Source organism: Ruegeria sp. CF8 (assembly GCF_056537285.1).
This window is the reverse complement of record NZ_JBQFRG010000011.1, coordinates 1-53600: the sequence shown is the minus strand read 5'-3', so window position 1 is coordinate 53600 and position 53600 is coordinate 1. Positions and strand designations below refer to the sequence as shown.

Here is a 53600-nt window from a genome sequence, read left to right as displayed (position 1 = left end):
GGCTGCCACATCTGCAGCCAGCGCCCGTACAGGAACCATCGTCAAGGTGGGCGCGGGTTCTTCCGCGCGTCCAAAGGCCAGCGTGCTTTCGCACAGCGACACAGCGCGGGTGATGGAGTTCACCAATTTCGGAGCCATCCGACGAACCAAGGGATCGTCGCTGGATTCGATCCTGTCGGTGAACAGCTGTGCCGACGTTAAGATATTGCGCAGATCGTGACTGACTTTGGCAACCGCCCCACCCAGTTGTGCAAGTCTTTCACGCTGTCGCAACGCCTGTGTCAGATCCGTCTGCAGCATTTTCAAAGCCTCTTCGGCCTCGCGCAGTTCCGTAACTTTCGAGTTTGGCGAGATAATGCCCCGCGCGTCTTCGGGTGCGCTGGCATAGCGTTGCATGTAGCCCACAACACTTTTGATCGGACGAACAAGAACCACACGCACTGCAAGAAACAACAGTGAAGCGGTGATGATCGAAATGACAAAAGACAGACCCAAAATGCGCAGTCCGTAGTCCACCATCGCCATACGCAATGGGGCGCTGTCCATGGTGACCTCGATCAAGAGCCCCGCGCCTTTGACGGGTTCTCCAATAACTCGAATGATCTCGTTTTCGGGCTTGAAAATCCGGCTCATGGCATCGCGGATCAGAACCCAAGGGCCCGCATCGCGCAGATCATATGTCTGGGTGATCGATTCCGGAATCGGTGATGACAACATAAGCTGCCGAACTTCGTCACGACGCAACACGACGTTATAGACACCGGCATTCGCCAGCAGTTCCGCCTCGAGGTCCTCGGCCAGCATATCGTCTGCCAGCAATGCGAGCGAGGCAATCTGGGCACGCTCCAGACGGTTCAGCAGGAAATCCTCACGGAACCGAGCGATAGACGGGACAAAAATCAGGATTTCGGCCAACATGACGAAGACCGTCGTCAGGATCAGAAATCGGCCCGACAGCGAATTCAAAATGCGCCCCTCCTCAGGTCAGGGAATCCAGCGCTGGACGAACCTGACCACTCGTTTAACTGTCTGATTCTCAAACAGCCTTGGCGTGAAATAAGCACCCGCCACGCGTTTGTTAAGCTCTCCGATCGTCGGATAAGGCGAAACCATCGCGGCGATCTGCCCCATCTTCAGGTTATTGGCCAATGCCAGCGACCACAAGTTGATCAACTCGCCTGCCTGATAGCCCACAATTGTCGCCCCGACAGGTCGACCTTTTACAACCATGACTTTGATGAAGCCCTTTGTTTTACGTTCGGATATCGCCCGGTCGTTGTGGTGATAGTCAAAGCGGGCAACTTCCAATTTTTCACCATGCTGGTCGCGGGCCTGTGCTTCGGTCAGGCCGACCTGCGCCAGTTCCGGATCGGTATAGGTCGCCCAGGGGATATGCGAGGTTTTGGCTTTGGACGGCAGGCCAAACAACGCCGAGCGAATAATGATACCCGCATGATACCCCGCCACATGGGTAAACTGCAGCCCACCCGCAACATCACCGATGGCATAGACCTTGCGGTTTGTCGTCCTCAGGGCTTCATCGGTTTTGATGCCGGTCCGGGTGCGCTCAATTCCTGCCACCTCCAGGTTCAGGCTTTCAACATTGGCCTTACGTCCGGCCGCAATTAAAAGATGGGTGCCCCGGTGAATCTCACCGTTTTCGGTCACGACCTCTACTGCACCTTCGCTGCCTCGGATTTGCGCCACCATAGCGTTTTCGTGGATGTCGACGCCCTCATTTCGCAACGTCTCCAACACCAGCGAGGCGGCTTCGGGGTCGTCTTTGCCCAACGCCTTCTGACCTTCGATGACCGTGACCTGACTACCGAGCCGTTGATGGGCCTGCGCCATTTCCATACCGATTGGGCCGCCGCCAATGATCAGCAGGTGATCCGGTCGCTCGCGCAGGTCGAAAATGGTTTCATTCGTATAGTAAGGAACCGTGTCCAACCCCGGGATTGGCGGCACCAAGGGCGATGACCCGGTCGCAATCACGATTCGGCGCGCAGAGATCACGTAATCCCCGGCCTGCACTTGGTTGGAAGAGATAAAGGTGCCGTATTCGCGGATCACCTTGACGCCAAATCCTTCGAACCGTTCCTGGCTGTCCATCGGTTCGATCTGGGCGATGACGTTATGCACATGATCCTTGGCCGCCGCATAATCGATCTGAGGGGCCGCATCCGCGATCCCGAATGCTGCGGAATGCGCCTGACCATAAGCGGCCTTCCCGCTTGCGATCAGCGCTTTGGATGGGACGCAGCCGAAGTTCAGGCAATCTCCGCCCATCTTGTGCCCTTCCAGCAGGACCACATCCGCGCCCATCTGACTGGCCCCAGCTGCAACCGACAGCCCGCCCGACCCGGCCCCAATGACCAGGAGGTCTGTTTTCAGTTCGGTCATGGCTCAACTGTCCTTTTTTGCACGCAAGGCTTTGATAACGATGGGCAAAGCGGCCAGAACGCACAAGCCGATAATGGGCCCGATCACGAACGGCTCCCACAATAACGACACATCCGGAGTTTCACCGCGGTCGAACACACCACCAAGCCCGACACCAATCCAAGTGTAGACTATCCCGCCCGGAATAATGCCCAGCGCCGTGGTGATCAGGAAGTTGCGGAACTTTACGCCAACCAAAGCAGGCACCAGATTGGCCACAAAGAACGGAACAACCGGCACCAACCGCAACAGGAACAGGACCGAGATCTCGTTCTCGCGTAGACCGTCTTTCAGTTTCTTGACCGTCCCTTCCGAGGATTCCAACCGGGCGGTCAGCGACTCACCCAACCCCCAGCGTGCAGCCAGAAAAATCGCCGAGGCTCCGATGGTCGCTGCCACAACGTTGAAAACCGTGCCCGCAAACAGGCCAAACAGGAACCCACCCGTCATCGACGCCACCGCAGCCCCCGGCAACGAGAACGCCACAATGACGATGTAAATGGCGACAAAGGCAGCCGCCATGACCCAATAGTGACCGTCCCGCCAAGCCAGCAAAGCCTCGCGATTGTCTCGCAGGGTTTCAAAGCTCAGATAATCGCCAAGCGTGAAAAACCCCGCGACGGCAACACCAAGGATAACCAGCAATGGAATATGGCGCGCAAACCCGCTGCGTGGCGCCTGGCTTGTTTCGGACATAAGGTTTTCCGGTTCTTTCTGCTTCATCTTGTGCTCAAGATGCGCTGCCGGGCGGTCCAGCAACAGGGGGATCACGGGGCCTTGATCTTTGTGGCCCCGAATGTGAGAGATTCCTTCGATATTTGGGTGTTTTGAAATCTTTTCGCCTTTGCGGTTACAGAATTGTTGCAAAAGGCGCGAAAACCCGGTTGTTGGGGTTTGACTTACCCCCCGCTTAGCAGTAGAGGACGGGCTTCGAACACTAGGGCCAGGCGAATCCGCGCCGCACCCGACCGCTATAGATTGGAGACGGAGCGATGAAACGCACCTATCAGCCTTCGAACCTGGTTCGCAAACGCCGCCACGGTTTCCGCGCGCGCATGGCCACCAAGGCCGGCCGCAAGATCCTGAACGCACGCCGCGCACGCGGCCGCAAATCGCTGAGCGCGTAAACCGCTCACCGATCAGGTTATGAACATGACGCCGCCGGAGGCCCCTGTGGATGGTAAACACCACCCCGGGAACATGCCCCCGGCGGCGTCCGTTTGTGCGCCGGTCTCTTTGACGGTTCTCAAAAATCGATCAGACTTCCTGAAAGCTGCACGAGCGCGGCGGCAAGGCACATCTTCCATGATGGTCCAGGCCCGCAAGCGTGCGCCCGACGAAGCCTGTGGCATTCGCGTGGGTTTTACCTGCTCGAAGAAAGTGGGCAACGCTGTCGCGCGCAACCGCGCAAAGCGCCGTCTGCGCGAAGCTGCACGGGCCATTTTGCCCGAGGCGGGCCGCGATGGGTGGGATTACGTTCTGATCGGCCGCGCCGAGGTCACGGCCAACCGCCCCTACGACGCCCTGTTGGGCGACTTGCGCTATGCATTGCGCAAGGTGCATGCTTCGGGCAAATGACCCTTCTATCCCATATCGTCGCCCTGCCCGTTCGGGCATACCGGCTGATCTTCAGCCCTTGGGTCGGGTTTAACTGCCGTTACCAGCCAACATGTTCAGCCTATGCGCTTGAAGCGTTAGAGAAACACGGGGCGGTCAAAGGATCCTATTTGGCGGCTCGGCGAATTTGTCGTTGCCACCCATGGGGGGGCGATGGCTACGATCCCGTGCCCGACTGCGAACATCACGACCAGTCATGCTGACCTCTCGTCAGACTTGACCGCTGCGCCCCGTGCCGGAACAGTTGAATCCGTACAACCCGAGGTCAGGATGCCATCCCACGCGCGCCATACTCTGCCGACCCACGATGTCCTGAATCAGCCGCCTGTGCGCGGTGATACCGATCTCTGGTCGTCTGACCCGGTCTTGCAAAGCGTCGCGAACGCAGCGGGTGCGCGCGGTGCGGACTTGGCGGCTTACGGAAAATCGCTGGGAACCGAAAAAACGCGGGGCTTGGGGCGCGATGCCAACCGGCACCCCCCTGAACTCTGGCTTTTTGATCAGGGCGGCCGACGTTTGGATGAAGTGCGGTTTCACCCTACGTATCACCAGATGATGCAGATAAGCCAATCCGCCGGATACGCGGCTCTGGCCTGGGACGGACAGCCCGGCGGCCATGCGACCCACGCGGCGATGGTGTATTTGGCTGGACTGGTCGAACCCGGGCACTGTTGCCCTTTGACAATGACCTATGCGGCGGTTCCAGCACTCGCCGTCAACGAGCAAATCGCTTCTGTCTGGGCTCCACGGTTGACCGCGCGGCACTACGACCCTTCAACACGCCCCATCACCGAAAAGTCCAGCGCAACGTTGGGCATGGCCATGACCGAAAAACAGGGCGGCTCGGATGTGCGGGCCAATACGACCATCGCGATACGCGACGGGGATCATTGGCGGCTGCGTGGGCACAAATGGTTCTGCTCGGCTCCGATGTCAGACGGGTTTCTGACCCTCGCGCAAGCCCCCGGCGGGTTGACGTGTTTTCTGGTGCCCCGATGGCTGGAGGGGGAACGCAATGCGATCCATCTGATGCGGTTGAAAGACAAGCTGGGCAACAAATCCAACGCGTCGGCGGAAATCGAATACCACGACGCTCTGGCCTATCAAATGGGTGATGAAGGTGCGGGCATCCGCACCATTTTGGAAATGGTGCACCACACGAGGCTCGATACTGCAATGGCTCCGGCGAGCCTTATGCGTGCCGCGCTTAACGAAGCGCATCACTGGGTGACGCATCGCAGCGCTTTTCAACGGCGATTGATTGATCAACCGCTGATGCGCGCCGTGCTGGCTGATCTTGTACTCGACTGGGAAGGCGCACTGACCCTGGGGATGCGCGTCGCCAAAGCCTTTGACGGCAAACGACCCGAAGACAAAGCCTTTGCTCGGATCGCTGTCGCTTTGGCCAAGTTTCTCAACAACAAACGCTGCCCTGTCGTTGTCGTCGAGGCGATGGAGGTGCTGGGCGGCATGGGATATGTCGAAGACACACCGTTGCCGTTGATCTACCGCGAGGCACCTCTGAACAGCATTTGGGAAGGGTCAGGTAACGTAATTTGCCTGGATATCCTGCGGACTCTGGCACGTGAACCTTTAGCTGCCGAGGCTTTGCAGGCAGAACTGGACACTGCGATAGGCGTCGACAAGGGCTATGATGCAGCTCTGACCGCACATCGCAGCCGCTGGCCTGGGCTACCGCCCGAAGCTGAGGCGCGTTGGTACGTTGAACGCACGGCCTTGCTGTTGACGGCAGCGCAACTGCTGCGTCACGCACCGGGTCCCGTCGCGGACGGCTTCATTGCCACGCGTTTGAACGCGCAGAGTGGTCGCACCGCTGGCGCAGTTGCCGGGTTGGACACTGACGCATTGCTGGCCCGCCTCGGCTGATCCGCCACTTGCCCGGTTGCGCCTTCTGCTGTAGGGGCAGCGCATGTTTGATGATGCAGACGATATCCACCCGCTGTTTGCTGGCGCGCCTTCGACCACCGAGTTCAAGAAGTTGCGCAAACGCATCGTGCGCCAAACCCGTGAAGCGATCGAGCAATACGGGATGGTGGACCCGTCCGTACATGACAAAGACGGCAAACCCCCGCGCTGGTTGGTCTGCCTGTCGGGCGGTAAGGACAGTTACACGCTGCTTGCCGTTCTTTACGAACTCAAATGGCGCGGCTTGCTGCCCGTCGATCTGCTGGCTTGCAATCTGGATCAAGGCCAACCCGGCTTTCCCGCCACGGTTCTGCCAGAGTTTTTGGATCGCATGAATGTGCCACACCGGATCGAGTATCAGGACACGTATTCCGTTGTGATGGACAAGGTTCCGCAGGGACGCACCTATTGCGCGCTGTGCTCACGCCTGCGCCGCGGCAACCTGTATCGCATCGCGCGGGAAGAAGGGTGTTCCGCTGTCGTACTGGGCCATCATCGCGACGACATTCTTGAGACATTCTTCATGAACCTCTTCCATGGCGGCCGATTGGCCACCATGCCGCCAAAGCTGGTGAATGAAGAGGGCGATCTGTTCGTCTTCCGCCCGCTAGCCCATGTCGCGGAAGCCGATTGCAAGAAATTCGCCAACGCAATGCAATACCCGATCATTCCCTGCGACCTGTGCGGCAGTCAGGACGGGCTACAGCGCCAACAGGTGAAACAGATTCTCGATCAGTGGGAGAAGAACAGTCCCGGTCGGCGTCAGGTCATGTTCCGCGCGTTAACAAATGCGCGTCCTTCGCATCTTTTGGACGCAAAACTATTTGATTTCATTAACCTTTCAATAAATTCTGACGAAAAAACCACTATCTCGGATGGAATTCCGCAGCTGCGTTAACGACTGACTCAGACTGGTTCCCTAGGCTCGGCGGCGTGTCATTCATGCCCAAGGCCCAAAGCACGATGCGGAACCACTCTACCTTCGACCGTTTCATTCAATCCTTGAAACCCATTCTGAACGGCCCAGCTGCACTTGCGTTTATTCCGGCACTCAGTCTGGGCGCATTCTGGCTTGGGGGTGAACACGCCTTGGTTTTGATGGCATTGGGCCTGCCTCTGGCCATCGCCGGGCTCGGTGCGTTTTCGAACACCCGGTCCAGTCCTCGACGCAGGTCTGCAACTGGGCTTTTGTCAAACGATCACTTCTCATCCGCGCTGACCGAGGTGTTTGCCGAAACCCGTCGAACAGGTGAAGATTCTGCGTGTTTTGCGGTGGTTCTGGATGATTACACAGCGTTGCTCGATCTTCACGGGCAGGCCGCAGCGAACCATGTCGCGCAGCAATTTTATGCGCGTGTCATGTCCATGATCCGCACCAGCGACTGTGCAACGCACATTGGCGAAAACAAGATGATGGTGGTCCTGCGCCCTGAGCGACAACTGGACCTTGAGACCTGCATCCAGATGTCAGGCCGAATGCAATCGGCCATCGAAGAACCTATCATGCTAAATGGTACAGGCGTTTATATGTCATGTTCCATCGGGTTCTGCTTAAGCAGTAGCTTCCCTGAAGGATCGGCCATTGACTGGCGTGACGCCGCAAACAATGCCTTGCTTGAGGCACAACAAAACGGGCCATCCACGATACGCGCCTTTTCGTCCGCGACCCGCCGCCGTGCTCTGGTGCGCACCAATCTGCGCAAAGAATTTGAAACCGCCTTAGACAGCGGCGAAATTCGCCCATGGTTTCAGCCACAAATTTCGACCGACACCGGGCGCGTTACCGGTTTCGAAGCGTTGGCCCGGTGGGAGCATCCCCAAAAGGGGATTCTGGGACCAAACGTCTTTCTGCCATTTGCCGAACACGCCGATCTGATGGGTCGGTTAGGGCAAACCGTGCGGCATTATGCTTTTTCAGCTATGCGCAACTGGGGTCAGTCCAGTTTTCACATACCGCGTATTGGGGTCAATTTTTCTTCCGACGAATTGCGGGACCCGGGCTTGATCGACCGCTTGAAATGGGAGCTGGATCAATTTGACCTGACGCCCGACAGGCTGGCTGTCGAAGTGCTTGAAACGGTTTTCTCTCGTCGACCAGACGATGTCATCACCCGCAACGTCACCGGGCTTGCCGCAATGGGGTGCTGCATTGATTTGGACGACTTTGGAACCGGCCATGCATCAATCGCGTCCATAAAGCGGTTCCACGTATCACGCATTAAGATTGACCGATCCTTTGTCACAAAGGCCGATCAAGACCCCAGCCAACAGCAGCTTGCCAGCGCCATTCTGACCATGGCTGAACGCTTGGATCTGGAAACGCTGGCAGAAGGCGTCGAAACCCCGGGCGAGCATGCACTCATGGCACAACTAGGCTGTGATCACGTTCAGGGCTTTGGTATCGGCAAACCCATGCCTTTCGAAAAAACCAAAGACTGGATCGCGTCATATCGCAACAAACTGGATGGTGTACCCAAAATTGGACGGGAAACAGGTTGAAGAACACCGAATTGGGGCAAAGAAGACCAGTACGTGACGAAATGACGGGCGATTCCGCTTGACCTTTGGGCCCGCACTCTGTTGAACCCTGCGGGTGTCTTTCACTGCTCAAGGTGGCTGTCCCCGATGGACGATCAGAACAAGAATCTCATCCTCGCAACTGCGCTCAGCTTTCTCGTGATCCTGGTCTGGTTTGTGCTGTTCCCTCCGCCGGAACCAACACCCGTACCGGAGCAGGCGGAAATTGCCAGCGCCGAAGGCAATGAGGTTCAGACGCCAAGCGCTGCTGATGCGGGCACTGTAGGAGAAGCAACAGCAGCTGCAACCGAAGCAGAGCCCGAGGCCCAAGCGCCACGGATCGACATCGACACCCCGCGCCTGACCGGCAGCCTGTCACTGGCTGGTGGGCGCATCGATGAGCTGTCTCTGAAAGACTACAAGGTCTCTCTTGCTGACGATTCTCCGATTGTCGAACTGCTGTCGCCGGCGGGGACCGAGTCAGCTTATTATGCCCTTTACGGCTGGGCCCCTGGTGGTGGCCTAAGTGGCGCGGACGTTCCCGGCCCCAACACCATCTGGTCCGTTGAGCAGGGCGAGACCCTTGGCGTTGACAGCCCTGTGACGCTTGTTTGGGACAATGGCAACGGTCTGACCTTCCGCCGCACCATTTCGGTGGATGAGAACTATATGTTCAGCGTTACGCAGTCGGTCGAAAACGCCACCGACGCCGAGGTTGGAATGGCCCCTTATGGCATCCTGGCACGCCACGGCATCGGCGAGGACGGTGATCTGCCTGGTCTGAAAAACTTCTTCATTCTGCACGAGGGTGTTATCGGCATGGCTGACGGCACCCTGACAGAAGTGGACTATGGCGACGTTCGTGATTTCGACATCGATCCGAACGAGCGCGCGCAGGCCGAGGTATACCAGGTCAAGGAAAACGGCTGGATCGGATTTACCGATCACTACTGGATGACCACTCTGATCCCTGACCCGGGTTCGGCATTCAAAGCGGCAGCCAAATATGACTCGCGCCGCAAGATCTATCAGACAGAGACAGTTCTGCCGACGTTGACCGTTGCGCCGGGTGCAACCGAGCAGGTCACCACACGCCTTTTTGCCGGTGCAAAAGAATGGGAGGCCATTCGGGAATACCAGTCAGAAGGCGTGCAGAAATTTATCGACAGCATCGATTGGGGCTGGTTCTTCTTCCTGACCAAACCGATCTTCTGGCTGCTGCACAACATCAACGTGCTGATTGGTAACATGGGCTGGTCGATCATCGGCCTGACTCTGATCATCAAGGCGATCTTGTTCCCGCTGGCGTTCAAATCCTACGTCTCGATGGCGAAGATGAAGGAATTGCAGCCGCAGATGGAGGCCCTGAAAGAGGCCGCCGGCGACGACCGCCAGAAGATGCAGCAAGGCATGATGGAACTGTACAAGAAGGAAAAGGTGAACCCGGCAGCGGGCTGTTTGCCGATCCTGTTGCAGATCCCGATCTTCTTCTCGCTGTATAAGGTGATCTTTGTCACGATCGAACTGCGCCAGGCACCCTGGTTCGGACCGTTCCAGGACCTGAGCGCACCGGATCCAACCTCGATCTACAACTTCTTTGGCTGGCTGCCTTGGGCCGCACCTGCGCCCGAAAGTTTCATGGCACTGATCTTTATCGGTATTCTGCCGCTGTTGCTGGGTATCTCGATGTGGCTGCAACAAAAGCTGAACCCGGCACCAACCGACGCGACACAAGCTATGATCTTTGCATGGATGCCGTGGGTCTTCATGTTCATGCTGGGCGGGTTTGCAAGCGGTCTGGTTGTCTACTGGATTGCGAACAACACGATTACGTTCACGCAGCAATATCTGATCATGCGCAGTCAGGGCTATACCCCGGACGTGTTCGGAAACATCAAATCCGGCTTCAAGAAGACGCCGAAAACGGACAACAAATGAACGGGTCAGTCTCAGGCCTCTGGCGTCACCCGATCAAAAGCCACGGGCGCGAAGCTCTGAACCAAGTCACAGTCATCCCCGGGCAGACCATGCCCGGGGATCGCGTTTGGGCGGTTGCTCATGAAGCGACCAAAACAGATGGAACCGACTGGGCCCCGTGTTCAAATTTTAGCCGCGTCGCAAAAGCACCCGAGTTGGCGGCGATCTCGGCCGAGTTGCACGGAGAGCAAGTGACTCTCCGCCACCCCAACCGGCCTGATCTGCAGTTTGAGCCGGATACCGAACAAGAGGTTTTTCTGGATTGGGTGAAGCCGTTGATGCCAGCAGACCGCGCAGCATCCGCCCGAATTGTCCGGGTTCCAGGACGTGGCATGACAGATAGCGATTTCCCATCCATCAGCCTGTGCAATATGGCATCCCACCGCGCGGTCGAGCAAAAGCTTGAACAGTCGCTGTCCACCGTCCGCTGGCGCGGGAACATCTGGTTTAACGGTCTGCCCTTGTGGGAAGAGTTTGACTGGTTGGGTCGCGACATCCGCATTGGGCAGGCCGTGTTCCGTATCCACGAACGCATCACCCGCTGCATGGCCACCACCGCCAACCCTGACACAGGCACGCGAGACGCGGATACCCTGGGTGCGCTGAGCAATTGGGGCCATCAGGATTTCGGTGTTTATGCCGAAGTGATTCAGGGCGGTGAAATCCGCCTGAATGATGAGGTATGCGTGCTATGACTTCGCTTCCGTTTCCACTGGCAGAAGAGCCCGATGACCTTTCCAAGGAACGCGGGCGCAAGCTGTTCGCGGGCCCTTCTGAGTTTGTCAAAGGCGTGGTCGCCATGAACGGCCTGCCCGCCCCTGATCGGTTGGAAGTCTGTTTTGCAGGCCGGTCGAATGTCGGCAAATCCAGCCTGATAAACGCGCTGACCGGTACCAAGGGTTTGGCCCGCGCCTCAAACACGCCCGGGCGCACGCAAGAGATAAACTTTTTCACGCAAGGCCCCGAGCTTTATCTGGTTGACCTGCCCGGCTATGGATACGCCAACGCCCCGCTGAAAGTGGTGGAGAAGTGGCAAAAGCTGCTGAAACAGTATCTCAGTGGTCGCCAGACCTTGCGTCGCGCCTTTGTGCTGATTGATGCGCGCCACGGCGTGAAGCCGGTTGATGCCGAGATCATGAAGCTGCTGGACACCAGCGCCGTGACATTTCAATGCGTCCTGACCAAGTCGGACAAGGTCAAGGTCAAGGACCGTGAAAAAGTGCTGGACCAAACACGCGCAGCCCTGTCCAAGCACCCTGCAGCGTTCCCGGAAATTGTACTGACGTCTTCCGAAAAAGGCGACGGTATCGCAACCCTGCGGTCCATCATTGCGCATCTCGAATAGCTTCACCCTTGGCACCGTCCTTCAAAGGCCCTAACACGGTGTTTCAGAGGACAGACAGCCATGAAGACACGAGACATGAACCGGGACTGGATCGCCACCGCAGCTACACTCAACAGCGCTCTGCCCTACCTGCAGCGCTACGACGGGGCCATTGTCGTCATCAAGCTGGGCGGTCACGCGATGGGCAGCGATGAGGCGATGGAAAGCTTTGCCCGCGACGTGGTTCTGATGCGTCAGGTTGGGGTCAATCCAGTGGTCGTTCATGGTGGCGGTCCGATGATCAACTCTATGCTGGACAAGCTGGATATCCAGTCCGAGTTTGTGAACGGTAAGCGTGTGACCGATACCGCAACCGTTGAAGTGGTCGAGATGGTTTTGTCCGGTCTTGTGAACAAACGCATTGTCCAGGCGATCAACGATCAGGGCGGCTCGGCAGTTGGCCTGTCTGGTAAGGATGCAAACCTAATGGTTTGTGACCAAACCGACGCATCACTGGGGTTTGTGGGCACCCCTGCCGCGATGAATCCCAAAATCCTGCAAGACCTGTTCTCACATGACGTTATTCCGGTAATTGCTCCGTTGGGCGCAGGTCGCAATGGCGAAACGTTCAACGTCAATGGCGATACAGCGGCGGGTGCAATTGCCTCGGCCCTAAAGGCAGACCGGCTGCTGCTGCTGACCGATGTCTCGGGCGTCAAGAACGCCGCCGGAGATGTTGTGACCGAACTGAAGGCCGGACAGATACGCGAGATGACCCTTGAAGGCACGATCGCAGGTGGCATGATCCCCAAGACCGAGACAGCCCTGGACGCGCTGCACAGCGGTGTTCGAGCCGTGGTGATCCTGGACGGGCGTGCACCAAATGCCGTCTTGCTTGAGCTGTTCACGGAACACGGAGCCGGATCTCTGATACGCCCGGACTGATCCGAATAAGAGAGGAAGAGATATGACCAATCTTGCGCAGCCTTCCTCTGATCCAATCGCGGTAACCTATGACCGCGTCTCTGCGGCCGCTCGTCGTAAGGGGCTGATTGTCATGGGGGCTCTGCATCCACGTAAGACAGACGCCAAACAGCTTGATACGGGCACGCTGGTCCTTCTGGGGGCCGGAGGGGACTTTTGGCCAGTCTTGAAGGCATCCCCCGAGTGGGGTGCCCCTGACCCGGTTGACCGTTGGTCGACCAGAGTGATTGGCGGAATAGCCCAGAAACTTGGTGCCGAAGTCTATTTCCCTTTTGGCGGGCCACCTTATGCCCCTTTCATCGACTGGGCCCTGAAATCGGGACGGACATTCAGCAGCCCGGTGGGCGCGTTGGTGCACGATACCGTTGGCATGATGATTTCGTATCGCGGTGCACTGCATTTCGCCGACGAATTCAATATCCCGAACGCACCCGGGCAATCCCCTTGCGCCACCTGCGACGCGCCCTGTACGCGAGCCTGCCCCGTCGGTGCCCTGAACGCGCAAGAGTTCTATGATGTCTCTGCCTGCCACAGCCATTTGAATACGTCCCAAGGGCAGACCTGCATGACCGGCGGATGTCTTGCCCGGCTCGCCTGCCCTTTTAGCGCGGGCGCGGGGCGTACATCAGAACAGTCGGCCCATCACATGAGGTCGTTCCACCCGTCATGACCCGCACATTGATCCTGACACGCCACGCCAAATCCAGTTGGGACAACCCGATGCTGGATGACCATGCGCGACCGCTGAATAAGCGCGGGCGCAAGTCAGCCCCCGCGATAGCAGAATGGCTGCGCGCTCATGGATGGATACCGGATGAAGTGCTCAGTTCGACCTCGGCCCGAACCCGTGAAACCTGGAGCAGGATGGGGATGACAGCTGAGCATATCCGTTTTCAGGACGCGCTTTACCTGGCGGGTCCCGATCAGATGTTGCGCCAGTTGTTTGATGCGAAGGGTCAGACGGTCTTGATGCTGGGACACAATCCGGGGATTGCCCAGTTTGCCCATCAACTGGTTCGGGACGCTCCGACACATCCACGGTTTCAGGATTACCCGACCTGCGCGACAACCGTCATGGAATTTGACATTGGGAGTTGGGCCGAACTTCAATGGCACAGCGGAGAAGTTCTTGGCTTCGCCTTTCCGCGCGAGTTGCTGGAATAGAAAAAGGCGGGGCAATACCCCGCCTTCGCTTTGGTTTCAGATCGCTTAGTGGCCCAGAATCTGGCTGAGGAACAGCTTGGTCCGTTCGCTCTGCGGGTTGTTGAAGAACTCTTCCGGTTCGTTCTGTTCCACGATCTGGCCGGCATCCATAAAGATCACGCGGTTGGCGACCTGACGGGCAAAGCCCATCTCGTGGGTCACACACAGCATGGTCATGCCTTCCTCGGCCAATTCGATCATGGTATCGAGCACCTCTTTGATCATCTCGGGGTCCAGCGCCGATGTCGGTTCATCGAACAACATGATCCGCGGCATCATGCAGAGCGAGCGGGCAATCGCCACACGCTGCTGCTGACCACCCGAAAGCTGGCCGGGGTATTTATCGGCCTGTTCAGGGATTTTTACCTTTTCCAGGAAATGCATCGCGCGCTCTTCAGCCTCTTTCTTGGGCGTCTTGCGCACCCAGATCGGAGCCAGCGTGCAGTTTTCCAGAATGGTCAGGTGCGGGAAAAGATTGAAGTGCTGGAACACCATGCCAACCTCGGACCGAATTTTGTCGATGTTTTTCAGGTCATTCGACAGCTCAATCCCATCCACCACGATCGTACCTTGCTGGTGTTCTTCCAGCGCGTTCAGACAGCGGATCAGGGTGGACTTACCCGATCCTGACGGCCCCGCGATAACAATCCGCTCGCCCTGATTGACGGTCAGATTGATGTCGCGCAGCACGTGGAATGAGCCATACCACTTGTTCATGCTGTTGATTTCGATGGCGACCTCGTCGCTCACCTGCATTTTGGAGCGATCGATTTCGCGTTCTACTGCAAGTTCAGACATGTGTTGAACTCCTTAACGATGATCTGTGGCAAGGCGACGCTCGAGCCACTGAGAATATTGAGAGATGCCGTAACAGACGACGAAGAACAGAAGCGCGGCAAAGCCCAGAAGCTCCCAATAGACGCCGTTCCATTCGGTCGACGCCAGGATGGGACCCCGGATCATACCCACCAGATCGAACATCGAGATGACCGAAACCAGTGTGGTGTCTTTGAACAGGCCCACGGCCACGTTCACGATACCGGGGATCGAGATCTTCAGAGCCTGCGGCAGGATGATCAGCCGCATCGCTTGCGGGTAATCCAGACCCAGACTGTCTGCTGCTTCGTACTGTCCACGCGGAAGCGCTGCCAGACCGCCGCGGATCACCTCGGCGATATAGGCGGCTGAGAACATGGTGATCATGATCACAACGCGCAGGAACAGGTCGACCGTGCTGTCAGGTGGGAAGAAATACGCCAGCATCACCGAAGCCACGAACAGCAGCGTGATCAAAGGCACGCCACGGATGAATTCGATGAAGATAACGCAGACCCACTTGATCAGCGGCATGTTCGACTGACGACCCAAGGCCAACGCGATACCCAGCGGCACCGACAGCGACACACAGGTCACACCCAGCATCATGTTCAGCATGAAGCCACCCAGATCACGGCTGGGGACAGCTGTGAGCCAGGCATTCTCTGATGCACCTTCCGGGATCAGGGCTCCGCCGACGTTCCAGATGAACAGTGCTGTTACGATGGCCCCAAAGAAACCAGCAGCAAAGCTGTTGTTGCCCAGTTTCTGGAACACGGCACCTGCTGCAATGAAACCAACCAGCGCAACCAGAGGAACCAGGATCGTGCCCCCCCAGATCAGCCAGAAGGCCACAAACGGGTAGACCGCAGTGAACAGCAGCATCTTGCGTGGCAGGTCAAAGAACAGCACCGGCGCAAGGGCGACCAGCATCAGCACAAAGGCCAGGTTCGGTCTCCAGTAAGCGTCGGCAGGGTATTTGAAGCCATAGATGAGCTGAGGCCAGCGTTCGGTCAGAACCGCAAAACAGGCACCCGTCTTGCCCGCCAGTATCTCTCGGCATTCCGCCAGAGAGTTGGCGTTCCACACCCCGTTCAGAATCCACGGCAGTGTGTTCTGAAGGATCAAATAGATCAGGATCAGCGACAAGAAGGTCAAGATGGTGTTTGTCACGCCCGAGAACAGGTTCTCGCGCAGCCATTTGACTACTCCAACTTCATTTGCCGGTGGGGGCGAAGGCGGGATAGTGCCTTCGGCCACAAAGGCGATCGGGTTTGTTGTTTGATCACTCATGGCTCAGCGCTCCTTCAACTTAACGGAGGCGTTGTAGATGTTCATCGCCATCGAAATCAGCAACGAGGCTGTGAGATAGAACAGCATCAGCAGCAGAACGCATTCGATCGCACGACCGGTCTGGTTCAGCGTGATGCCGCCGAGGGTCGCAGTGATATCCGCATAACCGACGGCAATTGCCAGCGACGAGTTCTTGGTGATGTTCAGATATTGCGAGATCAGCGGCGGAATGATGACCCGCAGCGCCTGCGGAAGAATAACGAGGTTCATAATCCGCCCTGGGCGCAGGCCCAACGCAGCCGCAGCCTCGGTTTGGCCCTTGCTAATCGCCTGAATACCCGCGCGCACGTTCTCTGCGATAAATGCGCCGGTGTAGATCGACAGAGCAAACCACAACGCAATCAGCGGGCCGCCAACCTTGATGCCACCACTGAAGTTGAAGCCTTTCAAAGCGGGAATATCCCAGGTAAGCCCCATGATGAACATCAACGCAGCAAAAGGCACCAGCCAAACAGCCAACTTGACTAACAAGGTCTTCGGGCGCTCGCCGGTCTCTTCCTGTTTCAGCGTTGCACGTTTTTCAATCTCACGCGAAGCGAACCATGACCCGATCAAAACAACGATCACCAGCAACCAATTCAATATGGTTGCACCAAACAACCCGTTTGTGAACTCGGGGCGGGGAATGTAAACACCCCGGTTGGTAAAGGCGAAGGCATCGAACAACATGCTGGATGTGGCGTCATCGCCGCGGAACGCCCGTGGCGCGGGCAGCACAGCCGTCATGACGGTGAAGATTATGATGATCCAGATCAGAACCGGAATGTTCCGGAAGATCTCGACATAGACCGCCATCAGCTTCGAAACCAACCAGTTGTTCGAAAGCCGCAGAACACCCGCGATCACTCCGAACACCGTGGCGGTTATACACGCCAGAAAGGCCACCAACAACGTGTTGAGAATACCAACAACAGCCGCACGTCCATGACTGGACTGGCTGTCATATTCAATCAGACGCTGGTTGATGTCATACCCGGAAGGGTCGCCCAAAAACGAGTAAGAGATGTTGAGCCCTGCGGCCCGAAGGTTCTGGATCAGGTTGTTTCCGAGATACCAGATGGAAAGCGCAATAACGATCGCCGCGATCACCTGAAACGTCAGGGAGCGATAGCGGGTGTCGTTAATGAGCATGGACAACCGAAAGTCAGCTTTCGGTGGATCAGTCATAGTCGACATATTTTGAAATCCCCGTAGCGTGCGGTTTTTTTGTCTTGGCGGGTTTGTCCCCGCTCTGCATGTTCCCGCAGCTCTTTGATGTGAAGAGGGCGCAGGTTACCCTGCGCCCTTCTCCTTAGGTTTTAGCGGAACGGCGGCGAGTACAGCAGGCCGCCTTCGGTCCACTGTGCGTTCAAACCGCGTGCCAGACCAATCGGTGTCTCTTCACCGATGTTTTTGGCGAATACTTCACCATAGTTGCCACCTGCTTTGATGGCTTTGGCGGCCCAGTCAGCGTCCAGACCCAGCATTTCACCCAGAGTACCTTCGGTACCCAGCAGGCGGTTGATTTCCGGGTTCTCTGTGCCAGCGCTCAGCTCGTCGATGTTGGCCGAGGTTACACCCAGTTCTTCTGCCGTGATAAGAGCGTTCAGAGTCCAGCGCACAACGTCACCCCACTCGTGGTCGCCATGACGAACCAGCGGGCCCAGAGGCTCTTTTGAGATGATCTCGGGCAGCAGAACGTGCTCATCGGGGTTTTCGAATGTGGCGCGCGTTGCAGCCAGACCCGATGCGTCAGTGGTGTAAACGTCACATGAGCCCGCCAGATATTGCTGCTGAGCTTCGGCGTTGGTTTCGATTGGAACCGGCTCATAGCTGATGTTGTTCGAGCGGAAGAAGTCCGCCAGGTTCAGCTCGGTTGTGGTGCCGGTCTGGATGCAGACGGTTGCGCCATCCAGTTCCTTGGCGGAGCTTACGCCCAGCGCCTTGGGAACCATGAAGCCCTGACCGTCATAGTAGTTTACGCCGGTGAATTCGAACTTCAGGTCGACGTCGCGGCTGAAGGTCCAAGTCGTGTTACGGGCCAGCATGTCGATTTCGCCCGAAGCCAGCGCGGTAAAGCGCGTCTTACCGGTGGTGGGAACAAACTCAACAGCGTTTGCATCGCCCAGAACAGCAGCAGCAACGGCACGGCACAGCGATACGTCAAAGCCTTGCCATTCACCATTTGCGTCGGGTGCAGCAAAGCCAACCAGACCGGTGGTCACACCACAGTTCAGCTTGCCGCGCGCTTTAACGTCGTCAACGGTCCCTGCCGCGGCTGCGCCAGCTGCAAGACCGGCAATCGTTGCCGCGCCCAAGATTACGGATTTTTTCATTTTTACCTCTTCCTGATTTTCCACCTCTTACGAGGCGGCTCTGCCCGGCAAGTGGATGCCGGAAAGGTTACCCCAAAGGCGTCTCCCCTTTAGTGGGACTGAGTTTGGGCGTATTCATAAACAAACGTCAAGGGGCCGATCATCGAAATCGATGGTTCATGCACCAAGGTCTTTTAACATTTGCCCAATTATCAGGAATTAAGGCTCAAACCGACATATCGAAGAAGCGTTTTGCGTGCAAAAACGCTGTCCTTTTGGTTTCGGCGACCGCGTGGGCCTCGTCATCATGGCCCCATTGTTCAATCTGCCACGTTTCGTCCAGTCGCGAAATGCGCCATATCTCGTCCGGTTCGCGCCAATCCATGGCGGCGGCAAACCCAAGAATCAACGACCCTGACAAGCTGACCAGGTCGTGGAAAGCTGCCAGTTGAAACGAATCCAACGCATGAACGCGCCTTCTTAGTGCCGACAATGCAGGGTCAGCTTGCGGTTTGTGCAGCACCCCGGCGACCGGCATCAGACGCGCCGACAAGGTTGCTGCGGCCCAATCAAGGGCAGGGTCCCATTCGGCGCTTTGGCGGTTTTGTAGCTCTTGCGGATGCGTCGCCCGGTAACACAGCAGATCGGAATCGCCGTAATCGGCAAGCATGTCGGCCACCTCGGCGTGCTGGATACGCACTTTGTCGATTGCAGCATTGGCAGACCGGGTGAACGGCATTGATGCAGGATCAACCTCTTTTTCCTGCGCGTCCCATTCAGCCGCGACGGCGTCAGCCATGGCACGGGTTGGAAGGATCAACCCTTCCTTGGCAGGCGTTTTGACGCGCCGACCATCCAATTCAACCGCAAACCCGCCATCAGTTTCAACAACGGCACTTTCTTTCCAAAAGCGTTTTGGTTTCCAGTCGCTCATATCCTAGTTCCATATTCCATCCAGCGCCGTGGGCAACTGGTCAAACGTCTCGATTATACATGCGGCTGAGGTCAATGCCGAGCGGTCATGGTACCCCCAGGTCACTCCTATTCCTCGCACGCCTGCTGCGGCGGCCATATTCATGTCAAAGCTTGTGTCGCCGATCATCACAGCACAATCCGGATCAACACCGGTTTCCGACAACGCGGTCTGCACCATCGACGGATGTGGCTTGGACGGATGATGATCTGCAACCTGACGCGTTACAAAATAAGCCTCCAGCCCGTGCGCCTCGATTAGCGCATCAAGACCGCGCTGCGAATTTCCGGTGGCGACGCCCAAAAGCACTTCGGGTACTGCATGCAACGCTTCAATCGCCTCACGCGCGCCGGGATAAAGCGGCGAACTGGCCGCACCCAGGTCCAGCCGATGTGCGTGATACGCCTGTTTGTACCCTTCGACCAGATCACCCTGGGTCGAGGACGATTGATCCGGTGCCAGCCGCGCAATGGCATGCGGCAAGGACAGACCAACAATCGACAGGATCTCGTCGCGAGCAGGCACCGGCACCGAGGCTGCCTGAAAGCTTGTTGTCATGGAGTGGACGATACTGCCCTGACTGTCGACCAGCGTGCCGTCGACATCAAACAGAACCAGCCGCAAGGGTGCGCTCATTGCAGCTCCTCAAACGGATCTTCAGCCGCTAAGTCTTCGGTCCAGCCAAACGTATCCCAGCTGTGTTTCATATGTTCGGGCAAAGGTGCTTCCAAAACAACTGGCTTGCGAGTCACCGGATGCTGAAAGGACAGACGTCGCGCATGCAGATGCAGCTTTTTGCTGATGATCCCACCCAGCTGCGCGCCCCAGCCGTCGCCAAGGTTTTCCTGGCCCGAGCCACCATATTTTCCGTCGCCGATAATCGGATGCCCGATGGCCGCCATGTGGGCCCGCAGCTGATGTGTACGTCCGGTGATCGGCTCCATTGCAACCCATGCAGCACGGCCGGCTACACGGTAGAGAGTCGCGTAATGCGTATGCGCGCGTTTAGCGCCCGGTGTGCTGTCAATCTCGTTCATATGCACGGGGATCATCTTTTCACCTTCACCGTGCTTGCCGTGACCGGGTGCTTTGACAAGACCCGTTTTGATCTCTCCTAGGTAGGGCGTCGGAACACCGGCCACCAGCGCCCAATAGATCTTGCGTGTGTCGCGATGGCGGAAAGCGGCCGTCAGGCCCTTGGCGGCCTCACGCGTGCGGGCCAGCAGCAGGACACCTGACGTATCTTTGTCCAGGCGGTGGACCAGACGCGGGTTCTCCTCATAGCCGAACCGCAACGCCTCGGACAAGCTGTCGACATGGCGGGTCTGCCCGCTGCCACCCTGAACCGGCAGGCCCTGCGGCTTGTTGAGCGCCATAATGTGATCGTCGCGGTAAATCACGCAGGACTGGATCATCTTGGCATCCGCATCCGAGATACGATGCTTGACCTCAACCGGTTTGTGATCGGCGTCGGGTAGCGGCGGCACACGCACCACCTGCCCTGCCTCCAACCGGGTCGAGGCTTTGGCACGGCTGCCATCCACACGCAGTTCGCCCTTGCGGCACATCTTTTCAATGCGGCCCTGACTGACATGCGGAAACAGACGGCGCAGCCAGCGGTCAACGCGCTGGTCCCCATCCCCTTCAGCGACTGTAATCATCTGTACGCCACTCATGCCATTAACCCTTGCACCGCACGGATAAGCCGCCCGGATCGCACCTTTGTCCGTGTCCCAGAAATCATGGGCGTCTGTCGCGCGCAATGCGCCAAGAGTCAAGGTGTCTGGCTGTTGTGCTCAGATGTTCGAGAAATCCCCGTGTCGCCCGGCCCCGTCCCGGAAACGCCCCGCGCCCGAGGTTCCTTCGCGGCGGATCGCCTCCAACCCGTTGGCCCACTCCACCTTGAGCGCCTCGCGCACCGGCATGCCGCGCGTTTCGATGATCGAACGGCGATCGGCCCGAACAGCCTCTTGCGGAAAACGTGCGATTTCGTGGGCCATTTCCTCGGCTGCGCTGCGCGCGTCTCCGTGAGGGACAATTTTTTCCGCCAGCCCGATCCGATAACACTCCTCAGCCTCGACTTTCCGACCCGTCAAGGCGATCTCCAGCGCTTTGCCTTGCCCCACCAAACGCGGCAACCGGACCGAGCCGCCATCCATCAGGGTAATCCCCCAGCGGCGACAATAAACACCAAGATATGCCGTTTCCGCCATCACACGGATGTCGCACCAAAGGGCAAGCTCCATTCCACCGGCCACGGCGGCACCCTCAATCCCGCCGATGACCGGTTTCGAAAGCTCCAGACGGGACGGACCCATCGGCCCAAGTGTCGAAGTGGCTGAACCTATTGGAAAGTTGTGCTTGTCGAAGTAAGCCTCGCGCAGATCCGGATCCGCAAGCGAGGCGGCAAGCTTCAGGTCCCACCCCGCACAAAAATTACCGCCTTTACCCCAGAATACAGCTGCCTTGGCTGAACTGGCCTCAAAACTCAAGAACGCGTCAACCAAAGCCACAGCGTGTTCCGTATCAACGGCGTTACGTGCATCCGGCCTGTCGTGGATGATGGTCCAGACGTCTTGGGTCTTTTCAATTGAAACCGGCATTTCCCGTCCTCCCTTGCTGGTCTTGACCCAAGGGAAGCGTTCAATTGAAAACCTGTCGCCTGTGACGCGGCGGCATGTCCAATACTGACCTTGCGTAACTAGCTGTTGCGCTGTGTCCGAAGCTTGGCGAAATAATCGAGGCGCTTTTTCAGCTCTCGTTCGAACCCGCGTTCCACCGGCTGATACAGGACCGGGCGTTTCATCGTTTCTGGGAAATAGTTCTGACCGGAAAACCCGTCCTCGGCGTCATGGTCATACGCATAACCCGCACCATATCCCTGGTCCTTCATCAGCGAAGTGGGCGCGTTCAGGATATGCTTGGGCGGTGGCTCGCTGCCGGATTGCTTAGCCAGTCGCATGGCCGCTTTGTAGCCGACATAAGCCCCGTTGGACTTTGGGGCCAGCGCCAAATAAACCAAGGCTTGCGCCAGCGCCAATTCCCCTTCGGGAGACCCCAACCGTTCATACGTTTCCCACGACTGCAAGCAAATGGCCTGCGCCTGAGGGTCCGCCAGACCGATATCCTCAACCGCCATCCGCGTAATCCGACGCGCCAGATAGCGCGGGTCTTCGCCGCCGGTCAGCATGCGGGCGAACCAGTACAGCGCCGCATCCGGGTCAGACCCACGCACCGATTTATGCAAGGCCGAGATCAGGTTGTAATGCTCATCACCCGACTTGTCGTATTTCGCCGCCCGCCGCATCAGCCGCGTCGACAGCGCATCGGGATCCAGCGGCGCGTCCACCTTCCAGGCCGAGACCTGTTCGATCAGGTTCAGCAACGCTCGTCCATCACCGTCGGCCATTTCCTGCAACGCATCGCGCGCGGCGGGGGTCAAAGGCAATGCGCGGTCCAGCTCTTTCTCGGCGCGCTGCGTCAGGCGCTCAAGATCGGCAAGGCTGAGCCGTTCCAGTACCAGAACCTGCGACCGGCTCAGCACAGCGGCGTTCAATTCAAAAGACGGGTTTTCGGTTGTTGCGCCCACCAACAAGATAGTGCCGTCTTCCATATGGGGCAGAAACCCGTCTTGCTGCGCCTTGTTGAAACGGTGGATCTCGTCCACGAACAACAGCGTCCCCTGCCCGTTCTGTCGGCGAATCTTGGCGGCCTCGAAGACCTTCTTCAGGTCAGGTACACCCGTAAATATCGCACTGATCTGGACAAAATGCAGATCGGTTTCTTGCGCCAAAAGCCGCGCTATGGTCGTCTTTCCTACCCCGGGCGGACCCCAGAAGATTAGACTGGACAGGCTGCCCGCCGCCAGCATCACGCCCAGCGGGGCCTCCGGCCCCAACACCTGCTCCTGACCGATGACGTCGCCCAGTGATTGGGGCCGCAATCGATCCGCCAAAGGGCGGTGCAGGGCATCGACGGGTTCGGTTGGCCCGGTGTCGAACAGATCGCTCATACGTTACAGCCGGAATCGCAAGGACACGGACCGGCCCTCGCGTTGAAGACCCATCTGCACTCGGCGTCCCGGGTTTGTCATCGCGCGTTCAACGTCACCAGGGCGCTGAATATCAACCGCGTTGATTGTCTCGATCACATCGCCGGGTCGCAACCCGGCCCGCGCGCCATAAGGGCCCGGATCAACCACAACAACACCGGTCAGAGACAGGGGCAGGCCCAGCTTGGTGATCACCGCCGGATTGATCCGGGACACGATCAAACCCGGCAGAACTGTCGTATCGTCCAGCGCGGTTTCTTCGGCAGCGGGTGTTTCAGGTGCTTTGATCAAGGCCACCTCGACCTCATCGCTTTGGTCGCCGCGCAGCCGCGTCAGAACCGAGCTTCCACCCACACCCGCAATAGACATGCGGAACTTCATTTCAGCGGGGGAGTTCACCTCGTCCCCGTCTACATGTGTGACAACATCGCCCACCTTCAGCCCCGCCTCGCGCAGCGGGCTGAGGTCGTGCAGGTCCGAGATCACAACACCCAGCGGGATAACGAGCCCCAGAGATTCCGCGATATCCGCGCTCATGTGCTGACCCGACATTCCCGCCCATGGGCTGACAAAACTATCATTACCTTGCTGCGCCTGTTTCAGGAACTCGGCCACCAGATTTGCCGGGATGGCAAAACCGATCCCGTTGGAGCCGCCCGACCGCGTCAGGATCGACGTGTTGATCCCGATCAGATCGCCATTCACGTCGATCAATGCGCCGCCGGAATTGCCCGGGTTGATCGCCGCATCTGTCTGGATGAAATACCCGCGACCGTTGCCGGTTGCCGTTCCGGTGCGCGCCAGACCCGAGATGATACCCGAGGACACGGTTTGCCCCACACCAAAGGGGTTTCCGATTGCTAAAGCCAGCTCTCCCACTTCGACCTGATCGGAATCCCGCAGGCTCAGAAACGGCAGATTTTCGGCCTCTTCCAAACGGAGGATCGCAATATCGCTTTCCTCATGGCCCAGAACAACTGTGGCCGAAAACTCGCGCCGGTCCGTGGTAACAACCCGGATCTCTGTTGCGGACCCAACGACGTGATAGTTGGATACGACATAGCCGTCCTCGGACAAGATCACCCCAGAGCCCAACGAGTTTTGCACCCGTGGTTGCGGTGTCCCAAAGCCCCGGCCAAAGAAGTCTTGAAAAAACGGATCCGAAAAGAACGAACTGGCCCGCCCTTGCCGCACGATTTTTGCATAGATGTTCACGACCGCAGGAGAGGCTTTTTTCACCACAGGAGCAAAGCCCAGCGAAATCTCGGCCTGCGACTGCGGCACACGAGTTTCAGCCGTCGCAAATGTGGAAACTGCACAGGTCAAAGCGATAAGTGTCGCGCGAAGCATGGATACCTCTACCTCAAAAACTGCGTAGGATATGCGACTACGGGCGCGCTAATGCAAGCACATGCCCCCGCGTTCAATCCAGCGGTGCGTGCAGACGGGTCCCTTTTGTAATGATCCCACCCCGATTGCCCACTTCAATCGACCCGTATCGCTGTTTGAAAACACCCGGCAACTCCCGATCCCCTTCTGGAGACAGCCAAAGGCGGAATAAATGCCGGCGGTCGGCTGGATCAGGCCAGTCAACAAACCCTGTTCGGTCATGCAACTGAGAATGGTTGTAGACAAACTGCATATCGCCGGGTTGCAACCGCATCGTCAAATATAGATCTGGGTCGTTTGCCAGGGCGTCGAACTTGTCCAAAGCGGCGACATGCTCTGGGGTCAGACGCATGGCTTCGGGAAACCGCTGCGCGCTGTCGATATACTGACGCTGATAGAACACAGTCAGCTTACCATCATGCCAGCTGAAGGGCGGAATAGTCATGAATGGCTGCATCCCTTCCGGCACTTCACCGCGCCGGTCGGTTGCTATCGGGTCGAACAATCGCTGCAGCAGGTCCGGGCATTCGTCGCGCATCCGGTTGTAGATTGCTTCGGCGCTGACCAACAGTGAATCCCCGCCCTCTTTGGCGTCCCGAAGACACAATAGCCCTACGATATCGGCGCTGTCTGTGTGAAATGTCTGGCGCTCGTGGGTCTGATAGATCCGCGTGTTCGGGTCATTTGCATCCGCACCGATATCCCGGACATGACCCAGAATATGCCCCTGCGCGTTCTGGGATCGCGCTGATCCCAAATGGGCACCTACCCCGCAGAAAATCGCGGCGGCCATCTCCTGAGAATAGCTCTCGACCGGTAGGCCCCGGATCACCTCGAAGCCAATACCCTTGATCAGTGTGTCCCTTAGGGCTTCTAGATGGCGGTTGAACCGGTGCAGTGGAAAATCCGCTTTGGTAATTTCACCGATATCCCGCCCCAGGCTCAGATAATGACGCGCAGCTTGCTCAAGGTCTGCGATATCCTCAGGGCTCAGATGCAACAGCCATTCATCTTGCCGCGCGGCCATTTCTCGCCCGGTCCAAACGGATGGGCCGGTGAATTGCGCCGGTAGTTCTGCAAGCACTGTCATCTCTACCTCCCCTCAAACTATCGTCATGTTCGTGCGAAAGAAGGCATTGTTCATCACCCGAAACCACCGGAAATCGCTTAAATGCGACACCAATCGGGTGCGCTTTGGATGGCAGGTCAGTCTTATTCCGCAGGCGACCAATCAGGTCCAGGGTCGTACTCCAATATACTCGCGGTACGTTCCAGCGTGTCGGGACCGAAGTCTGCTTCGAATATGATCCCGTTTTCTCCAACCAGGAACGAATGAATTCCTGTCTCGCCATACTCCGATGGAACGGCCAAAAGCGCGTGGCCCGCAACAAAATGATCGCCCACAAAGTACGAATATGCACCGCCCGGTGCATTAGAGCCCTGCCCCTGAAGAATCGTATAGTAGTATCCAAGGAAAGGTTCTGGTTCGTAATCCTCTTCTCCGTCACTCCACCCTGAGGCCACCGCCCGGGCAAGTGCCGCGCCAACAAAGCTGTCTTCCTCGGGCCAGAACAGACCATCTTTCACACCCGGATCGGAAATGATGTTACGCGCGAACTCCATCACACCGTCACCATTATGGTCAGCCAAACGGAAAGCCGCCTGAAGATCGACATAAGCATCAAGCAATTCCATCACTTCCAGCTCATTCAACCCGATCTCACGGGCTGAAACCTCTTCGATGCCGGCCTCAAGGTCGAAGTGCCATTCATCACCATCACGAGAAATCGGAATAGGAAACGGCCAGCTGTCTTCCCCTAACAAAAGGACCACACTGTCCTCTTCTGGCTGGAAGCGATATCCGTCAGCGTACATGCCAAGCACTTCTTCTCGCCTGGCCCTGTCTTCCTCGGGGTCGCCCGTTGACAGCAAGTCTTCGGCGTCAGCCCCAAAAACGTCCAACAACTGGCCCCGATCATCCGATTTCAGTGCGCTGACAAACGCATCCAACGCTGCTTGAGGGCTGTTGAAATGCGCGCCCTCAGACACCGCTGCGCTAGCTGTAGCGACAAGAAGGGCCGAAGAAACTATGAAATGCCGCATCTTATCTCCTCCGATTTCCCTTGGCCGCGTGCCCGCGTTTTGACGCGCTGTGGGTTCTCTTGCCGGACGCTTTCTTTTGCATGGCTTTCCCTTTGGCCGCAGGTTTCTTTTGCTGCACCGCAGCCCTTTGGGCCTGGGGTTTCTTGGCGGTGGTCGCATTGCTTTTCACCGGCTTCTTTGCGGTACCAGAGGACTGCTTGGTTCTGTCCACAGCCTTCTGCTTCGCGGCGGCTCTGTCAGTGTCGACATTCCCCCGATTGACCTGCGGTAATTGCTTGTCATTGCCGCGGTTGGCCAGCGCACCACCCGCAATCGCCCCAGCACCAGCCCCGGCTGCCAACGCCGCAGCGCCCGAGCCGTCCCGACTTATGTCGGCAGCCCCGGATTCACGGCTGAGCTTCGCACGCAGTTCATCTGTGCGGCCATTTGGCCGGTCAACAGGTAGGGTGCCGGCACCGCCACCGGACCGATTGTGATCTGCTATCTTGTTTCGCGCCTGTTGTTGACGGTTCGTATCAGGCTTCCACTCAACATCTGTGCGATTAATGTTGTTGCCGATATTGACGTTTCCATCGACGTCAATGTCGATGTTTGGGTTTCTGTAGATCGGGCCACCGCCCCATCCGCCGCAGTTCCGGCACCCCCAATAATCATACCAATCATCGTCATCGTCGAAAATCTCGTCAATCAGTGCCACTGTCCCAAAGGTCAGCAATGCAGCACCCACAACATCGCCCGTTGATGGCCCCGTATACACGGTCGCAGGATCGTATTGCGGAACATAAACGGTTTCAGTGTTCGTCGGTGTGATGACGACGGTCTCATCCTCTTCGACTTCGACTGTTTGTTCCGGGCCGGACACCAGTGCACCGCTGTCGATTGCCTGATCCCGCATCACCTGGACTGCATCCATCACATCATCAGATTGGGCCAGCATCGCTGTTCCCATCGTTTCGGTCCAGTCGACATGCGTCGCCATTTGCCCAACGACTTCGGGGAACGCTGTTGCAAGCACGCTGACGGACGGGTCCCAGCCCATGGCCTCGATTTCAGGTTCAAGCTCAGCCGGGTCTCGGTCTGCATTGTCGATCAAAAAACGCTCGGCCTTCACAATCTCTAGCGGTTGTGTGGAGGCAACGAGTATCTGGATGAGCAACGTATCCGGATACAAGGCAACCGGCGCGACCAGCGTTTGAAGCTCAGCGTCGGTCAGAAGGTCAGCCGTTTCTTGCGACGCCGCTTCAGTCGCTTCATCCGTGGTTTCCTGCGCGAAAAGCGCAGTGCTTGCGCAAAACAGAGGCGCAAAAATCAGATATCTAAACATATTGCGATCCTTCAATTTCTTTGAGGATCGCCCAAGTTCATGATTCTGGCAACAAACCTTGGGTTTTGTGCCGCAACAATAAGAAAAACCCCCGCGTCCGGAACGCGGGGGCCAATAATCAGAAAGCCAAGCTTTCTTATTCTTCGTCTGCGGCCTCTTCGGCGGCAACGCGGGCTTTGTCGGCCGCGCCTTTGGCGTCGATGTCACGATCAACGAATTCGATGATCGCCATCGGGGCCATGTCGCCATAGCGGAAACCGGCTTTCAGGATGCGGACGTAACCGCCCTGACGCTCGGCGTAGCGGGGGCCCAGAACTTCGAACAGCTTCGCGACGTCTTTGTCTTCTTTCAGCTGAGAAGCGGCCTGACGGCGGGCGTGCAGGTCGCCGCGCTTACCCAGCGTGACCAGCTTTTCGATGATCGGGCGCAGTTCTTTTGCCTTGGGCAGAGTTGTCTTGATTTGCTCATGCTCGATGAGCGAGCCGGCCATATTCGCAAACAGAGCTTTACGGTGCTCATGAGTACGGTTCAGGCGGCGGTAACCACGTGCGTGACGCATTTTCTAGTTCCTTCTTTCGCGTTTTGCTTTGTCTGGCCGACGATGCGTGTCACCGGCTCTCCTTGGGGCGGAAGTGCCCATTTGGTCCCCGGCATCCCGGGCATTGGGGAAGACGCGTTTAGAACGCGTCTTCGAATTTCTTCGCCAGATCTTCGATATTGTCGGGCGGCCAGTCCTCGACATCCATGCCGAGGTGCAGACCCATACCGGACAGCACTTCTTTGATCTCGTTCAGCGATTTGCGGCCGAAGTTCGGGGTGCGCAGCATCTCGGCTTCGGTTTTCTGGATCAGATCGCCAATGTAAACGATGTTGTCGTTCTTCAGGCAGTTTGCCGAACGGACCGACAACTCCAGCTCGTCCACTTTCTTCAGCAGCAGCGGGTTGAACTCCAGACCATCGTCCTCGTCCTGACGGCTTGCCGATTCCGGCTCGTCGAAGTTGACGAAGATCGACAGCTGATCCTGCAGGATGCGAGCAGCAAAGGCCAGCGCATCTTCCGGCGTAATCGAGCCATCGGTTTCGATCTTCAGGGTCAGCTTGTCATAGTCCAGAACCTGACCTTCACGGGTCGGCTGAACGTCATAGGCGACCTTTTTGACCGGCGAATAGATCGCGTCGATCGGGATCAGGCCAATGGGTGCGTCTTCGGGCTTGTTCTTTTCAGCCGAGACATAGCCTTTGCCGGTGTTGACGGTCAGTTCCATGAACAGATCGGCGCCATCGTCCAGGTGACAAATGACGTGATCGCGGTTCAAAACCTCGATGCCAGCGCTCTCGCTGATGTCACCAGCGGTGACAATGGCCGGGCCTTTGGCATTGATCGACAAACGCTTGGGGCCTTCGACTTCCATGCGCAGGGCAACCTGCTTGAGGTTCAGAATGATATCGGTGACGTCTTCACGAACGCCCGCGACCGAGGAAAACTCGTGCAGGACGTTGTCGATCTGAACGCTGGTGATGGCCGCGCCTTGCAGCGAGCTCATCAGAACGCGGCGCAGGGCGTTGCCCAAGGTCAGACCAAAGCCACGCTCCAGCGGTTCGGCAACCAAGGTCGCCTGACGTGCCGGATCATTGCCCGGCTTGGCTTCCAGCTGGGTCGGCTTGATCAATTCTGCCCAATTCTTGTGGATCATGTAATCCCTCCATTCCTGTCCGCGCCCCATGACCAACAAGGTGCAGACGCCCGAGGTTCAAAATGACGTGCTGGGGCCGTGCACGAACACAGCCCCAGCTCAATTCAAAATCGCTTAGACGCGGCGACGCTTCGGCGGGCGGCAGCCGTTGTGAGCAATCGGGGTCACGTCACGGATCGACGTGATGTTGAAGCCCACAGCAGCCAGTGCGCGCAGAGCCGATTCACGACCCGAACCGGGGCCCTGAACTTCGACTTCCAGCGTCTTGACGCCATGTTCCTGCGCCTTTTTGCCTGCATCTTCTGCAGCCATCTGAGCGGCGTAGGGGGTCGATTTCCGCGATCCCTTGAAGCCCATGGTACCTGCAGACGACCACGAAATGGCGTTGCCCTGTACGTCCGAGATCAGGATCTTGGTGTTGTTGAAGGTCGAATTCACATGGGCAACGCCCGATGCGATGTTCTTACGCTCTTTGCGCTTAACGCGAGTCTTATCACGTGCCATCAGTCAGACCCTCCCTTATTTCTTCTTACCAGCGATGGCCTTTGCAGGGCCTTTGCGGGTACGAGCGTTGGTGTGGGTGCGCTGACCGCGAACCGGCAGGTTGCGGCGGTGACGCAGACCGCGATAGCAGCCCAGGTCCATCAGGCGCTTGACGTTCATCTGAACTTCACGACGCAAGTCACCTTCGACGGTGTAGTTGGCGTCAATGTGCTCGCGGATGGCCAGAACTTCGGCGTCGGACAGTTCATTGACGCGACGGGTTGCGTCGATACCTACGGCTTCGCAGATTGCTTTGGCCGAGGTGTTGCCGATTCCGGTGATATATGTGAGGGCGATAGGTACCCGCTTGGCAGTCGGGATGTTTACGCCGGCAATACGTGCCACGTGTCACTTTCCTTTTCGTTGCGGTTCCGTAACTCCAGAACCTTTTTTCACAACGCTTTACCGTGGCAGTGTGGCCAGAGGGTTCAGCATTATTCGAGGTGGTCGGGGCATTTGGGACGAATCCCGCATGCGGTCTTGATTCCCTTTAGGGATGGGGGTCGATATGGGCTTTTGGCGCTCTCGTCAACCCCATATCATTCTGGCCAACAAACCTTCTCTCTTACGCTCTGATCAAAGATGAAATGTTTGCTGGTTTGGTCACGGCAGAAATCAATATGGGTGTTCAGCGAGCCAAGGTGTACCAAAGATGATCCACCAACAATGACAACGCAGATGAAGCCTAAAAGAAACCCCCACGCGAACCCAAAGAACTTCCACATCTCTGGCGCCCTGACATTCTGGTTGATCGCAGCCTAACCCAGAATCGCCTCGATCGAGGCGGTGACTTCTTCGATACTGGCCAGGCCATTGACCGGGCGCAGGTCACCCTTGGCATGGTAGTAGCCAATCAGCGGAGCCGTCTTTTTGTAATACTCCATCAGGCGAATACGAACGCTGTCTTCGTTATCGTCCGCGCGTACAGGCTTGCCCGCCGCGCGCGCCTCTTCTGCGCGACCCACGATGCGCTGCACCAGAACCTCGTCGTCGACACGCATTTCGATCACGGTGTGCAGCGACTGGCCCATCTTGGTCAGCAAAGCCGCCAGGGCGTCGGCCTGCGCCAGAGTGCGCGGAAAGCCGTCAAAGATAAAGCCTGCACCCTTTTCGGTCGTCAGCTTCTCTTCGATCAGGCCGATCACGATCTCGTCTGTGACCAGTTGGCCCGAGTCCATGATCTCGGCAACTTTCTGGCCCATCTCGGTACCGCTGGTCTTGGCCTCGCGCAACATGTCGCCAGTGCTCAGCTGGACCATGCCGCGTGTCTCGACCAGGTGCTGTGCTTGCGTCCCTTTACCTGCCCCCGGGGGGCCCAACAAAATGATGTTCATCGACGAGCGGGTCCCTTCCTGCCGCGTTTCTTGCTCTTACCGCGCAATTGGGACTTTTCGATCAGCCCTTCATATTGATGCGCCAGCAGATGGCTCTGAACCTGTTGGATTGTATCCATGGTGACAGAGACAATAATCAGAACCGAGGTGCCGCCGAAATAGAACGGTATAGCGAACTGGTTCCGCAGGATCTCGGGCAACAGGCAGACCGCCGCCAGATAGGCCGAGCCCAGAACCAGAACACGGTTCACCACGTATTCCAGATACTCGGCGGTCTTTTTACCCGGACGGATACCCGGCACAAAACCGTTTTGCTTTTTCAGGTTGTCCGCCACGTCATCGGGCTTGAACGACACGTTGAACGTATAGAAATACGCAAAGAACACGATCATCGAAGCGAAGAACAGCAGATACAGCGGCTGTCCGGGGCCGAAATTGGCCAACATCCACGACATGATCGGTCCGTTCGCAGCACCTGCCGAGAAAGTTGAGATCGTCACCGGCAGCAGCAGCAGCGAGCTGGCAAAGATCGCCGGGATCACGCCTGCCGGGTTCACTTTGACCGGCAGGTGGCTGGAGCCGCCCTCGTAGACTTTCATACCGGCCTGACGACGCGGATACTGAATGTGAACCTTGCGCAGCGCGCGCTCCATAAAGACCACAAAGGTAATCACGGCAATGACCATGACGATCACGCCAACGATCACTGCGGGGCTGATGGCACCCGAACGCCCCGAGGCAAAGAACTGCGCCAGCGCGGCTGGAACCTCGGCGATGATGCCGACGAAGATGATCAGAGAGATACCATTGCCGATACCGCGCGCGGTGATCTGCTCACCCAGCCACATCAGGAACATGGTGCCACCGACCAGAGTAATCATGGTCGACATACGGAAGAACATGCCCGGATCGGTCGCCAAATCCCCAGCTTCCAGCGAAACCGCCAGACCATAGGCCTGCACAGTGGCCAGCGCCACTGTGCCGAAACGGGTGTACTGGTTGATTTTCTTGCGGCCCTGCTCGCCCTCTTTCTTGAGTTGCTCAAGCGCGGGAACCATGGATGTCAGCAGCTGCACGATGATCGAGGCCGAAATATAGGGCATGATGCCGAGGGCAAAGATACCCATCCGACCCAGCGCCCCGCCGGTGAACATCGAAACCATGCCGCCGATGCCTTGCCCCGCCTGCTCCATGAATTCGCGCAATGCCTGCCCGTCGATCCCCGGCACCGGAATAAAGGTGCCCAGACGATAGACGATCAGCAAACCCAGCGTGAACAGGATGCGGTTGCGCAGATCGGTGGCTTTGCCCAAAGCAGCCCAGCTTGTATTGGCTGCCATTTGTTCTGCTGCTGATACCATAAATCGGTCTCTCTTATGCAAACGCCGCCCGGAACCGTTTTCCGGCTCGGACGGCGTCTTGGAAAACTCTGAGGTCTATGTAAGCGGGTCTTGGCCCGCTCACAAGCGATTACTCTGCCGCAGCAGCTTTTGTGACCGTCAGTGAACCGCCCGCTTTTTCAACTGCCTCAACGGCAGACTTCGAAGCACCGGTTACTTCCAGGTTCACTTTGGCGCTGATTTCGCCTTTGGCCAGAACGCGGATACCGTCCAGCTTGCGGCGGACCAGACCGGACGCAACCAGAGCGTCTTCGGTGATCGCAGCCGAAGCGTCCAGCTTACCGGCTTCGACAAATTTCTGGATCAGACCCAGGTTAACAACGGCGAACGCCTTGCGGTTCGGCTTGCTGAAGCCACGCTTGGGCAGACGCTGGTACAAGGGCATTTGACCGCCTTCGTAGCCGTTGATGGCCACACCCGAGCGGGATTTCTGGCCTTTGATACCACGGCCACCCATTTTACCTTTGCCGGAACCCGGACCACGGCCAACGCGAGTGCGTTTCGGAGCGGCGCCAGGATTGTCGCGCAATTCGTTCAGTTTCATTTCGCTTCTCCTAAGCCGGATATGACCCCCGAAGCGTGATGGGCCAAACACGGCATTTCTTGGTTTTGATTCTCATGGCGGAAAGCCACCGCAGGCGTATAGGCCCGATGGCGGGGCTTGGCAAGCCTGTAGATTGTCGTCTGCTCTGCGGTGCGATCACAACCTCCTGCACGAGGTTTCCAGATGATACCTAGATGACAAGCTCACTGCTTTCTGACCTTTATTTGAATACGAATTGCAGCGGTTTTAACAGAAACCACTTGCCATGCCGGGGTGGTAGTCTATCGGGATGCCTGAAAACACCAAACTGGCAGGCGCATGACTCACCCTTCTCACTCGCTTCGGGACAAACCGGAGACAACCGCCGCACGTGACTGGGTCACAACGCTTGCCAAATATCGCGAACCGGACCAACTGCGCAGCACGTTCGAGCTGGGCGTCAGCATTGTTCCCTTCTTCGCGCTGTGGGCGTTGTCCTGGATGTCGCTGTCGGTCAGCTATTGGCTGGCCTTTGCGATTTCCGTGCTCAATGCGGCCTTTCTGCTGCGCCTGTTTGCCATCCAGCATGATTGCGGGCACGGCGCGTTCTTTAAAAACCGGGCCCTCAGCGACTGGGTCGGGCGCGGGATCGGCGTTCTGACACTGACGCCTTATGATGTCTGGCGTCGCACGCATTCCACGCATCACAACAGCTCGGGCAATCTGGACAAGCGTGGGATGGGCGACATCCACACCCTGACCGTGGCGGAATATCAGGCCAAAACGCCAATGAACCGCTTCTGGTATCGGGTGTACCGAAACCCGATCACCCTGTTTGTGTTTGGCCCCGGCTATCTGTTCCTCTTTCAGAACCGCCTACCCTTGGGCCTGACCAACAGCGTTAGGTTCTGGGTCAGCGCCATGGCCACCAATGTCGCCATTCTGGCCATATTACTGACCGTCTATTGTTTTGGCGGGCTGATGCCGATGCTGCTGATCTTCCTGCCCTCAACCCTGATTGCCGCGGCGGCCGGAGTATGGCTGTTCTACGTGCAGCACCAGTTCGAAGACACACATTGGGAGTCGGATGAGAACTGGCAACTGCACGAAGCGGCGCTGCACGGAAGCTCTCATTATTTATTGCCGTCGGTCTTGCAGTGGTTCACGGCCAATATCGGCATCCACCACGTGCATCACCTCTACAGCCGTATTCCCTTTTATCGCCTGCCCGAAGTGCTGCGCGATCATGATGAGCTGGCCAACAGCAACCGAATGACCATCCGCGAAAGCCTCGCCAACGCGCGGCTGCATCTGTGGGATGAGCAAAGCCGTCGCCTGCTGTCCTTCGCCGAAGCCCGCGCTTTGTATGGTTGATAAGGGGCGCTCCACGGACGAGGCGGGTGATCTTACCATCCATGGCGTAAGTTGGCGTGGGGCTATTCTCGCTCGGTCCGATCACTATTGTGATTGATACGGAGATGAAGGCGGACGGATAAGCGAGCTGTGCTAAGTTAACCGCCAAAGCGACGGTTGGACGACATGCCTGACTTTGGGAAAGAACAACAAAAACAATCTTGGCAGCGGTCGTTGACCCGGCGATTGCTGCGACCCTTCTCGATCTCGGCGGCTCAGCCTGTCGAGGTCGCTTTGGTCTCAGATCCCAAACCTGCGCGCAGGTAGGTGCTAGAGAAGATGCGAGAGTTCAGCGTCGAGCCCTCTTTCCAGATCGCCGATGAAAAGCTGGGGCTGCTGTCGGTGTTCGATGATCTGAAATACGACCGGGCGGATGTGGACATGATCTCTCCGGCGATGCGTCGCCATGTGGTCGGCAAGCTTGGTCCGCTGGGATTTCGCCAGACCTCGGGCACTGTGTTGGAACATGCTGAGGCCGATATGCGTGTGCACATCCCCAAGTTCCACGCCCTCGGCGCGTCGCCCTTCGACATCGCGCGTTATACCGAGAAACGCCCGCAGGGTTACTGCTTGCTGACGCCTACGCAGGTGGCCTGTCAGTACGTGGATCCCTGTGAGTTAGACGACGCAGTACAGCGGATTGAGGCGTGGATTGCGAAGCACCCGATCAACCTTCTCAAACTGGCGGATTATCTGGAAGGCAAACCCAAACACCGCGCCTTTCGCGAGGTGCTGGGGCATATCAAGCTCAAGCAGCGGATTGCGGTAGAGGCCGAGCCGCTGCGCCGCAGGCGCTCGTTGGGGTGAAGCTGGGAAGTCAGATAGATGTTAAAAAGTATGTGTGCCCTGAAGAAGTGAAAACTCCACCGACGTGCTACTTGGTCTCTGGTTGGGCCCGGTTTTTGAGCGAGATGAAGAATCCGTGAAAGCGCTGCTTTGCTTCTGGGTTGGCGCTATCAATTCTTGTCGGCGACACGCAAAGCCTGCGCCAATTGCGCAAATGTCTCATTCGTCAAGTTTGGAAAAAGCCCGCAATCTCGCCATGTTTGGGCATTTCTGAAAAGATTTCTAGCCCAATCAGCGTCTCCACCCGCCGGAAGATTTCCGTCCAGCAAGTCAGAATTCCTAATATCTTTTAGTTGAATATGAGGAATTTCAATCAGCTGTCCCTTGCTGTTGTAGATAGGTGTCAGTCCCTGCTCCTTTGCCAGTTCATGCATGCGATCCCACCACGATCGTTTTTCACCTGTAGTATCCCAGCTCCATTCTCCGTCATCAGTTCTCAAGACAAGATCTGCTGCTAAGCCATATTGGTGAGCGCTCTGCCAAGGTGCAATCCAAGTGATTTTGTTACCTGGTTTTGTACGACCCGTTGCGTACAGTCTGCTTTGACGGAAGGGTGATCTAAATCCTTCAAATAGCTGAAATGGAATTCCCTCATCGTTTAAGGCAGCGATCAGTGAGGCAACTTTGTCCCTGATCGCTGGGTGTAAGTTCTGTAGCTTGTTGTCACGAGCGAAATAATCCTCACCGATGGGGCAACTGCTGTCGTCGGCGGCGGAGATTGTTTCATTCGCGGTGGCAATAACAGATCTACCACGTGCTGCTCGCCCGAGTTCGCCGTAAAGCCACTTTAACTCAAGATCCAGCACTACCAGCTCTATTGCTTCCTCGTCTTTCAATTTGTCTACTGGAGTACGCTCCAATCTTGCGCGCCTTCTTTCCCGGTCTAGGATCTTAGTTTTGGTGTCTTCTCTAAATTTTCCAAGGTCACTATGGTATTTAGTCCATCGCGCTCTATCGGAGTCGGTGTCTGTTGAATTGCCTTCTGTTACAACCGAGAAATACTCGGCCATGCGAAGCCTCAATTCAATGTCCTCATTTAAGGCATATTCTATGAAGGTAGTAATTTCGTCACGTCGCGCCTCTGATTTGGATATGTCTAATTCGACTGCCTGCCGAGCGTTTTTGAACTGAAGATCCCAGAACTGGATAGCTCCTGGCACCAATACGGATGCCAATCCGACGAGGGCGGTGCCAACGGCAATCTTCCAAAAACTCATTCGCGCTTCGTATCGCCGTAAGTCATATTCAAGTTGGCTGATCCCAGAGGTTGTCGTAGGTTGAGAGGGTCTGCGGTCTTCTGGCTCTTTATCCGTCATAGAATTCCCTCTCGGTAATTTAGTGAGTTCTATCACAAATTGATGGTTTCTTAAACTTGGCTATTCACCTATAGACACCCACCCCCAACCCTGTTACACGCTCCCAATCTTGCGGCCTCGGATTCGTTCCGGGGCCTCTGATATTTGTAACCGGGGACCTTCGGGGCCCTATACCCTTGGCACCTACGGGGGCCTATCACATAGCAGGGAAAACCCCTGCACTTGCTAAACGGAAGACAGAAAGCATGGCACTCAAGTCGTACAAGCCGACGACGCCGGGCCAGCGCGGGCTGGTGCTGATCGACCGTTCGGAGCTTTGGAAAGGACGTCCGGTCAAGTCTCTCACTGAGGGTTTGACCAAATCGGGCGGCCGGAACAACACCGGACGGATCACTTCACGCCGCCGCGGCGGTGGCGCAAAGCGTCTCTACCGGATCGTTGACTTCAAACGGAATAAATTTGATGTCGCGGCAACCGTCGAGCGGATCGAATATGACCCGAACCGGACCGCATTCATCGCACTGGTAAAATACGAAGACGGCGAGCAGGCATATATCCTGGCTCCGCAGCGTCTGGCTGTTGGTGACAAAGTCGTGGCATCCGCCAAGGCCGACATCAAGCCGGGCAACGCAATGCCGTTCTCGGGCATGCCCATTGGTACCATCGTCCACAACATCGAGATGAAGCCTGGCAAAGGCGGTCAGATCGCACGTGCGGCCGGTACTTACGCCCAGTTCGTTGGTCGCGATGGCGGCTACGCTCAGATCCGTCTGAGCTCGGGCGAGCTGCGCATGGTCCGTCAGGAATGCATGGCCACCGTCGGTGCCGTGTCCAACCCCGACAACTCGAACCAAAACCTCGGTAAAGCCGGTCGTATGCGCCACAAGGGCGTTCGTCCGTCGGTTCGTGGTGTTGCAATGAACCCGATCGATCACCCGCACGGTGGTGGTGAAGGTCGTACCTCGGGTGGCCGTACGCCGGTTACGCCGTGGGGTAAGGACACCAAGGGTAAGCGTACCCGCAACAAGAACAAAGCGTCCCAGAAGCTGATCATCCGCTCGCGGCACGCCAAGAAGAAGGGACGTTAATCTATGTCTCGCTCTGTTTGGAAGGGTCCTTTCGTCGATGCTTACGTGCTGAAAAAAGCCGAAGCAGCGCGCGAGTCGGGCCGCAACGAAGTCATCAAAATCTGGTCGCGTCGTTCCACCATTCTGCCCCAGTTCGTGGGTCTGACTTTTGGTGTGTACAACGGTCAGAAGCACATTCCCGTCAACGTCTCGGAAGACATGATTGGTCAGAAGTTCGGTGAATACTCGCCGACCCGCACCTATTATGGCCACGCCGCAGACAAAAAAGCGAAGCGGAAGTAAGTCATGGGCAAGGAAAAGAACCCCCGCCGCGTGGCTGAAAACGAAGCAATGGCGAAAACGCGCATGCTTCGCACCAGCCCGCAGAAACTGAACCTGGTTGCGCAAATGATCCGCGGCAAGAAAGTTGAGAAGGCTCTGACCGACCTGACTTTCAGCAACAAGCGTGTCGCGCAGGACGTCAAGAAGTGCCTGCAGTCCGCAATCGCGAATGCCGAAAACAACCACAACCTAGACGTTGACGAGCTGATCGTCGCCGAAGCCTGGGTTGGCAAGAACCTGGTCATGAAGCGCGGTCGCCCGCGTGCCCGTGGCCGTTTCGGCAAGATCATGAAGCCGTTCTCGGAGATCACCATCAAGGTGCGTCAAGTTGAGGAGCAAGCCTAATGGGACATAAAGTCAATCCGATCGGCATGCGCCTTCAGGTCAACCGCACCTGGGACAGCCGCTGGTACGCTGATACCAAGGACTACGGTGATCTTCTGCTGGAAGACATCAAGATCCGTGAGTTCATCAACAAAGAGTGCAAGCAGGCCGGTGTTGCACGTGTGATCATCGAACGTCCGCACAAGAAGTGCCGCGTCACGATCCACACCGCACGTCCGGGTGTCATCATCGGCAAGAAAGGTGCGGACATCGAAGTTCTGCGCAAGAAGCTGGCCAAGATGACCGACAGCGAACTGCACCTGAACATCGTCGAAGTGCGCAAGCCGGAACTCGACGGTCAACTGGTTGCCGAGTCGATCGCTCAGCAGCTGGAACGCCGTGTCTCGTTCCGCCGCGCGATGAAGCGTGCTGTTCAGAACGCCATGCGCATGGGCGCCCTGGGTATCCGGGTGAACGTCGCTGGTCGTCTGGGTGGTGCCGAAATCGCACGGACCGAGTGGTACCGCGAAGGCCGCGTGCCTCTGCACACCCTGCGTGCCGACATCGATTACGCACATGCCGAAGCGATGACCCCCTATGGGATCATCGGGATCAAGGTCTGGATCTTCAAAGGTGAGATCATGGAGCACGATCCGCAGGCACGTGACCGTAAAGCACAGGAACTCCAGGATGGTCCGGCACCTCGCGGTGCAGGCGGCCGTCGCTAAGGGGGAATTGAGATGCTTCAACCAAAGCGTACAAAATTCCGCAAGATGCACAAAGGCCGGATCAAGGGTGAAGCCAAAGGCGGCTCTGATCTGAACTTTGGCACTTACGGTCTGAAAGCTCTGCAGCCTGAACGCGTCACTGCGCGTCAGATCGAAGCTGCACGTCGTGCCATGACCCGTCACATGAAACGTCAGGGTCGTGTCTGGATCCGTATCTTCCCCGACACTCCGGTCACTGCAAAGCCGATCGAAGTTCGTATGGGTAAAGGTAAGGGTTCGGTGGACCGCTGGGTTTGCAAGGTCAAGCCCGGTCGCGTGATGTTCGAGATCGACGGCGTCAATGACGACATCGCCCGCGAGGCCCTGCGCCTGGCCGCGATGAAGCTGCCGATCAAGACCCGCGTCGTGGTTCGCGAAGACTGGTAAGCGATTGGGGCTAAGGCCCAGTTCGCAAAAAGATTGACCCCCGTCGGAACACCGGCGGGGGTTTTATGTTGGGGGCGCTGCCCCCGCCGCGGCAAGCCGCGCCTCCCCCGAGGTATTTTTGGCCAGATGAAAAATGGATCCGCTCTTCATCTGGCTAAAAATATCTCGGAGCGCGAGGCAGAGCCTCGCAATTCCGCCATCGCCTTCCCCGCATCACTGGTCTAAGAGATGGCGCATGGCACAGATTGAATCACTCTTCGTTACCCGTCTCTATCGCGCAGCTTTGTCCGAGTTTGGTCCTAAGATCGATGCGGAGGAGTTGGAAAACTCCTGCCTTGTCATTGCCGAAGATGACGAGGCCGGGCAGGATTGGTGCGAAGAGAACGGCTATCCTGGCTATACAAGCTATGCCTCGCTGACCGACCTGCCCTGGCGGTTCCCGATCTTTGCCGATCTGGTGAAAGTGCTGGATCAACACGTGGCGGCCTTCGCCAAAGATCTGGAGTTCGATCTTGGCGAAGGAGAACTGAAGCTGGAGGATCTGTGGATCAACATCCTGCCCGAAGGCGGAATGCACTCCAGCCACCTGCATCCGCACAGTGTAATCTCGGGCACAACCTATGTGGCGATGCCCGACGGGGCGAGCGCGCTGAAGCTGGAAGACCCCCGCTCAGGCCGCATGATGGCCGCGCCGACACGGCTGAAAGGCGGGCGACGGGATTTGCAGCCGTTCATCTATATCAAGCCGAATGTAGGCGACGTCCTGTTATGGGAAAGCTGGCTGCGCCATGAGGTGCCGATGAACATAGCCGAGGACGAGCGGATCTCGGTCAGTTTTAACTACAAATGGGAGTGAGCCTCGGTCCGCGAAACAGCGATCAAGCTGCACCACGCCCATTACTATTTTGCGCTGACACGAGCCCGAAATTTGGGAAAACCGATGCAGTTTCCGTTTACCGATCCAGACCTGTAGGTCCCGTTTTTGAATTTGAGATCGAACTTCATAACGCTTCCGGAAGAACAGCTTCCCTGTTTTGAAAAGATTGCGTCGAACTGAAGCCGATCATCTGTTACCTTTCGCACCTTAACACCCTCAGGTGTAATGCCATGGGCGGCAAGAACCTGCGGTGTGTTATTGGCGACGGCGATATCCATCTGCCAAGGGCGATTGGAATTAATAGTCAGTGTCCACTTTCCGTCCGGGGCAGCCGAAGCGCCGTTCGCCATGGCCCACGCGATGCCAACTAAGAGTGCAAATTTCAGTTTTTTCATTTCATCACCAAAAATTTAAGGTCAACTAAATCGCTCGTTGCCTGACACGACTTCGTTGCCGATCAGCCCTAATCCTCAAAAACACGCAGCCCAAAGGCAAACTTACAAAGTCTGACAACCCGACAAACTGGGCCGGCCACCGCCGGACGAAGAAGCTCCGATTAATGACGTAAGTGTGCTGTTCCCGACCCCGAAGTCTTGGGTCGAGTTAGATCTAATCGTGAACTCTGATGACGTAACGCCCGCATGATTGATGCGGAACCTGCGCGGTTCTGACGACGAGTTTCGCACAGTGTAGAGAATCCCCTGACCGCGGGCAGCCTCAACAGGACCGTACGATACGATGCGCATTGTCGAACAGTCTCCGACGGTTGACGCAAGCTGGCTGCTACATGAAAGCCCGCGCTTTCGACGTTCCGCCTCAAGCAACGGAACAGCCTCGTTAATTTTCTTGGAGAATGCATATCGTCCACACAAGTCGCTGTTGGACAATTGAGCTACATCTTGTTGAGACAATTGGGCTGTCGGGACGCCACAGGCGGAAACTGCGACAACCAGGGTAAGTAGAGAACCGCGCAAAACACGTTTTCTAATTTCAACAAAGTACATAACCAGACACCCTAACACTCATACAAAACAACATTAATGACTGTAATGATGCTACGAATTGAAACATTCACCGTCAACTCTAGGGTCAAAGCTGGCACCTAGACGTTTAAACCCGATAACTTTGTTGAATCATTATGGCCGACAAAACGTGTGCCATTCACCAGACATCTTCGTATTTGTTGCCTCTAAACTTCCTCTTGCCACCCACCCCCTAAACCCTTATACGGCGGCATCCTGCAAGTCCCCCGGCCGAGTCGGGGGATTCGCATGTCTATCATTCATCCACCAGGTCCAAGGTGACCCTGCAAGGGGGCCTTCTGGTGTTTTGAGCAAAGGAAAAAGGCGATGAACGCCCAAGAACTGCGTGACAAGACCCCGGACCAGCTCCGCGAGGAACTGGCCAACCTGAAGAAAGAAAGCTTTAACCTGCGCTTTCAACAGGCAACCGGTCAGCTGGAAAATACAGCTGGTATCAAAGCGGCCCGCCGCAATGCTGCCCGCGTCAAAACCATTCTGAACGAAAAGGCCGCTGCCGCGGCATCGGAGGAGTAATCCTATGCCCAAGCGTATCCTGTCCGGAATCGTAACCAGCGACGCCAATGAGCAGACCGTGACTGTTTCGGTTGAACGCCGTTTCAAGCACCCTCTGCTGCAGAAAACCGTTCGTAAGTCCAAGAAATACCGGGCTCACGACGAAAAGAACGCCTTCAAGGTCGGCGACACCGTACGCATCATCGAATGCGCGCCGAAATCGAAGACGAAACGTTGGGAAGTTCTGGAAGCGTAAGCTTCCGGGATTTTTCATTTGTCGAAACCCTGGGGGATCTAATTAGACCAGCCCCCACAGGTCGGGAGAAACCACATGATCCAGATGCAGACCAATCTGGATGTCGCTGACAACTCCGGCGCACGCCGAGTTCAGTGCATCAAGGTCCTGGGTGGTTCCAAGCGTAAATACGCCTCCGTCGGCGACATCATTGTCGTCTCGGTGAAGGAAGCCATCCCGCGCGGCCGCGTAAAGAAAGGTGACGTTCGTAAGGCCGTCGTCGTACGCACCGCCAAAGAAGTCCGTCGCGAAGACGGCACCGCGATCCGTTTTGATCGCAACGCCGCCGTCATCCTGAACAACAACAACGAGCCCGTCGGTACCCGTATCTTTGGCCCCGTTGTTCGCGAACTGCGCGGCAAGAACTTCATGAAAATCATCTCGCTGGCTCCGGAGGTGCTGTAATCATGGCTGCTAAACTCCGTAAAGGCGACAAGGTCGTCGTGCTGGCCGGTAAAGACAAAGGCAAAGAGGGAACCATTTCCTCGGTTGACCCGAAGGCCGGTAAAGCTGTTGTCGATGGCATCAACATCGCCATCCGCCACACCCGTCAGTCGCAAACCTCGCAAGGTGGTCGCCTGCCTCAGGCAAACCCGATCGAGCTGTCGAACCTGGCGCTGCTGGACAAGAACGGCAAAGCAACCCGCGTTGGCTTCCGCATGGAAGGCGACAAGAAGGTTCGCTTCGCCAAGACCACAGGGGACGTGATCGATGCTTGATAACGCAACCTACACCCCGCGTCTGAAAGCACAGTACGCTGAAACCATTCGTGCCGCGCTGAAAGAAGAGTTCGGCTACAAGAACGACATGCAGCTGCCCAAGCTGGAAAAAATCGTTCTGAACATCGGTTGTGGTGCTGAGGCGGTCAAAGACTCGAAGAAAGCAAAAGCTGCTGTCGAAGATCTGACTGCAATTGCTGGTCAACAGGCCGTTGCAACCAAGGCGAAGAAGTCGATCGCGGGTTTCCGCGTCCGTGAAGACATGCCGCTGGGCGCGAAAGTGACCCTGCGCGGTGACCGGATGTACGAATTTCTGGATCGTCTGATCACCATCGCGCTGCCGCGCGTTCGTGACTTCCGCGGTGTTAAGCCGTCTTTCGATGGTCGTGGCAACTTTGCCATGGGCATGAAAGAGCACATCGTGTTCCCGGAAATCGACTTCGACAAGGTCGACGAGGTCTGGGGCCTGGATATCGTAATTGCCACCACAGCGAAAACCGACGCTGAAGCGAAGAGCCTGTTGAAAGCATTCAACATGCCGTTCAACGCGTAAGCGCCGGGAGGATTGAGACATGGCTAAAAAAGCAATGATCGAACGCGAGAAGAAGCGCGAACGCCTGGTGGCCAAATATGCCGCAAAGCGTGCCGAGCTGAAAGAAATCGCGAATGACGAGAGCCGCCCGATGGAAGAGCGTTTCAAAGCGCGTCTGAAACTGGCGAAACTGCCGCGCAACAGCTCGGCTACCCGTCTGCACAACCGTTGTCAGCTGACCGGTCGTCCCCACGCTTACTACCGTAAGCTGAAGGTCAGCCGTATCGCGCTGCGCGAGCTGGGTTCTGCTGGTCAGATCCCCGGCATGGTGAAATCGAGCTGGTAAGGGAGACATAGATATGAATGATCCTATCGGCGATATGCTCACCCGTATCCGCAACGCGCAAATGCGCGGCAAGTCCACCGTTTCCACCCCGGCTTCCAAGCTGCGCGGTTGGGTTCTGGACGTGCTGGCGGACGAAGGCTACATCCGTGGCTATGAAAAGACGACCGGTGAAAACGGTCATCCGGCCATCGAAATCAGCCTGAAATACTACGAAGGCACCCCTGTTATTCGCGAACTGAAGCGGGTCTCGAAGCCCGGTCGTCGCGTATACATGGGCGTCAATGACATCCCGCAGGTCCGTCAGGGTCTGGGCGTGTCGATTGTCAGCACTCCGAAAGGTGTGATGTCGGACGCAAACGCTCGCTCCAACAATGTTGGCGGCGAAGTGCTCTGCACCGTCTTCTAAGGAGGTCTGCAATGTCTCGTATTGGTAAAAAACCGGTCGAGCTGCCCAGCGGCGTTACCGCCTCTGTGTCCGGCCAGACCATCGAAGTCAAAGGTCCGAAAGGCACCCGCAGCTTCACCGCCACCGACGACGTGACGCTGTCGGTTGAAGACAACGTGGTCAAGATCGACCCCCGTGGCATGTCCAAGCGTGCCCGCCAGCAGTGGGGCATGAGCCGCACCATGGTTGCCAACCTGGTAACCGGTGTGACCCAGGGCTTCAAAAAAGAGCTGGAGATCCAGGGTGTTGGTTACCGGGCTCAGATGCAGGGCAACACCCTGAAGCTGAACCTGGGTTACAGCCACGATGTTGATTTCACTGCCCCGGAAGGTGTCACCATCACCGCACCGAAGCAGACCGAAATCGTTGTGGAAGGTATCGACCAGCAGCTGGTGGGCGAAACCGCGGCCAAAATCCGCGAGTGGCGCCGTCCCGAGCCGTACAAAGGCAAGGGCATCCGCTATAAGGGCGAGTTCATCTTCCGCAAGGAAGGCAAGAAGAAGTAAGGACGCAAACAATGGCAAACAGCAAAAGAACCCTGTTTCTGAAGCGCCGCCTGCGCGTTCGGAACAAACTTCGCAAAGTCAACGCCGGCCGTGTACGCCTGTCGGTTCACCGTTCGAACAAGAACATCAGCGTTCAGCTGATCGACGACGTTCGTGGCGTGACCCTGGCCTCGGCCTCGACCCTGGAAAAAGATCTGGGTGTTGTTGGCAAGAACAACGTCGAAGCGGCCACCAAAGTGGGCGCGGCCATCGCCGAGCGTGCCAAGAAGGCAGGCGTCGAAGAGGCCTATTTCGATCGTGGTGGCTTCCTGTTCCACGGCAAAGTGAAGGCTGTCGCCGACGCTGCGCGTGAAGGTGGTCTGAAGATCTAAGACTTGCGGGCAGCTTTGCGGCTGCCCCGATGATCCGGGGGCCTCGGCAAAAGTCGGGGCTCACTTGGATTGAAGCAAACGGCGTCACAAGCGCCACATGAGAAAAGGGATGCCAAATGGCAGAACGTGAAAACCGTCGGGGCCGTGGCCGCGACCGTGAAGAAGCACCGGAATTTGCAGATCGTCTGGTCGCAATCAACCGCGTGTCTAAAACCGTAAAAGGTGGTAAGCGCTTTGGCTTCGCCGCTCTGGTGGTTGTCGGCGATCAGAAAGGCCGCGTCGGCTTTGGCAAAGGTAAAGCGAAAGAAGTACCTGAGGCCATCCGTAAGGCGACTGAACAAGCCAAGCGTCAGATGATCCGCGTGCAACTGCGCGAAGGTCGTACCCTGCACCACGACATCGAGGGCCGTCACGGCGCCGGTAAAGTGGTTATGCGTACCGCACCTGAAGGTACTGGTATCATCGCCGGTGGTCCGATGCGTGCCGTGTTCGAAATGCTGGGCGTCAAGGACGTTGTGTCCAAGTCGCTGGGCTCGCAGAACCCCTACAACATGATCCGCGCCACCATCAACGGCCTGCAGAAAGAGCAGAGCCCGCGTTCGGTTGCCGCACGTCGTGGTAAAAAAGTTGCCGACATCCTGCCCAAGCGGGACGAAGCCCCTGCGGCCGAAGCGCCTGCTGAAGCCGAAGCGTAAGGAGAGCGACCCATGGCAAAAACCATCGTCGTCAAGCAGATCGGTTCCCCGATCCGCCGCCCCGCCGAACAGCGCGCAACCCTGATCGGCCTGGGCCTGAACAAGATGCACAAAACCCGTGAGCTGGAAGATACTCCGTCGGTTCGCGGTATGATCCGTAAGATCCCGCATCTGGTAGAGATCGTCGAAGAGCGCGGCTAAACGTAGCCTCTTTGAAGAACTAGAAACGCCTCTGACTTTGGTCAGGGGCGTTTTTTCTTGCGTTTAACTGCGTCTGACGTATCGTTTTGATCCATTTTGATTAAAGAGTGAGAAAAGATGCGACTGTTCCTATCCGCGCTTTGCGCAACGGCTATTGGTGTTACCGCACATGCAGCCTGCCCCAACAAAGCTCCAAAACTCTCGAAAAGCTATTTCTCGAACGGCGACCAGAAAGTGAATGCAGCCTGGCTGCAAAAAAACCTTGCGGGACGAAAAGTCGTTTACCCCGGCAAAGACACAGAAACATATTTTGCCGACGGAACCTATTCCTACAAGAGGAATGGTCAAACATGGAAAGCAAACTCATACAAATTTTACGACAACGGGATGCGTTGCATTGGATACCAAAAACCTCGGTTTGATCTTTATGTCGTGAACAACGGCAAGCTGATTCTGGTAAATGAGCAAAAAGAGAGATACGAGGGGAAGATTAGGAAATAGTAGGCTTTTGGGCGTTTTTTACTTTTTCACAAGGCGTTAGTGCCGCCACACGGCCTGCGTTCTTTAGTGGAAACGCCCTTACAACAGTTTCTGAGTGCTTTTAACCCCCATAGAGCCTTCCGAATGTCCTACGCCGTCCGTGTTGCGTCAGGATCAACCTTTGTCATACCGAAAACGCATAGCGGCTAGACCGAAACCTCTGTTGTTAGCGATAACCTTCGACCTTATCTCAGCCTTGTCCAAACAAGGAACACAAGAAGGAAACGTCAAGGAATACGCCTTGATTTGAGAAAGGATTAAGAAGATGACCACTGCTACACTTACACATTCTGGCTTGAACTTCACCGCCCGGATTGCGGACATGATCGAGCGCGTGAAAGCCGCGCGTGCCCGTGCTGCTGAGTACCAGCGTACGTTTTCCGAGCTGCAACGTCTGAGCAACCGCGAACTCGATGACATCGGCATCCGCCGCTGTGACATCGCGGATATCGCACACAAGCATGTCTACTGTTCGTAATTTCGGACGGCCGGAAGCATGTGACAAAGGCGCCGTTTGGCGCCTTTTTTGTTTGGTGCATTGGCTCATACAGCGACCGGAAGGCGACTAACGGCGAGTGTACTGTCTAAAGATCACAGTGCCGCTGTATGGGGCTAAAATCCTACTCTACGTCGCTTTCCAGACATAGACTCTCGCACAACGCGTTCCTCCCATCCCTAGCCTTCGTACGCACTACCCCAATGACCGCCTACGGCAGAGTGGTTCAGTCTCCACTGCAATCCGTTGCTCGCGCTTGATGTGGCCCAGCACCTCACGAAACGCGCGGTGCTTGGGTTTGCCTTCCAGATAATCTGCCAGTTTGAGCAGGTTGATCGGATGCTTCTTTACAAGCAATTCGATCCGTTGCACGGCATCGTCCAACGAATAATGATCGACGAACTGGCAAGCCACCTGCGTCGGGGTCAACAGGCAATAATCCTGAGCGCGCTTGGCGGTGTAGCGCGTGATGTCGAAGGGCGACGCACCCAGGGCGTGGAATTTGGGGATGTGTACGCGCATGTCCGCCTCTACGTGTTCCAGCACCGTACCGGAGGTCTGACGGAACCCCAGCGGGCCAAGCTTGCCGACAACATGCTTTCGCATCGCCGGAGAGATCATGTCTACGTCGGCCCGGTCGTATTTCAGATCATCGAATACTGACAACAGCCCCAACTTTTCATCGGCTATCTGGAAATACGGCTCACCACTGAACGTTCGCATTTTTTCCAGCACCCGGTTACGTTCAGCTGTCGGATCAGAGACGAAATCGACCTCGCCAGTTCGAACCGCCGAAGTCGCGAAACCAGGCAGCAAGCGTCTTAACAGCGACTGCTGCTTATTTCCATGCTGTGGTGTGTTCTTAGAGTCAGCCATGCCATTTGATGTAGCGCCAACGGGCTGACTTACCATTCTTACCCGTCAGCCTTCATCTCGGTATCGATCATAATTGTTATTGGACCGGTCGAAAACGGACCTACGCCAAACTCTGTATGATCAATCTCACCAGAGGCCGAGAATGCCACCCAGTCACCCTTATAATAGTCAAGTGATCCACCCAATGGGTGCGCGCCCTGATGCGTCAGCGTGGTTTGCAAAGTCACAGGCTTTGTTACGCCGTGGATTGTAAGGTCACCGGTCACGTCCGCAGTCGCATCACCGGTTCGCTTAATCTCTGTGCTGACGAATGTGATCTCGGGATAGGTTTCGACCTCAAGAAAGTCAGCGGACTTCAGGTGATCGTCCAACGGCCCAAAACCAGAAGACAAGCTGGAGGTATCGATAGTCACGTTAAGTGTAGAAGCTTCGATATCGTCGGCATTCAAATCCAAAACGCCTTCTACTTTGGTGAATTCGCCATGCTGGTTCGAGACGCCCGCATGGCTCCAACCGAACCGGACTTCAGTATGTCCCTGGTCGGTTTTGTAGGTCTGCGCAAACGCCGGAGTTACAGCAGCGAAGAAGGCCGCGGTTGCAATCATAGACTTTATAGTCATTTTAATCTCCTTTCACCCGGTAGGTACTGGATTATAGATGAATTTTCATCTAATTAAATTCCACCAAAACTGCAATCGAAATGAGAGAGTACACAAAGTTGTGAAAAACGATCTGCCGACAGCTTTTGAAACCGAAATATGGGTCGCTATGAACCGAGCCACCCGACGAATCCAATCGGATATCAGCGCGGCCTTGAAGGAAGCGGGCCTACCGCCGTTGAAATGGTATGATCTGCTCTGGTCGCTCGAGCGCCACGGTGGACAGTTGCGTCCCTTTGAACTTGCACAGGACACCATTTTCGAACAGTCAAACCTGTCCCATCTCAGCAAACGGCTGGCTGCAGAAGGTTTGGTCGAATTTGTTGAATTTGACAGTGACAGGCGGGGGAAAGTCCTGAAGATCACCCAAAAGGGCCGAGACCTGCGAAAGCGCATGTGGTCCATCTACGGCCCTATGCTTCATGACAGGATGCGCAGCTTTGGCGCGGTCAACGGTTGGAAGGCGTTCATCGACGCGGAACAAGGCCAATTCTGATCAAACCAATAGCACCAAGTTTCCGACGTGATTGAATTTCATACTGCGGAACGCACAAAAAAACCCCCGCTTGCGCGGGGGCCTTTATCTTCTCCAAAGACAAGTCCGATCAAAGACCGGTGGACACGTCGATGGTGTTACCCTCTTCCAGGGTCACGTATGCTTTTTTGACGTCTTTCCGACGGCCCAGTTGGCCGCGGAACCGCTTGACCTTGCCTTTGGTCACGGTGGTGTTCACCGCTTTGACCTTCACACCAAACAGCGCCTCAACGGCCTCTTTGATCTGCGGCTTGTTGCTGTCGATCGCCACTTCAAAGACAACCGCGCCGTTTTCGGACGCCATGGTCGACTTTTCGGTGATGATCGGCTTGCGGATCACGTCGTAGTGTTCTGCCTTCGCGCTCATTTCAGACGAGCCTCCAGTGCTTCGACAGCCGCTTTGGTGAGCACCAGGGTGTCACGCTTGAGGATGTCATAAACGTTTGCACCCATCGACGGCAGGATATCCAGACCTTCGATGTTGCGCGACGCCTTCAGGAAACCTTCGTTCACGGTCGCGCCGTCGATGACCAGAGCGCGTTTCCAGCCCAGGTTTGCAACCTGTTTTGCCAGTGCGGCGGTCTTGCCTTCGGCTTCGGCGTTCTCGATCACAACCAGTTCGCCTGCTTTGGCTTTGGCCGACAGAGCGTGGCGCAGGCCAAGCTTGCGGAACTTCTTCGGCAGGTCGTGGCCGTGCGAACGAGGGGTCGGGCCCTTGTAGATACCACCCTTGCGGAAGATCGGAGCGTTGCGGTCACCATGGCGTGCGCCACCGGTGCCCTTCTGGCGATAGATCTTCTTGGTCGAGTAGCTGGTTTCCGAGCGGGTCTTGACCTTGTGGGTGCCGGCCTGCGCGTTGTTGCGCTGCCAACGGACCACACGGTGCAGGATGTCCGCACGCGGCTCGAGACCGAACAGATCGGCGTTCAGCTCGATGTCGCCGGCTTTGCCGCCGTCCAGTTTGATTACATCAAGTTTCATGCTTCACCACCTTCCGCGGGAGCTTCTTCCGCAGGTGCTTCGGTTGCAGCCGATTTCACAGCAGCCGGGAAAGGCAGGCCTTCCGGTGCTTTCTTCTTCACGGCGTCCTTGACGGTGACCCAGCCCGATTTCGGTCCGGGAACGGCGCCTTTGATGAAGACCAGACCACGGTCGGCGTCGGTTTTGACGACTTCCAGGTTCTGGGTGGTAACACGGGCAGCACCCATGTGACCGGCCATCTTCTTGCCTTTGAAAACCTTGCCCGGGTCCTGACACTGACCGGTCGAACCGTGCGAACGGTGGCTGATCGAAACACCGTGCGAGGCGCGCAGACCACCGAAGTTGTGGCGCTTCATCGCACCGGCAAAGCCTTTACCGATCGAAGTACCCGAAACGTCAACCTTCTGACCTTCCAGGAAGTGTTCTGCCGAAATCTCAGCGCCCACATCAATCAGGCCATCTTCAGAGACGCGGAACTCGGCCAGCTTACGCTTGGGCTCAACCTTTGCAGCGGCATAGTGACCGCGCATGGCTTTCGAGGTGCGTTTTGCCTTGGCAGCACCTGCGCCCAGCTGAACGGCGGTGTAGCCGTCTTTGTCAGCGGTGCGCTGTGCAACGACCTGCAGGTTGTCCAGGTGAAGAACGGTCACAGGAATCTGCTTGCCGTCTTCCATGAACAGGCGGGTCATGCCAACTTTTTTTGCGATAATACCAGAGCGCATAATCTATACCCTCCGATCTTACGACTGCAGCTTGATCTCGACGTCCACACCAGCAGCGAGGTCGAGCTTCATCAGCGCGTCAACGGTCTGGGGGGTCGGATCAACGATGTCCAAGAGACGCTTGTGCGTGCGGATCTCGAACTGGTCGCGGGATTTCTTGTCAACGTGAGGGCCACGGAGAACCGTGAACTTCTCAATCTTGTTCGGCAGCGGGATCGGGCCGCGCACGTTCGCGCCGGTCCGCTTGGCAGTGTTGACGATCTCTTGCGTGCTGGCATCCAGAACGCGATAGTCAAATGCCTTCAGCCGAATACGGATGTTTTGGCTTTGCATAGATACAGCCTTTTATCAGGCGTTGAGGTTGAGAGGAGGACAGACGCGCATCGCCAACCCTCTTCGAACCCAAAAGGCGGGAATCACCCCGCCTTGATGTTCTTGTTGAGAACTCGCGCGTATTAGTGGGATTGGTGGGATTTGGCAAGGGGGTATCTGTGCAAACTGGACGCCTCACAAAACCAGATCAGAAATCCGAAACGCATAGGTGCCTTCGACACAGTTTCCTTTAGGTCAAACTCTTTTGAACAGATCACTCACCGTGCGCTTAGACCCCCGCGCCCAGAATTAAACCCAATATGTCAACGCCAATGGCAGAACCAGCAGCGTCGTCAGGGTTGACAAGAGGATAAATCCCGCCACGTCAGGTGCTCTGTCGGGCTGGTACTGGTCTGCGAAAAGATAGTTCGCGACGGACGAAGGCATCAAGCAGCACAGGATAACGACGCCGCGCTCAGTACCAGTGAAGCCAAATAACCAAGTCGCAAACAAGGCCACGACAACTGCGATGCCTAAATGAACAATGGTCAACACACCCGCTTGCCGCACATCTCTTATCTGAAAAGAAGCCAAGGTATGCCCCATCGTCAAAAGGAGCAGCGGTATCGTTAAACCACCCAAGATATTGAAACTCGACTCTATTGGTTGTGGCAGGCTGAATCCGGTGAAAACAACGCCCAAAGCGATGATCGCCGCGTAAATTACCGGAGAAGTGATCAGCCTTTTTATCGAAATAGTACCGGATGGAATCCAGATGCCGATTGAAAACATGCAAAGAAGAATGACCACGACGAAGCCCATTGCATAGGCCAACCCTTCTCCGCCAAAGGCCAGCAACGTGACCGGCAAACCTATGCCCCCGATGTTTCCGTACATTAATGGGCCAAGGAAAACGGGCACAGAGTATCCTAACACTCTGAGGGCAATAAAACTCAACGCGGCGAAGCCAGCGACGATTGTCGCTGCTGCGGCCATCACCGTCAGAAAGGTGTTTGCATCGATCTGCGCCGTTGAAAGATGCGATATAACAAGCGTAGGAAAGCCGACACGTGATATCAGCCCGTTTATCACTTTGTTGTCGAAGGGCACTTTGAACAGAGCCAGACAGTATCCTATGCCCGCACAGATCAGAACGGGTAGAATGATATTGAAAACATTCAGGAATACATGTTCGAGATGTGTAATCATCGCAGTTTCCGACCCTGTTAGCAGAGTGCGCGTTCAAATCTGAAGAACACTGTACCAACGTCGACAATGTGGCAAGGTCTGGCATTCGAGCTGCTGGTTAACAGTGCTCCGCGAAATAGCGTGTATTGCGCTGTTTCTGATTTGCCCTGAGGTTTGGCACAAGTCACCTATTCTGGGCAGTTTCCGTTGGATTAGCCGCAAGACATTTCGACGAATAGCCTCTGCCTCATGTGTTCGCCCGGTTGGCACAAGCTGTATACGCTTGAAATGTTAGAAACGAAAAAGGCCGCCCCCCTGTGGGACGGCCTTCTTTAGTTCTTTACCGAGTTGCTCCCGGCAGATTTTCCTGAGGAAAATCGCCTGCCGCAACCAGGCGCGACAAGCGCGCCTTACTCGATGATCTTCGACACGACGCCGGCGCCGACGGTGCGGCCACCTTCGCGGATCGCGAAGCGCAGGCCCTGCTCCATCGCGATCGGTGCGATCAGCTCAACGCCGA

The 53600-nt window shown here is 56.7% G+C and carries 67 protein-coding genes (1 of these 67 running past the window's edge); 34 read left to right on the top strand and 33 right to left on the bottom strand.

Annotated features, from left to right (window positions below; translation table 11 throughout):
- The 3 genes in view from ACR0EV_RS20465 to ACR0EV_RS20455 are tightly spaced (at most 15 nt apart) and all read right to left on the bottom strand, a layout consistent with a single transcriptional unit that may run on beyond the window.
- Nucleotides 1–969: the 5' portion of a sensor histidine kinase gene (locus ACR0EV_RS20465; protein WP_480801893.1), read on the bottom strand. Its footprint begins 417 nt before the window's first position; the window shows 969 of its 1386 coding nt (coding positions 1–969); the start codon lies at nucleotides 967–969; the stop codon falls past the left edge of the window.
- Nucleotides 970–984: 15 nt separating this feature from the next.
- Nucleotides 985–2403, bottom strand: coding sequence for a dihydrolipoyl dehydrogenase family protein (locus ACR0EV_RS20460; RefSeq protein WP_480801782.1), 1419 nt, complete (start codon nucleotides 2401–2403; stop codon nucleotides 985–987).
- A 3-nt stretch (nucleotides 2404–2406) separates the two neighbouring features.
- On the bottom strand, nucleotides 2407–3138 hold the full coding sequence (locus ACR0EV_RS20455; protein WP_480801892.1) for a TVP38/TMEM64 family protein: 732 nt from the start codon (nucleotides 3136–3138) through the stop codon (nucleotides 2407–2409).
- 296 nt (nucleotides 3139–3434) lie between these two features.
- Here ACR0EV_RS20455 and rpmH point away from each other — a divergent pair, with 296 nt between their 5' ends.
- The 12 genes from rpmH (at nucleotide 3435) to ACR0EV_RS20395 (ending at nucleotide 13951) form a co-directional block, all read left to right on the top strand.
- The gene (rpmH, locus tag ACR0EV_RS20450; RefSeq protein WP_005980833.1) at nucleotides 3435–3569 is read left to right on the top strand and encodes a 50S ribosomal protein L34; all 135 of its coding nucleotides are present in this window, start codon (nucleotides 3435–3437) and stop codon (nucleotides 3567–3569) included.
- Nucleotides 3570–3594: 25 nt separating this feature from the next.
- Nucleotides 3595–4020 (top strand): ribonuclease P protein component, encoded by a 426-nt coding sequence (gene rnpA / locus ACR0EV_RS20445; RefSeq protein WP_171672764.1) that lies wholly within the window; start codon nucleotides 3595–3597, stop codon nucleotides 4018–4020.
- Nucleotides 4017–4262, top strand: a complete 246-nt coding sequence (gene yidD, locus ACR0EV_RS20440; protein WP_480801781.1) for a membrane protein insertion efficiency factor YidD — start codon at nucleotides 4017–4019, stop codon at nucleotides 4260–4262. Before rnpA ends, yidD begins: the two co-directional genes overlap by 4 nt.
- Nucleotides 4263–4329: 67 nt before the next feature.
- On the top strand, nucleotides 4330–5946 hold the full coding sequence (locus ACR0EV_RS20435) for an acyl-CoA dehydrogenase family protein (protein ID WP_480801891.1): 1617 nt from the start codon (nucleotides 4330–4332) through the stop codon (nucleotides 5944–5946).
- A 43-nt stretch (nucleotides 5947–5989) separates the two neighbouring features.
- Nucleotides 5990–6883 (top strand): tRNA 2-thiocytidine(32) synthetase TtcA, encoded by an 894-nt coding sequence (ttcA, locus tag ACR0EV_RS20430; RefSeq protein ID WP_480801780.1) that lies wholly within the window; start codon nucleotides 5990–5992, stop codon nucleotides 6881–6883.
- A gap of 44 nt (nucleotides 6884–6927) precedes the next feature.
- A complete protein-coding gene (locus ACR0EV_RS20425) occupies nucleotides 6928–8484 on the top strand; it encodes a putative bifunctional diguanylate cyclase/phosphodiesterase (protein WP_480801779.1) in 1557 nt (518 codons plus the stop codon).
- A gap of 126 nt (nucleotides 8485–8610) precedes the next feature.
- The gene (yidC, locus tag ACR0EV_RS20420) at nucleotides 8611–10440 is read left to right on the top strand and encodes a membrane protein insertase YidC (RefSeq protein WP_480801778.1); all 1830 of its coding nucleotides are present in this window, start codon (nucleotides 8611–8613) and stop codon (nucleotides 10438–10440) included.
- Nucleotides 10437–11174, top strand: coding sequence for an MOSC domain-containing protein (locus ACR0EV_RS20415; RefSeq protein WP_480801777.1), 738 nt, complete (start codon nucleotides 10437–10439; stop codon nucleotides 11172–11174). The genes yidC and ACR0EV_RS20415 overlap by 4 nt, the downstream gene beginning before the upstream one ends.
- Nucleotides 11171–11824: a ribosome biogenesis GTP-binding protein YihA/YsxC gene (gene yihA / locus ACR0EV_RS20410; protein WP_480801776.1), complete on the top strand. Its 654-nt coding sequence runs from the start codon at nucleotides 11171–11173 to the stop codon at nucleotides 11822–11824. The genes ACR0EV_RS20415 and yihA overlap by 4 nt, the downstream gene beginning before the upstream one ends.
- Before the next feature lie 60 nt (nucleotides 11825–11884).
- On the top strand, nucleotides 11885–12748 hold the full coding sequence (gene argB / locus ACR0EV_RS20405; protein WP_480801775.1) for an acetylglutamate kinase: 864 nt from the start codon (nucleotides 11885–11887) through the stop codon (nucleotides 12746–12748).
- A gap of 22 nt (nucleotides 12749–12770) precedes the next feature.
- On the top strand, nucleotides 12771–13457 hold the full coding sequence (locus tag ACR0EV_RS20400) for a ferredoxin (protein WP_480801774.1): 687 nt from the start codon (nucleotides 12771–12773) through the stop codon (nucleotides 13455–13457).
- Nucleotides 13454–13951: a SixA phosphatase family protein gene (locus ACR0EV_RS20395; RefSeq protein WP_480801773.1), complete on the top strand. Its 498-nt coding sequence runs from the start codon at nucleotides 13454–13456 to the stop codon at nucleotides 13949–13951. Before ACR0EV_RS20400 ends, ACR0EV_RS20395 begins: the two co-directional genes overlap by 4 nt.
- A 45-nt stretch (nucleotides 13952–13996) precedes the next feature.
- Here ACR0EV_RS20395 and ACR0EV_RS20390 read toward each other — a convergent pair whose 3' ends face one another.
- The 20 genes from ACR0EV_RS20390 to rplO form a co-directional block, all read right to left on the bottom strand.
- Nucleotides 13997–14788 carry an amino acid ABC transporter ATP-binding protein gene (locus tag ACR0EV_RS20390; protein WP_480801772.1) on the bottom strand — a complete coding sequence of 264 codons (792 nt, stop codon included), beginning with the start codon at nucleotides 14786–14788 and terminating at the stop codon, nucleotides 13997–13999.
- Nucleotides 14789–14800: 12 nt separating this feature from the next.
- Nucleotides 14801–16099 carry an amino acid ABC transporter permease gene (locus ACR0EV_RS20385; protein WP_480801771.1) on the bottom strand — a complete coding sequence of 433 codons (1299 nt, stop codon included), beginning with the start codon at nucleotides 16097–16099 and terminating at the stop codon, nucleotides 14801–14803.
- Between the two features lie 3 nt (nucleotides 16100–16102).
- On the bottom strand, nucleotides 16103–17335 hold the full coding sequence (locus ACR0EV_RS20380) for an amino acid ABC transporter permease (protein WP_480801770.1): 1233 nt from the start codon (nucleotides 17333–17335) through the stop codon (nucleotides 16103–16105).
- 122 nt (nucleotides 17336–17457) lie between these two features.
- On the bottom strand, nucleotides 17458–18474 hold the full coding sequence (locus ACR0EV_RS20375; protein WP_480801769.1) for an amino acid ABC transporter substrate-binding protein: 1017 nt from the start codon (nucleotides 18472–18474) through the stop codon (nucleotides 17458–17460).
- 205 nt (nucleotides 18475–18679) lie between these two features.
- Nucleotides 18680–19387 (bottom strand): ATP12 family chaperone protein, encoded by a 708-nt coding sequence (locus ACR0EV_RS20370; RefSeq protein WP_480801768.1) that lies wholly within the window; start codon nucleotides 19385–19387, stop codon nucleotides 18680–18682.
- A gap of 3 nt (nucleotides 19388–19390) precedes the next feature.
- On the bottom strand, nucleotides 19391–20062 hold the full coding sequence (locus ACR0EV_RS20365; protein WP_480801767.1) for an HAD-IA family hydrolase: 672 nt from the start codon (nucleotides 20060–20062) through the stop codon (nucleotides 19391–19393).
- Nucleotides 20059–21102 carry an RluA family pseudouridine synthase gene (locus ACR0EV_RS20360; protein ID WP_480801890.1) on the bottom strand — a complete coding sequence of 348 codons (1044 nt, stop codon included), beginning with the start codon at nucleotides 21100–21102 and terminating at the stop codon, nucleotides 20059–20061. Before ACR0EV_RS20360 ends, ACR0EV_RS20365 begins: the two co-directional genes overlap by 4 nt.
- Nucleotides 21103–21222: 120 nt before the next feature.
- On the bottom strand, nucleotides 21223–22029 hold the full coding sequence (locus tag ACR0EV_RS20355; RefSeq protein WP_480801766.1) for a crotonase/enoyl-CoA hydratase family protein: 807 nt from the start codon (nucleotides 22027–22029) through the stop codon (nucleotides 21223–21225).
- 98 nt (nucleotides 22030–22127) lie between these two features.
- Nucleotides 22128–23438, bottom strand: coding sequence for a replication-associated recombination protein A (locus tag ACR0EV_RS20350; RefSeq protein ID WP_480801765.1), 1311 nt, complete (start codon nucleotides 23436–23438; stop codon nucleotides 22128–22130).
- Nucleotides 23439–23441: 3 nt separating this feature from the next.
- On the bottom strand, nucleotides 23442–24827 hold the full coding sequence (locus ACR0EV_RS20345) for a trypsin-like peptidase domain-containing protein (RefSeq protein WP_480801764.1): 1386 nt from the start codon (nucleotides 24825–24827) through the stop codon (nucleotides 23442–23444).
- A gap of 73 nt (nucleotides 24828–24900) precedes the next feature.
- Entirely contained in the window at nucleotides 24901–25956 is a 1056-nt protein-coding gene (locus tag ACR0EV_RS20340) for a TauD/TfdA family dioxygenase (protein ID WP_480801763.1), read from the bottom strand.
- Between the two features lie 122 nt (nucleotides 25957–26078).
- Complete coding sequence (locus ACR0EV_RS20335; RefSeq protein WP_480801762.1) at nucleotides 26079–26969, bottom strand: DUF2950 family protein; 891 nt, start codon at nucleotides 26967–26969, stop codon at nucleotides 26079–26081.
- Between the two features lies 1 nt (nucleotide 26970).
- Nucleotides 26971–28293, bottom strand: coding sequence for a DUF3300 domain-containing protein (locus ACR0EV_RS20330; RefSeq protein WP_480801761.1), 1323 nt, complete (start codon nucleotides 28291–28293; stop codon nucleotides 26971–26973).
- Between the two features lie 136 nt (nucleotides 28294–28429).
- Nucleotides 28430–28852: a 50S ribosomal protein L17 gene (gene rplQ, locus ACR0EV_RS20325; RefSeq protein WP_171181624.1), complete on the bottom strand. Its 423-nt coding sequence runs from the start codon at nucleotides 28850–28852 to the stop codon at nucleotides 28430–28432.
- Between the two features lie 118 nt (nucleotides 28853–28970).
- On the bottom strand, nucleotides 28971–29987 hold the full coding sequence (locus ACR0EV_RS20320; RefSeq protein ID WP_050605850.1) for a DNA-directed RNA polymerase subunit alpha: 1017 nt from the start codon (nucleotides 29985–29987) through the stop codon (nucleotides 28971–28973).
- A 114-nt stretch (nucleotides 29988–30101) separates the two neighbouring features.
- Nucleotides 30102–30491, bottom strand: coding sequence for a 30S ribosomal protein S11 (gene rpsK / locus ACR0EV_RS20315; RefSeq protein WP_008757289.1), 390 nt, complete (start codon nucleotides 30489–30491; stop codon nucleotides 30102–30104).
- A gap of 15 nt (nucleotides 30492–30506) precedes the next feature.
- Entirely contained in the window at nucleotides 30507–30875 is a 369-nt protein-coding gene (gene rpsM, locus ACR0EV_RS20310; protein WP_298387605.1) for a 30S ribosomal protein S13, read from the bottom strand.
- A 413-nt stretch (nucleotides 30876–31288) separates the two neighbouring features.
- Nucleotides 31289–31864: an adenylate kinase gene (locus tag ACR0EV_RS20305; protein ID WP_480801760.1), complete on the bottom strand. Its 576-nt coding sequence runs from the start codon at nucleotides 31862–31864 to the stop codon at nucleotides 31289–31291.
- Entirely contained in the window at nucleotides 31861–33225 is a 1365-nt protein-coding gene (gene secY, locus ACR0EV_RS20300; protein ID WP_171091989.1) for a preprotein translocase subunit SecY, read from the bottom strand. Before secY ends, ACR0EV_RS20305 begins: the two co-directional genes overlap by 4 nt.
- Before the next feature lie 109 nt (nucleotides 33226–33334).
- The gene (rplO, locus tag ACR0EV_RS20295; RefSeq protein WP_480801759.1) at nucleotides 33335–33808 is read right to left on the bottom strand and encodes a 50S ribosomal protein L15; all 474 of its coding nucleotides are present in this window, start codon (nucleotides 33806–33808) and stop codon (nucleotides 33335–33337) included.
- Nucleotides 33809–34126: 318 nt separating this feature from the next.
- Between rplO and ACR0EV_RS20290 the strand changes: the two genes are divergently transcribed.
- Nucleotides 34127–35161 (top strand): fatty acid desaturase, encoded by a 1035-nt coding sequence (locus tag ACR0EV_RS20290; RefSeq protein ID WP_480801758.1) that lies wholly within the window; start codon nucleotides 34127–34129, stop codon nucleotides 35159–35161.
- Nucleotides 35162–35479: 318 nt separating this feature from the next.
- Entirely contained in the window at nucleotides 35480–36007 is a 528-nt protein-coding gene (locus tag ACR0EV_RS20285; protein ID WP_480801757.1) for a hypothetical protein, read from the top strand.
- Nucleotides 36008–36156: 149 nt separating this feature from the next.
- Here ACR0EV_RS20285 and ACR0EV_RS20280 read toward each other — a convergent pair whose 3' ends face one another.
- The gene (locus ACR0EV_RS20280) at nucleotides 36157–37362 is read right to left on the bottom strand and encodes a M15 family metallopeptidase (protein WP_480801756.1); all 1206 of its coding nucleotides are present in this window, start codon (nucleotides 37360–37362) and stop codon (nucleotides 36157–36159) included.
- Between the two features lie 245 nt (nucleotides 37363–37607).
- Between ACR0EV_RS20280 and rplB the strand changes: the two genes are divergently transcribed.
- The 6 genes from rplB to ACR0EV_RS20250 all read left to right on the top strand — a co-directional run bounded on the left by rplB (nucleotide 37608) and on the right by ACR0EV_RS20250 (nucleotide 41105).
- On the top strand, nucleotides 37608–38450 hold the full coding sequence (rplB, locus tag ACR0EV_RS20275) for a 50S ribosomal protein L2 (RefSeq protein ID WP_008757664.1): 843 nt from the start codon (nucleotides 37608–37610) through the stop codon (nucleotides 38448–38450).
- A 3-nt stretch (nucleotides 38451–38453) separates the two neighbouring features.
- Nucleotides 38454–38732, top strand: a complete 279-nt coding sequence (gene rpsS, locus ACR0EV_RS20270; RefSeq protein WP_005980699.1) for a 30S ribosomal protein S19 — start codon at nucleotides 38454–38456, stop codon at nucleotides 38730–38732.
- A 3-nt stretch (nucleotides 38733–38735) separates the two neighbouring features.
- Nucleotides 38736–39116, top strand: coding sequence for a 50S ribosomal protein L22 (gene rplV, locus ACR0EV_RS20265; RefSeq protein WP_039538267.1), 381 nt, complete (start codon nucleotides 38736–38738; stop codon nucleotides 39114–39116).
- The gene (gene rpsC, locus ACR0EV_RS20260) at nucleotides 39116–39823 is read left to right on the top strand and encodes a 30S ribosomal protein S3 (RefSeq protein WP_171091997.1); all 708 of its coding nucleotides are present in this window, start codon (nucleotides 39116–39118) and stop codon (nucleotides 39821–39823) included. Before rplV ends, rpsC begins: the two co-directional genes overlap by 1 nt.
- 12 nt (nucleotides 39824–39835) lie before the next feature.
- The gene (rplP, locus tag ACR0EV_RS20255; RefSeq protein WP_117872242.1) at nucleotides 39836–40249 is read left to right on the top strand and encodes a 50S ribosomal protein L16; all 414 of its coding nucleotides are present in this window, start codon (nucleotides 39836–39838) and stop codon (nucleotides 40247–40249) included.
- Between the two features lie 235 nt (nucleotides 40250–40484).
- Nucleotides 40485–41105 carry a 2OG-Fe(II) oxygenase family protein gene (locus tag ACR0EV_RS20250; protein ID WP_480801755.1) on the top strand — a complete coding sequence of 207 codons (621 nt, stop codon included), beginning with the start codon at nucleotides 40485–40487 and terminating at the stop codon, nucleotides 41103–41105.
- A 44-nt stretch (nucleotides 41106–41149) separates the two neighbouring features.
- Here the strand turns inward: ACR0EV_RS20250 and ACR0EV_RS20245 are convergent, their stop codons facing one another.
- The gene (locus ACR0EV_RS20245) at nucleotides 41150–41521 is read right to left on the bottom strand and encodes a hypothetical protein (RefSeq protein WP_480801754.1); all 372 of its coding nucleotides are present in this window, start codon (nucleotides 41519–41521) and stop codon (nucleotides 41150–41152) included.
- Between the two features lie 954 nt (nucleotides 41522–42475).
- On the opposite strand from ACR0EV_RS20245, the gene rpmC reads away from it, so the two are divergent.
- From rpmC to ACR0EV_RS20180, 13 genes are all read left to right on the top strand, one after another.
- A complete protein-coding gene (rpmC, locus tag ACR0EV_RS20240) occupies nucleotides 42476–42682 on the top strand; it encodes a 50S ribosomal protein L29 (protein WP_010437082.1) in 207 nt (68 codons plus the stop codon).
- A 4-nt stretch (nucleotides 42683–42686) separates the two neighbouring features.
- Nucleotides 42687–42917, top strand: coding sequence for a 30S ribosomal protein S17 (rpsQ, locus tag ACR0EV_RS20235; RefSeq protein ID WP_171092001.1), 231 nt, complete (start codon nucleotides 42687–42689; stop codon nucleotides 42915–42917).
- Nucleotides 42918–42992: 75 nt separating this feature from the next.
- Complete coding sequence (rplN, locus tag ACR0EV_RS20230; protein ID WP_008757934.1) at nucleotides 42993–43361, top strand: 50S ribosomal protein L14; 369 nt, start codon at nucleotides 42993–42995, stop codon at nucleotides 43359–43361.
- Nucleotides 43362–43363: 2 nt separating this feature from the next.
- Entirely contained in the window at nucleotides 43364–43675 is a 312-nt protein-coding gene (gene rplX / locus ACR0EV_RS20225) for a 50S ribosomal protein L24 (RefSeq protein WP_171092002.1), read from the top strand.
- Entirely contained in the window at nucleotides 43668–44228 is a 561-nt protein-coding gene (rplE, locus tag ACR0EV_RS20220) for a 50S ribosomal protein L5 (RefSeq protein WP_480801753.1), read from the top strand. Before rplX ends, rplE begins: the two co-directional genes overlap by 8 nt.
- Before the next feature lie 19 nt (nucleotides 44229–44247).
- Nucleotides 44248–44553: a 30S ribosomal protein S14 gene (gene rpsN, locus ACR0EV_RS20215; protein WP_068340744.1), complete on the top strand. Its 306-nt coding sequence runs from the start codon at nucleotides 44248–44250 to the stop codon at nucleotides 44551–44553.
- A gap of 13 nt (nucleotides 44554–44566) precedes the next feature.
- Complete coding sequence (gene rpsH / locus ACR0EV_RS20210; RefSeq protein ID WP_068340741.1) at nucleotides 44567–44959, top strand: 30S ribosomal protein S8; 393 nt, start codon at nucleotides 44567–44569, stop codon at nucleotides 44957–44959.
- 11 nt (nucleotides 44960–44970) lie between these two features.
- Nucleotides 44971–45504 carry a 50S ribosomal protein L6 gene (gene rplF / locus ACR0EV_RS20205; RefSeq protein ID WP_155148689.1) on the top strand — a complete coding sequence of 178 codons (534 nt, stop codon included), beginning with the start codon at nucleotides 44971–44973 and terminating at the stop codon, nucleotides 45502–45504.
- Nucleotides 45505–45515: 11 nt separating this feature from the next.
- Nucleotides 45516–45875, top strand: coding sequence for a 50S ribosomal protein L18 (gene rplR, locus ACR0EV_RS20200; protein ID WP_039523386.1), 360 nt, complete (start codon nucleotides 45516–45518; stop codon nucleotides 45873–45875).
- Nucleotides 45876–45991: 116 nt separating this feature from the next.
- On the top strand, nucleotides 45992–46570 hold the full coding sequence (gene rpsE / locus ACR0EV_RS20195) for a 30S ribosomal protein S5 (protein ID WP_039523389.1): 579 nt from the start codon (nucleotides 45992–45994) through the stop codon (nucleotides 46568–46570).
- Between the two features lie 12 nt (nucleotides 46571–46582).
- Nucleotides 46583–46771: a 50S ribosomal protein L30 gene (rpmD, locus tag ACR0EV_RS20190; protein WP_050605831.1), complete on the top strand. Its 189-nt coding sequence runs from the start codon at nucleotides 46583–46585 to the stop codon at nucleotides 46769–46771.
- Between the two features lie 117 nt (nucleotides 46772–46888).
- Nucleotides 46889–47272: a hypothetical protein gene (locus ACR0EV_RS20185; RefSeq protein WP_480801752.1), complete on the top strand. Its 384-nt coding sequence runs from the start codon at nucleotides 46889–46891 to the stop codon at nucleotides 47270–47272.
- Between the two features lie 304 nt (nucleotides 47273–47576).
- Nucleotides 47577–47789, top strand: coding sequence for a DUF1127 domain-containing protein (locus ACR0EV_RS20180; RefSeq protein ID WP_480801751.1), 213 nt, complete (start codon nucleotides 47577–47579; stop codon nucleotides 47787–47789).
- Nucleotides 47790–48002: 213 nt separating this feature from the next.
- On the opposite strand, the gene ACR0EV_RS20175 is transcribed toward ACR0EV_RS20180, so the two are convergent.
- Nucleotides 48003–48683, bottom strand: a complete 681-nt coding sequence (locus ACR0EV_RS20175) for a hypothetical protein (protein ID WP_480801750.1) — start codon at nucleotides 48681–48683, stop codon at nucleotides 48003–48005.
- Between the two features lie 38 nt (nucleotides 48684–48721).
- Complete coding sequence (locus ACR0EV_RS20170) at nucleotides 48722–49303, bottom strand: YceI family protein (protein ID WP_480801749.1); 582 nt, start codon at nucleotides 49301–49303, stop codon at nucleotides 48722–48724.
- 148 nt (nucleotides 49304–49451) lie between these two features.
- On the opposite strand from ACR0EV_RS20170, the gene ACR0EV_RS20165 reads away from it, so the two are divergent.
- Nucleotides 49452–49838, top strand: coding sequence for a MarR family winged helix-turn-helix transcriptional regulator (locus ACR0EV_RS20165; RefSeq protein WP_480801748.1), 387 nt, complete (start codon nucleotides 49452–49454; stop codon nucleotides 49836–49838).
- A 109-nt stretch (nucleotides 49839–49947) separates the two neighbouring features.
- Here ACR0EV_RS20165 and ACR0EV_RS20160 read toward each other — a convergent pair whose 3' ends face one another.
- The 6 genes from ACR0EV_RS20160 to ACR0EV_RS20135 all read right to left on the bottom strand — a co-directional run.
- On the bottom strand, nucleotides 49948–50244 hold the full coding sequence (locus ACR0EV_RS20160; protein WP_008757532.1) for a 50S ribosomal protein L23: 297 nt from the start codon (nucleotides 50242–50244) through the stop codon (nucleotides 49948–49950).
- A complete protein-coding gene (gene rplD, locus ACR0EV_RS20155) occupies nucleotides 50241–50858 on the bottom strand; it encodes a 50S ribosomal protein L4 (protein WP_155148664.1) in 618 nt (205 codons plus the stop codon). The genes ACR0EV_RS20160 and rplD overlap by 4 nt, the downstream gene beginning before the upstream one ends.
- Nucleotides 50855–51580, bottom strand: a complete 726-nt coding sequence (gene rplC, locus ACR0EV_RS20150; protein WP_170334115.1) for a 50S ribosomal protein L3 — start codon at nucleotides 51578–51580, stop codon at nucleotides 50855–50857. Before rplC ends, rplD begins: the two co-directional genes overlap by 4 nt.
- Before the next feature lie 18 nt (nucleotides 51581–51598).
- The gene (gene rpsJ / locus ACR0EV_RS20145) at nucleotides 51599–51913 is read right to left on the bottom strand and encodes a 30S ribosomal protein S10 (RefSeq protein ID WP_008756422.1); all 315 of its coding nucleotides are present in this window, start codon (nucleotides 51911–51913) and stop codon (nucleotides 51599–51601) included.
- Nucleotides 51914–52201: 288 nt separating this feature from the next.
- Nucleotides 52202–53101, bottom strand: a complete 900-nt coding sequence (locus ACR0EV_RS20140; protein WP_480801747.1) for an AEC family transporter — start codon at nucleotides 53099–53101, stop codon at nucleotides 52202–52204.
- 389 nt (nucleotides 53102–53490) lie between these two features.
- Nucleotides 53491–53600, bottom strand: a 110-nt coding sequence (locus tag ACR0EV_RS20135; protein WP_480801233.1) for an EF-Tu C-terminal domain-related protein, incomplete at its 5' end; no start/stop codon positions are given.

What these genes read in the sequence shown, in the direction of transcription:
- ACR0EV_RS20460 (WP_480801782.1), bottom strand. Translation starts at nt 2,403, where the DNA reads ATGACCGAACTGAAAACAGACCTCCTGGTCATTGGGGCCGGGTCGGGC.
- ACR0EV_RS20455 (WP_480801892.1), bottom strand. Translation starts at nt 3,138, where the DNA reads ATGTCCGAAACAAGCCAGGCGCCACGCAGCGGGTTTGCGCGCCATATT.
- rpmH (WP_005980833.1), top strand. Translation starts at nt 3,435, where the DNA reads ATGAAACGCACCTATCAGCCTTCGAACCTGGTTCGCAAACGCCGCCAC.
- rnpA (WP_171672764.1), top strand. Translation starts at nt 3,595, where the DNA reads ATGACGCCGCCGGAGGCCCCTGTGGATGGTAAACACCACCCCGGGAAC.
- yidD (WP_480801781.1), top strand. Translation starts at nt 4,017, where the DNA reads ATGACCCTTCTATCCCATATCGTCGCCCTGCCCGTTCGGGCATACCGG.
- ACR0EV_RS20435 (WP_480801891.1), top strand. Translation starts at nt 4,330, where the DNA reads ATGCCATCCCACGCGCGCCATACTCTGCCGACCCACGATGTCCTGAAT.
- ttcA (WP_480801780.1), top strand. Translation starts at nt 5,990, where the DNA reads ATGTTTGATGATGCAGACGATATCCACCCGCTGTTTGCTGGCGCGCCT.
- ACR0EV_RS20425 (WP_480801779.1), top strand. Translation starts at nt 6,928, where the DNA reads ATGCCCAAGGCCCAAAGCACGATGCGGAACCACTCTACCTTCGACCGT.
- yidC (WP_480801778.1), top strand. Translation starts at nt 8,611, where the DNA reads ATGGACGATCAGAACAAGAATCTCATCCTCGCAACTGCGCTCAGCTTT.
- ACR0EV_RS20415 (WP_480801777.1), top strand. Translation starts at nt 10,437, where the DNA reads ATGAACGGGTCAGTCTCAGGCCTCTGGCGTCACCCGATCAAAAGCCAC.
- yihA (WP_480801776.1), top strand. Translation starts at nt 11,171, where the DNA reads ATGACTTCGCTTCCGTTTCCACTGGCAGAAGAGCCCGATGACCTTTCC.
- argB (WP_480801775.1), top strand. Translation starts at nt 11,885, where the DNA reads ATGAAGACACGAGACATGAACCGGGACTGGATCGCCACCGCAGCTACA.
- ACR0EV_RS20400 (WP_480801774.1), top strand. Translation starts at nt 12,771, where the DNA reads ATGACCAATCTTGCGCAGCCTTCCTCTGATCCAATCGCGGTAACCTAT.
- ACR0EV_RS20395 (WP_480801773.1), top strand. Translation starts at nt 13,454, where the DNA reads ATGACCCGCACATTGATCCTGACACGCCACGCCAAATCCAGTTGGGAC.
- ACR0EV_RS20390 (WP_480801772.1), bottom strand. Translation starts at nt 14,788, where the DNA reads ATGTCTGAACTTGCAGTAGAACGCGAAATCGATCGCTCCAAAATGCAG.
- ACR0EV_RS20385 (WP_480801771.1), bottom strand. Translation starts at nt 16,099, where the DNA reads ATGAGTGATCAAACAACAAACCCGATCGCCTTTGTGGCCGAAGGCACT.
- ACR0EV_RS20380 (WP_480801770.1), bottom strand. Translation starts at nt 17,335, where the DNA reads ATGTCGACTATGACTGATCCACCGAAAGCTGACTTTCGGTTGTCCATG.
- ACR0EV_RS20375 (WP_480801769.1), bottom strand. Translation starts at nt 18,474, where the DNA reads ATGAAAAAATCCGTAATCTTGGGCGCGGCAACGATTGCCGGTCTTGCA.
- ACR0EV_RS20370 (WP_480801768.1), bottom strand. Translation starts at nt 19,387, where the DNA reads ATGAGCGACTGGAAACCAAAACGCTTTTGGAAAGAAAGTGCCGTTGTT.
- ACR0EV_RS20365 (WP_480801767.1), bottom strand. Translation starts at nt 20,062, where the DNA reads ATGAGCGCACCCTTGCGGCTGGTTCTGTTTGATGTCGACGGCACGCTG.
- ACR0EV_RS20360 (WP_480801890.1), bottom strand. Translation starts at nt 21,102, where the DNA reads ATGAGTGGCGTACAGATGATTACAGTCGCTGAAGGGGATGGGGACCAG.
- ACR0EV_RS20355 (WP_480801766.1), bottom strand. Translation starts at nt 22,029, where the DNA reads ATGCCGGTTTCAATTGAAAAGACCCAAGACGTCTGGACCATCATCCAC.
- ACR0EV_RS20350 (WP_480801765.1), bottom strand. Translation starts at nt 23,438, where the DNA reads ATGAGCGATCTGTTCGACACCGGGCCAACCGAACCCGTCGATGCCCTG.
- ACR0EV_RS20345 (WP_480801764.1), bottom strand. Translation starts at nt 24,827, where the DNA reads ATGCTTCGCGCGACACTTATCGCTTTGACCTGTGCAGTTTCCACATTT.
- ACR0EV_RS20340 (WP_480801763.1), bottom strand. Translation starts at nt 25,956, where the DNA reads ATGACAGTGCTTGCAGAACTACCGGCGCAATTCACCGGCCCATCCGTT.
- ACR0EV_RS20335 (WP_480801762.1), bottom strand. Translation starts at nt 26,969, where the DNA reads ATGCGGCATTTCATAGTTTCTTCGGCCCTTCTTGTCGCTACAGCTAGC.
- ACR0EV_RS20330 (WP_480801761.1), bottom strand. Translation starts at nt 28,293, where the DNA reads ATGTTTAGATATCTGATTTTTGCGCCTCTGTTTTGCGCAAGCACTGCG.
- rplQ (WP_171181624.1), bottom strand. Translation starts at nt 28,852, where the DNA reads ATGCGTCACGCACGTGGTTACCGCCGCCTGAACCGTACTCATGAGCAC.
- ACR0EV_RS20320 (WP_050605850.1), bottom strand. Translation starts at nt 29,987, where the DNA reads ATGATCCACAAGAATTGGGCAGAATTGATCAAGCCGACCCAGCTGGAA.
- rpsK (WP_008757289.1), bottom strand. Translation starts at nt 30,491, where the DNA reads ATGGCACGTGATAAGACTCGCGTTAAGCGCAAAGAGCGTAAGAACATC.
- ACR0EV_RS20305 (WP_480801760.1), bottom strand. Translation starts at nt 31,864, where the DNA reads ATGAACATCATTTTGTTGGGCCCCCCGGGGGCAGGTAAAGGGACGCAA.
- secY (WP_171091989.1), bottom strand. Translation starts at nt 33,225, where the DNA reads ATGGTATCAGCAGCAGAACAAATGGCAGCCAATACAAGCTGGGCTGCT.
- rplO (WP_480801759.1), bottom strand. Translation starts at nt 33,808, where the DNA reads ATGAAACTGAACGAATTGCGCGACAATCCTGGCGCCGCTCCGAAACGC.
- ACR0EV_RS20290 (WP_480801758.1), top strand. Translation starts at nt 34,127, where the DNA reads ATGACTCACCCTTCTCACTCGCTTCGGGACAAACCGGAGACAACCGCC.
- ACR0EV_RS20285 (WP_480801757.1), top strand. Translation starts at nt 35,480, where the DNA reads ATGCGAGAGTTCAGCGTCGAGCCCTCTTTCCAGATCGCCGATGAAAAG.
- ACR0EV_RS20280 (WP_480801756.1), bottom strand. Translation starts at nt 37,362, where the DNA reads ATGACGGATAAAGAGCCAGAAGACCGCAGACCCTCTCAACCTACGACA.
- rplB (WP_008757664.1), top strand. Translation starts at nt 37,608, where the DNA reads ATGGCACTCAAGTCGTACAAGCCGACGACGCCGGGCCAGCGCGGGCTG.
- rpsS (WP_005980699.1), top strand. Translation starts at nt 38,454, where the DNA reads ATGTCTCGCTCTGTTTGGAAGGGTCCTTTCGTCGATGCTTACGTGCTG.
- rplV (WP_039538267.1), top strand. Translation starts at nt 38,736, where the DNA reads ATGGGCAAGGAAAAGAACCCCCGCCGCGTGGCTGAAAACGAAGCAATG.
- rpsC (WP_171091997.1), top strand. Translation starts at nt 39,116, where the DNA reads ATGGGACATAAAGTCAATCCGATCGGCATGCGCCTTCAGGTCAACCGC.
- rplP (WP_117872242.1), top strand. Translation starts at nt 39,836, where the DNA reads ATGCTTCAACCAAAGCGTACAAAATTCCGCAAGATGCACAAAGGCCGG.
- ACR0EV_RS20250 (WP_480801755.1), top strand. Translation starts at nt 40,485, where the DNA reads ATGGCACAGATTGAATCACTCTTCGTTACCCGTCTCTATCGCGCAGCT.
- ACR0EV_RS20245 (WP_480801754.1), bottom strand. Translation starts at nt 41,521, where the DNA reads ATGAAAAAACTGAAATTTGCACTCTTAGTTGGCATCGCGTGGGCCATG.
- rpmC (WP_010437082.1), top strand. Translation starts at nt 42,476, where the DNA reads ATGAACGCCCAAGAACTGCGTGACAAGACCCCGGACCAGCTCCGCGAG.
- rpsQ (WP_171092001.1), top strand. Translation starts at nt 42,687, where the DNA reads ATGCCCAAGCGTATCCTGTCCGGAATCGTAACCAGCGACGCCAATGAG.
- rplN (WP_008757934.1), top strand. Translation starts at nt 42,993, where the DNA reads ATGATCCAGATGCAGACCAATCTGGATGTCGCTGACAACTCCGGCGCA.
- rplX (WP_171092002.1), top strand. Translation starts at nt 43,364, where the DNA reads ATGGCTGCTAAACTCCGTAAAGGCGACAAGGTCGTCGTGCTGGCCGGT.
- rplE (WP_480801753.1), top strand. Translation starts at nt 43,668, where the DNA reads ATGCTTGATAACGCAACCTACACCCCGCGTCTGAAAGCACAGTACGCT.
- rpsN (WP_068340744.1), top strand. Translation starts at nt 44,248, where the DNA reads ATGGCTAAAAAAGCAATGATCGAACGCGAGAAGAAGCGCGAACGCCTG.
- rpsH (WP_068340741.1), top strand. Translation starts at nt 44,567, where the DNA reads ATGAATGATCCTATCGGCGATATGCTCACCCGTATCCGCAACGCGCAA.
- rplF (WP_155148689.1), top strand. Translation starts at nt 44,971, where the DNA reads ATGTCTCGTATTGGTAAAAAACCGGTCGAGCTGCCCAGCGGCGTTACC.
- rplR (WP_039523386.1), top strand. Translation starts at nt 45,516, where the DNA reads ATGGCAAACAGCAAAAGAACCCTGTTTCTGAAGCGCCGCCTGCGCGTT.
- rpsE (WP_039523389.1), top strand. Translation starts at nt 45,992, where the DNA reads ATGGCAGAACGTGAAAACCGTCGGGGCCGTGGCCGCGACCGTGAAGAA.
- rpmD (WP_050605831.1), top strand. Translation starts at nt 46,583, where the DNA reads ATGGCAAAAACCATCGTCGTCAAGCAGATCGGTTCCCCGATCCGCCGC.
- ACR0EV_RS20185 (WP_480801752.1), top strand. Translation starts at nt 46,889, where the DNA reads ATGCGACTGTTCCTATCCGCGCTTTGCGCAACGGCTATTGGTGTTACC.
- ACR0EV_RS20180 (WP_480801751.1), top strand. Translation starts at nt 47,577, where the DNA reads ATGACCACTGCTACACTTACACATTCTGGCTTGAACTTCACCGCCCGG.
- ACR0EV_RS20175 (WP_480801750.1), bottom strand. Translation starts at nt 48,683, where the DNA reads ATGGCTGACTCTAAGAACACACCACAGCATGGAAATAAGCAGCAGTCG.
- ACR0EV_RS20170 (WP_480801749.1), bottom strand. Translation starts at nt 49,303, where the DNA reads ATGACTATAAAGTCTATGATTGCAACCGCGGCCTTCTTCGCTGCTGTA.
- ACR0EV_RS20165 (WP_480801748.1), top strand. Translation starts at nt 49,452, where the DNA reads ATGAACCGAGCCACCCGACGAATCCAATCGGATATCAGCGCGGCCTTG.
- ACR0EV_RS20160 (WP_008757532.1), bottom strand. Translation starts at nt 50,244, where the DNA reads ATGAGCGCGAAGGCAGAACACTACGACGTGATCCGCAAGCCGATCATC.
- rplD (WP_155148664.1), bottom strand. Translation starts at nt 50,858, where the DNA reads ATGAAACTTGATGTAATCAAACTGGACGGCGGCAAAGCCGGCGACATC.
- rplC (WP_170334115.1), bottom strand. Translation starts at nt 51,580, where the DNA reads ATGCGCTCTGGTATTATCGCAAAAAAAGTTGGCATGACCCGCCTGTTC.
- rpsJ (WP_008756422.1), bottom strand. Translation starts at nt 51,913, where the DNA reads ATGCAAAGCCAAAACATCCGTATTCGGCTGAAGGCATTTGACTATCGC.
- ACR0EV_RS20140 (WP_480801747.1), bottom strand. Translation starts at nt 53,101, where the DNA reads ATGATTACACATCTCGAACATGTATTCCTGAATGTTTTCAATATCATT.